Source organism: Shewanella sp. POL2 (assembly GCF_000282755.1).
GTDB lineage: Bacteria > Pseudomonadota > Gammaproteobacteria > Enterobacterales > Shewanellaceae > Shewanella > Shewanella xiamenensis.
Genome location: NZ_AKZL01000008.1, coordinates 1 through 57,671, shown reverse-complemented (window position 1 = coordinate 57,671; position 57,671 = coordinate 1). Strand labels below are relative to the sequence as shown.

The following is a 57,671-nucleotide window of genomic DNA, read 5'->3' as shown; positions in this document are numbered from 1 at the left end:
GCGATGGCGATCTGACGGTGAGAATTCACACCGCAAACAGCCATGATGAAATTGGGATCTTAGCCTCAGGTTTTAACCGCTTTGTCGAACGTCTACACGGCATGATTTCGAGAATGCACAATATTGCAGGCCAACTTGAATACCAAGCTAAGGGCAGCAGTGCATCTGCGGCAGATAACAGCCAACGCATTGCGGTTCAGCAGGACGAAGTGACCATGGTCGCCACCGCAGTCACCGAAATGGCCAGCGCCACAGAAGAGATTGCCAGCAACGCCGAACATACAGCGCAAACAGCGCAAAATGCCGTGAGCCTCTCGAATCATGGTCAAAAACAAGTGATGCAAAGTCAGCAATCTATTCGTAACTTAGCAAATGAGGTTGATACCGCAGGACGTATTATCAGCGAGCTGAATGAGCACTCACAAAAAATTAATAGCATTCTATTAACGATCAGTGGGATTGCAGAACAAACCAACTTGCTTGCGTTAAACGCAGCCATTGAAGCCGCTCGCGCAGGTGAGCAAGGTCGTGGTTTCGCCGTGGTTGCCGATGAAGTTCGCGTATTATCGCAACGCACTCACTCATCAACCCAAGAAATTCAGGCAATGATTGAAACCTTGCAACAAACAGCAGGCAAAGCCGTAAAATCCATGACTCAAAGCCATGATATGGCAGAAACGAGTGTGGCCGATGCCAACTCAGCCAGCGAGAGCCTGCTGCAGATAAGCAAAGCAATTAATGAGATATCTGATATGGCAAGCCAAATTGCAACGGCCGCAGAGGAACAAACCTCTGTGACTAGCGAAATTAATCGCAATACCGAATCAATTCGTGAAGTCTCAGAAAACCTCTCTATTGAGGCCCAAAGTGCGATGGTGCAGTCACAGGAGTTGGCTCACTTAGCCGCCTCACTGCAACAGGAAGTGTCACGTTTTAAACTATAAATACACTTGTTGCATTGAATTGATATAAACACCCGCTGTAGCGATTTTCGTTACAGCGGGTTTTAGTTAGAGTTTTAACACTGGCCTATAAGTGCTTTCCCTTCAAACCTTGATACCCCAACTCAATACGATTACCACCATTCTTTTTAGCCTTATACATGGCAGCATCGGCGCAGGAAATAAGTTGCTGTTCATCTTTGCCATGCTCAGGATACAAAGCGACACCAATACTTGGAAAAATATGAATTTGCTGCTCTACAAGCTCAAAAGGCTGATTCAATATATCCAGCACTTTTTGAGCAACGAGCAAGGTATTGTGTGCAGAATCAACTCGCTCCAGTAAGATAACAAATTCATCGCCACCAAAACGCGCGACCGTATCAGAAACTCTCACGCAGCTCAGAAGCCGCTGCGCGGTAATTTGTAACAACAAATCACCCACACTATGTCCGTAGGTATCGTTAACCCATTTAAATTTATCTAAGTCTAAATAAAGTAAAGAGAAATAACTCGACTCTCGATGCGCTCGAGATAAAGCCTTTTGAAACCTATCGTAAAATAACTCTCTGTTGGGTAGATGAGTCAACTGGTCGTAGAGTGCTATCTGCTCTAAGCGAGCCAACATTTGACGACGTTCGATGGCGAACGCAATTTGAGTCGAGACAAACTCCACCAATTCACAATCTTGTGAAGTATAGGTTCTTGAACCTGGGTTGCTATGCATTAGCAACGCGCCAATCACCCCTTTGTGCAATCTCAACGGCACGCCGAGCCAGCAATCTTTAAAAGTTACTGCTAATGGCGATGAAAGCGTATTCGACATGGGACAAAAGAGTAAGGATTGTCCCGTTTGAATGATCTGCTCAGCAAAATAATTAGCATTACTGATATATGCGATATTTTGATCGGACACCGATAACTGGTAAGGAAAATCTAATTGATTTGAATCTTGGTCATAAAGCGCGATAGCAAAATTTTCTGCGGGTAAAAGTTTTGCAATGATCTGGTGGATATGACTATAGAGGGATAACAAATCCTCGGCCACATGAACCGCCTCGGAAATCTCGTATAACGCGGCTTGCCGACGCTCAGCATTTTTATTTTTGGTAATATCGCGAGCCACCGCAACGCGTTGTTGATATTCATCAGACCAGCGGGCTGACCACAGAATATCCACTATGCTGCCATCTTTGCGTATATAACGATTTTCAAAATCGATTTTATAGTGATCTGTCATAATTTCATTGGCCGCAGCAAGCGTACGTTCACGGTCTTCTGGTAAAACCAAATCCAACATCTGCATACCAATCATTTCATCTGGCGTGTAACCAAAAATACGTTCAGCACCCGCACTCACAAATTCAAATCGCCCCGATTTATCCACCACACAGATGGCATCTAATAGCAAATCAATAAAGCGACCAAGTGAAGTATAACCTTCGTTTTTCACACGACTCTCCCACCACGCCTGCAGACAAAACGAGAATAGCTAACTGACTATTGCAGCTAAGCTGTGCATCCCTGTATAGAACCAACGCGCGAATACTCGATGATTAAGGTTAATAGTACATAATATCATACTATTAGAGTAGGTTAATTAGCATGGCAGTTCCACTATTACAACATTCCATACATAAAGCCGAATTGGACATTAGCTTAACCCAATAACAGCATCCGCAAGATGCTTAGGGCGTGTTGACGTTTCAGGGTTATTTTTGCAGCAATTTGGCTGGCGTTTATGCAAGGCAAAGTCCGTGCTGTGTAGTTATTCTACATAAACGGACGATAACGCAGCAGAAACGTCAGCCAAGTGCTGCCCGAAGGGTTCGTCTGGCAAGCCCTTGCTCTTACTTTCGGTCATAAGAGCCGCTCGTCATTTGAGTAAACTACACATCATTCCTCGTTTCGCGAGCACGAGCTTGCCAGAACGAACAAAATTTAATCTCGAAACGTCAACACGCCCTAGTATTTGACTGAGATAAAACTCTTTGAGCACAATAGCCAATTCAAATTTAGTTGATTATATCTGGAGTTATTTTGACAGCGCTTAAGTCACCTTCACACCAAGCGAATCATTTTCGCCTAGGGCTTGCAATGTGGTCTCATCAGCATTGGCAAAGCAGTGTTTATGGTGCAACAACTAAGCAAGCCGATCGCCTTGCCCGCTACGCAACCATTTTTAACACTGTAGAAGGTAATACCAGTTTTTACGCCACGCCAAATACACAAACAGTGATGAACTGGCACAGCGCAACACCAGATGACTTTCGCTTTACCTTTAAACTACCGCAGCTCATCACCCATCAAAGACAGCTGCAACATTGTCAGCAGGAACTAATGGAATTCTTTCGGGTGATGTCGCCCTTGGCTGAAAAAACTGGGCTATGGAAGATCCAACTTCCCGCCTACTTTGGCCCGGAGCAACTAACAACCTTGGCGCATTTTTTAGAAATGCTTCCCCAAGGCTTGACCTATGGCGTTGAAGTACGGCATTTAGCCTTTTTTGCGAAGGGAGAGGCTGAGCGAGCACTAAACCGCTTGCTGATGGATAAACAGGTAAATCGCATCATTATGGACAGTCGGCCCTTGTTTGCCCTACCGCCCGCTAGCGAAGCAATTATTGATGCCCATAAGAAAAAACCACAATTGCCTGTACATGCTATCGCAACTGCAAATGCGCCAGTGGTTCGCTTTATCGGACAAACCGATGGTACTATCGAAGCCTTAGCCGCCAATAACGATAAGTTACAGATCAAAAACAACGATAGCTTTTTCAAAAATTGGTTACAGCAACTTCCCCTCTGGATTAAAGAAGGTCGAGAACCCTATCTTTTTATCCATACACCCGACAATCAAACGGCTCCCGAGCTCGCAGTTCGTTTATATCAGCAGTTACAGCAGCAAATCGCCGCTGAGATTTGCTTACCAACAGTCAAGTTACACACTCCGCCATTGGCAGATCCTACCTCGCAAATGCAACTCTCTTGGTAAGAGGCTGCATATCAACTTCAGCTTAGCCCCAAATTGAGTTAGCGAGAATAAAGACCAATGCCGACAAGAACATCGTAATAGGCAGCGTGAGTACCCATGCCAATAGAATTTGCTTAATGGTTTGGCTTTGCAGCCCAGAGCGATTAGCAACCATAGTACCCGCAACCGCCGAAGACAGAATATGCGTCGTTGAAACTGGCATACCCGTAACGCTGGCAATCCCGATCGAAGCCGCAGCCGTCACCTGCGCAGCAATACCTTGGCTATAGGTCATTCCAGACGAGCCTATTTTTTCTCCCACGGTATAAACAATTCGCCGCCAGCCCACAAGCGTGCCACAACCCAAGGCAGTCGCAATCGCCACGATCACCCAAAGCGGCGCGTATTCGGTCGATTTAGTCAAATCCTTACGCCATTTAGCTAAAGAGCTTAACTCCTTGGCTGGTAAGTCTAATTTAGACACTTTACGAGCGGTATCATCGATACACAGCAACAACCTACGCACTTCACGGCGCTCTTCTACCGTCATATCTTGAAAACTATTCGCCCTATCCAAACGGCGATCAAGCAACGACATCGCGGGTAACACGGTCTGTGCCGAACAATGGCTCAACAGCTCATCACTCGCCTCAAGCTGCGCTTTTACATCAACTAAATCGCTAATTATCGCTTGATTGCGGCTATAGATAGCCATAATCCGCCGGTTTGCATCCTGCGTCCTTGCCAAATCATAGGACTGGCTGCTCATATCGAGGGCAAAATACGCTGGGGCCATACAGATAAGCACCAGCATCACTAAACCTATGCCTTTCTGCCCATCATTCGAGCCGTGGGCAAAACTCACCCCCATGGCCGAAGCTATCAGGCTGACGCGCGCCCAAAATGGTGGATGGCGTTTACCATTAATCTGAAATTGTTCATCGGGCGTACGGTGGATCTTGTGCTTTTGCCACATGAACTTCATCAGCAATAGCAGTGCTCCAGCAAGCACAAAACCAAGGGTGGGCGAAATAATCAGAGATAACATGATTTGCGTGGCTTTAGTGAGATTAATGCCATGCAATATAGGCTGGTGATGTATCCAAGCAAATGCGCCACCAACCCCCATAATCGAACCAATTAAGGTGTGGGAGCTAGAAGCTGGAATACCAAAGTACCAAGTACCTAAGTTCCAGATAATGGCGGAAAATAACAGTGAAAACACCATTAACAGCCCTTGAGTGGAGTCCATCCCCAACAAGGAGTCAACGGGAAGAAGATGTACTATGGCATAGGCTACGCCAAGTCCGCCAAGTAACACTCCCGCAAAGTTAAAAAGGGCCGATGAAACCACCGCTAAATTTGCAGGCATAGCTTTGGTATAGATCACCGTCGCAACAGCATTGGCGGTATCGTGGAAGCCATTGATAAATTCGTAGGCCAACACAAATAACACTGCCAGCACTAAAGCCACCGACCAACCAAAGCCGATAGAGGTAAATATCTCAAACATAAATCGCGAACCTATGACGAGGACGCCACAGATTACGCCCAAGGTTGGGTATTTGACAGTGAAAAATTATTTAGATTTTCAAAAAGTGAATTAGTGCTCAATAACTTTGAATCCAACTTGCAATTAACAAATCGCATAATACAAAAACGCCAGCACTGAGGCTGGCGTTTTGATTCACCCATATAGCTTACTGTAGATGACCTGCGTTATGCAGTTCACGTTCGTTCATCGGCGGTGGTGTCCATTGGTACATCCACGTTTCAGACAAAGGTTGACCATCTACTTCTAAGTAAACTCTTAGGTTAATCGGCTCAACGCTATCCTCTGGCGGCACGAGGTCAAACATAGCGCGGTAACCATTGATCGCATGTTGTGGGCGAGCAGAGTCGATTTCCACACGGCCTTGTGAAGTTGAAATAACCGCTTTCACTTGAGTATCTTTACCCAGCATTGGTAAAGAACCACCAGCAAAATCAATCACGAAGCGCTTGCTATAGTACTTACGCTTTTGACCAACTACGCCACCAATACCAGTAAAGGTATCCACTACGCGGGCACGGGGTGACTGCACAGGTGGAGTACCGCCCCAGTACATGTTGTAGCTATAGAGCAACTCTTGGCCTGGTTGAATGGGCTCTGCAGGATTCCAGAAAGCCACGATATTGTCGAAGGTTTCGTCCAGTGTTGGAATTTCAACTAACTGCACCGAACCTTTACCCCAATTACCTGTTGGCTCAATCCACAGACTTGGGCGCTTCTCGTAGAATACGCCGTCATCTTGGTAGTGGTCGAAATTACGGTCGCGCTGCATTAACCCAAAGCCCTTTGGATTCTCATCGCTATAGGCGTTGAATCTCAAGTTACTTGGATTGCCCAGTGGGCGCCAAATCCATTCACCGTTCCCCGTATGCATGGCAAGTCCATCTGAATCATGGATCTCTTGACGCCAGTCGTAACCTGTACGGCGATCGTTCTCACCGACCATGAACATACTTGTCAGTGGTGCAACGCCTAAACGTTCGATAGCCTTACGCGGATAAATCGCCGCATCAACCTTCATCTTCAAACGCTCACCCGGCTCGATATCAAAACGGTAAGCCCCTGTTACACTTGGTGAATCTAACAGAGCGTACACAGTCGCAATATTAGAACCTGGTTGCGGCTTCTCTAACCAAAAACGGGTAAACATCGGAAATTCTTCAGGCTTAGGCAACGCAGTATCAACCGCCAAACCACGGGCTGAAAGACCATACTGCATTTCCTGACCGACCGCGCGGAAATAGCTTGCGCCCAAGAAAGCAACAACGTCACGTTGCCAGTCAGTGTTGAACTGCATTCTAAAGCCTGCAAAACCTAAATCTTTAGGAAGCTGGCTACCCTTTACCTTCGACTTACCGTAATCGAACATAGAAGGAGAATATTCAATCAGTTTAGCCTTGCCATTTTCCAATTGGTAAATGTGCACTGGTGTATCGAAATACAGACCTAAGTGGAACAACTCGGCGCGAAACTCCGAATCATCCTCATGCCACAGTGCGGCTTTTTTCTTGAAATGGAATTGCTGGTAATCATCCCAGCTCATGCCCTGTAAGCTTTTTGGTAACTCACCCTTGTGGCTTACATAGGACTCTGTCGCCAGCGTATGGGCATAGCCTTTTAACCAAGCGTAGCTAAACTCTTCTTCCTGCGGCGCACTAGCTTTACCCGCTGCACAAGCAGATAAGCTTAACAACACACTACAGGTGAGCAGTACGCTGCCAACCATCCGTTGTAAGCGGCTACGAGTAGACTGAGCATCTACCGATGGCATCACCATCGGCTCAGGATTTAAATGTCTTTGTTCGGGAAATAAATTGGGTTGCATAAGCAGACTCTGAATTGGTGTAACTTCCTGACACTTCTCTGCAAAAGTAAGCATTATTGCAGTGACTGCCCTGTGGAGAACTGTTGATGACAGTGATAACAATAACTCTATCTTCATCAGTTCGCCAGAATCTAACATAATTTCGACGCAATGGAATATGTCACAGCGACAATATTCAATACTGACGCCAGTTTATGAAAATAGTATTAAAAAGGGCTGCAAAATGCAGCCCTTTATGGTCATAAAGCCAATTAAGTTATAACTTTGTATCTATTACTGTTTTGCGTTTGTTGTGAGCAATAATCAAGGCGATTAAACACACTACTCCCACTGCGATGCCCACTGGTTGACTCAGGGATTGAGGTAAACCTAAACCAATACCTGCGGTAACAATGTAAGACACTGTCACACAGGTGCCCGCAATCGCAGGCAAGCTTACTATCCAGTGAAAACTGCCTCTATCGAACAGATATTTTGTCGCCAACCATAGCACACTGGTCGATAGCAACATGTTTGAGAAAGCAAAATAACGCCAGATCAAGGAGAAGTCGATCTTGGTCATAAAGTAAGCGATGGTCAGAATAGGCGCCGCTACCAGCAAACGGTTACGCATACTCTGAGGGATATTAAAGGCATCGATAATGGTTAGACGCAGCGATCTAAACGCGGTATCCCCCGAGGTAATCGGAAATACAGCGACCGCAATAATTGCCATCACGCCGCCTAATACCCCAAGATAGCTCGTAGCCACTTGGTTAACCACTAAGCCAGGGCCGCCTTGGTCTAGTAAGCTCTTAAGCTCAACATATCCGCCCGGGAAGGCCGCAATCCCCGCAGTCGCCCATACACAAGCCACCACACCTTCAGCCACCATAGCGCCGTAGTAAACTGGGCGAACGTATTTCTCGTTTGTCAGGCAGCGTGCCATGATAGGTGCTTGAGTTGAATGAAAACCACTAATAGCACCACAGGTAATAGTCACAAACAGTAATGGCCAAATCGGTAAACCATCGGGGTTAGGTTCCAATAACTCATTGTTGTAATGGCTGTGGTTGAAGTACGCGAACACATCGCCCATTTCAGGTAACTGCGGAGCATTGATGAGGAGAGCCACTGCAATCGAAGTGGTCATCACGATCATTAATAGGCCAAACGCGGGGTACAGCTTAGTGATGATCTTATCGATTGGCAGCATAGTGGCTAAGAAGTAATAGGCTAAAATCACTAATACCCAGAAGGTGTTATTGCCAAAAATAGTATCTTTAAAATAATCGAGATTACTGAGTAGTCCTGCAGGGCTCATGATAAACACCACGCCCACGAAAAAGAGTAACATCGCAGTAAACAGCAGCATCACGCCTTTAAAATAGATGTTAAAATAGTGGCCCGCGATTTCAGGCAGACTCTTTCCATCTTCTTTTATGCTTAACACCCCAGAGAAATAATCGTGCACCGCGCCGCCGATAATGTTGCCTAACACAATCCAGAGTAAGGCCACTGGGCCATATAAAGCCCCTAGAATAGGGCCAAAAATCGGCCCGACACCGGCAACGTTTAAAAATTGGATTAAAAACGCTTTGGCGGGGTGAACGGGCACATAGTCCACGCCATCTTCGAATCTTGCTTGGGGTGTTTGCGCTTTAGGATCAATCCCAGCTTGGCGTTCAACAAACGGACTATAAAACTTGTATGCCAGCACTAAGAGCGCAAGACATAAGAAGAAAATTAACATTATTTAACTATCCATACTTTAGTAGAAGGTGATTAACTAGAGAGTTTCATTGAGTTAGCCAATGAGATCAAGCCATCACATACTAGACTAAAGTCGGGTTGATAAATCTAAATTTACGATAAGACTCGCTTATCTAAATAGATTTTTCAAATAATTTGTCTGTAAAAAATAAATCCAATCTTCTCTATAAGTGTTTCAGCGATTGGCGGTATAGCTTGTTTAAGCCTTAACTCAGCACAAATTCAAATAATGGCGCCGTATCATCTTCCTCTTGAATGAGTCTGTACGTCTTTACAAATCCATGGCGCAGCAACACCCGCTGGGATGCAACATTATGCAGTGCCACATGGGCAAAGAGCGGCCTTGGGGTCACTAACGATAAAAACGCGCTCAAGGTTAAGGTTGCGACTCCGCGCCCCCAAAATGCACGGTCAATCCAATAACCTATCATCGCCTGACCATCCCTATGCCAATGGCCAATATTGCCAACAAGCAAGCCATCGACTTCTATCCCCCGTGCCAGTACCGAAGCCTGCCCAAGGATATTTTGCTGCCAATGAAGGTAAAACGCCTCACGCTCCCGCGAGGGGAACTGCGCCAATTGGCAAGCAATCGGATCCTGCTGATGGGCGAAGATCAGCTCCAGATCGCTCTGCTTGATCGGCCGTAACGTCACATTCGATACGTGTGTTGGCTTATCCATCCTATATCTCTATTCAATTTCATCATCATGACATCTCGACATTCGCCGTCAGCTAAAAAAATGGGCGCATAACCCAAGCAGAGGTTAGCGCCCTAAGAGGCAAAACAACATCATTTAAACAAACAAAATCACAATAAGGCGGAGAGGGTTAACGCAAACTCAGCAAATCACTAACTCACACTAACTGAAGATCACGGCAAATACGGGCGCGCCCAGCACCATCGCAATCCCGATAAAAATCATGGTTAAACTGGCAATAACGCCCTCTTGCTGGCCTAACTCGCTGGCTTTTGCGGCGCCCGCACCGTGGGCCGAAGCGCCCAAGGCCACGCCTTTACCTAAAGAGGTGCGAATATGCATCAACTTGAACAGCGGCTCGCACACTAACATGCCGATAATACCGGTGATGAGCACCATCATGGCGGTCAGTTCTGGCACACCGCCAAAGGCGCTTGTGGCCTCCATCGCAAAGGGCGTAGAGACCGAACGCACCAACAAACTCTTTGCAAGCTCCACAGGTAGAGGCACAAATTTGACTAATAGCCAGCTCGACACCATGCCCAGCAACAGTCCAGCCACCACGCCAAGGGCAATGGTCAGCGGATATTGGCGAATGAGTTTACGCTCCCGATAAATCGGCAAGGCAAATGCGATTGTCGCAGGTGCTAACATCGCCATTAACCAATGGGTGTATTCAAAATAAGTCGGCAGTGGAATATCGAGATTAAACACCAAGAGCGTGATCACTACAGGCGCAAGTACAATCGGCGCTAACCACCATACCCGGTGGCGCTTATACAAACGCTTCGCCGCAAAATAACAAAATAGTGTTAATAACAAGCTGATAAGTGCCAATCCCGTCTGCGAAAACACTAACTCAGAGACAACCGCAGGACTTAAGCTAACGCTCGACATTACACGGCCTTAGCATGGCGACGCGCATGCTTTTTGATATTGAGCTGACGCTCGAAGCGAAACACTCTATCAACCACAAATCCCGTACCCACCATCACGCATACACTGCCCATCACTAAGGTGAAGAGGATATTCAACCCATATTGCTCAAACAGGCCTTCGTACTTGATAACTGAGATCACTGGCGGAATAAAAAACAGCAGCAGCTCACCGATAAGCCAAGCCGCGCCGAGCTGCACGGCATTTTCAGGAATTAACTTAGTCGCTAACAAAATCAGCAACAGACCTAAACCTAATACACTACCAGGCACTGGTGAATGTGCCCAAGAGGCAAACCAATGGCAGGCAAAAGACAATAAACAAAAGAGGCCAATTTGAGTTAACAATAAAGCCCCATGACGGCATCGACGTATTGCGGCTTGTAGGAAAGACATGCGGTTTCTCGATTTACACCAAAAGTTACTATGGGATTATTTTAGGCTTGCCTATTAAATAAAAAAAATGAATATTAAGCATGTAATCCATGAATTTTAAGAATGCATTATAGGGGCGAGAATGGATCTCAAAGTGCTGCGCTATTTTATCGAGATCATCGATGCTGGCGGTTTTGGTAAGGCCAGCGAAAAAGTTCACCTCACCCAACCCGCCCTCTCCAAGGCGCTGCGCCAGTTAGAGGAAGAACTCGATTTGGTACTACTCGAGCGCGGCAAACGTGGCACTCAGGTCAAACTCACCCAAGCTGGAGAAGTGGTTTATCGCCATGGTAAGGAGTTATTGGCCGGACGCCAACGTATGCTGGCCGAACTCAGTGCCCAGCGCAGTTTGACTGCGGGTGAATTAAAACTCGGTCTCGCGCCGCTCGGCAGTGCTGAAATTTTTGCCCCTATTATTGCCAAGTATCGCCAGCAGTACCCACAAATCGAAATGCACTTGTTGGTCCGTGGTGGCGTTGAGCAAACGCTGGCAATTCAAAAAGGCGAAATAGAACTGGCCACTGGCATAATCGACCTTGATGATGGCTATGACTGCATTCGAGTGTTTAACGATCCTATGGTGGTAGTGCTGCCCAAGGAAAATCCCCTCACTACCAGGGAAATACTCTCAGTCCATGACTTAATCAATGAGCCACAAGTGATGTTTGAGACTGAATACACCCTGCATCAATTGGTGCTCAACGCCTGTCAGCAAGCCGGATTCTCACCTCAAAATATCACCCGTGTTAGCCAAGCGGACTTTGGTATCGCACTGGTGGCAGCGGGAACTGGCGTGATGATACTGCCGCGCTCGATCGCGCGGCGTTATAGTGTGGCGGGGGTGGTCAATATTCCACTGGCGAGTGACGAATTGCGCTGGGAGTTATCGCTATTTTGGCGCAAAGAACAAGTATTGTCCTTTGCGGCACAGGCGATGATCGCGTTAGTTAAAAAGCACTTAACGCAAAAATAACCTTCTACCAAGGTACGACTAAGCTAAAACGCACTAAGGTATCGTTATCCCAAGGCAGAATAGGCAAGTAATTAGGTGAATGCACACTCTCCTTGGCATAGTGGTCTAGATTGTATTCAGTGTGTTCCACATATAGTAACCACTGACTCCCCTTCTCCCAGTAATCAGTATCGTAACTCATGCTGAAGCGATATTGATTTTCAAGCCATTGGTCGCCATCGTTCCAAGTTTGCGCAGCTAAGTTCACTTTTAATTTGGGCGTTAAATCAACACCAACGCTACCCATTACAGTGTAAGCAAAGTCACTATTACCAAAATCGCCTCTATCGTAACCTCGGGTGCGGGGCACATCATCATCGATTTCTAAAAAGTAATAGCCCGCGCCAGCTTTAAGCTGGGCTTGGGTTTGTTGGCCTTGATAATTGGCTGTTAGTCCTGGAAAAAACTTTGCCTGCTTCTCCACTGAACTCACAGTATTACGCTTGCCCTGCAAATCCACTTGCCAACCTAAGGATAACTGCGGGGAAAAACGATAAAGCTCTCCAATCGCGGCATATTCCGATTTAAACCACATCGGAATATGGTCAGGATCCAGCTTATCTCTATCAATATCGATAAACATATCCAGCACCGCAGACAGATAAATATCCGATGCAGTGGTATGTTCAATAATGATATTGCCATTGGCCCCAAAGGTATGCGAATTTTCTTGTTCGACAATAAAATCATGAATGCCCATAGTGTAATGCCATTGGGTTGATTCCTCTGCATAAACAGAGGTTGCTAAACTTAAAAGCAATGCTACAGGCGCCAAAATTTGGTATTTCACATAGTGCTCCATCAATTGCGATTTAAAACTGCCGATTAGATTATTTAAGTTTAATTTAATCAATTTTGCATCATTTGTATCTGAGATAGTTCATAAAAAACCAGCCTATTCACTAAAGTGAATAAAAATTAGCTCACCCTATCACTTTAAAGTGCTAAATTGCTATTCACGGTCACCTAAACAATTTCACAACCTTTTAAAAAACTATTGATATCAAACACCACAATCATAATAAACATGATGTTCGTTATTTAAACTGCCAGTCTAACAATGAATTTTTAATCACAAATAAAGCATAATTATTGACATGGGCACGCAATCCTCCTATAGTCGCCACATTGCTAGTTATCCAAAAGAGAGTCTTAAATGAAAAAATCCATGTTATTAGGCGGCCTAGCCCTCAGTGCCACCTTGTTGTTAGCTGGATGTGGGAAAAGCAACGATGTTTTAGTGGTAGGAACCAATGCGGCCTTCCCGCCCTTTGAATACGTTGGCGGACAAAGTGGCGATGAAATCAAAGGCTTCGACATTGAGCTTGCCAAACAAATCGCTAAAGATGCTGGCAAAACGCTCAAAGTCGAAAACATGAAATTCGATTCACTGATCGTGGCGCTAAACTCAGGCAAGATTGATTTTATTGCCTCGGGTATGACCATCACGCCAGAGCGCCAGGCCAGCGTTAACTTTTCGGAGCCCTATTACGAAGCCACTCAAGTGCTACTCGTCAATAAAGATAACGATACAATTCATACCCTTGATGACATTAAAGACAAACACTTTGCGGTGCAGCTCGGCTCAACAGCCGATATGATGTCTAAAAAATACACCCAAAATGTCACCGCCTTTAACACAGGCTTCGAAGCCATCATGGAGCTGAAGAATGGTAAAGTCGACTTAGTGCTATTCGATAGCGAGCCTGCGGCGAACTATCTGGCGAAAAACCCCGATCTCAAACTGATCAAGCTGGATTTCCCCGCTGAGTTTTATGGCTTTGCGGTGTCAAAGCAGCAGCCTGAACTCCTCACTAGCATTAATAACACGCTGAAAAACTTGAAAGAAAGCGGCCAATATCAGACGCTCGTTTCAGCCCATATCAAGTGATCCCTATGTTAGAAGCAATTAATACTTCGCTGTTTAGTCCCATTGGCGACGACGGCATGATAGGCATACTGCTGATCTTAAACGGCTTAAAAGTCACCTTGATTGTGACCTTCTTCGCCATGTTATTAGGCGCAGTATTAGGCGTGGGCACCACACTGATGAAGATGTCATCTAAGTGGTATATCCGCTTTCCCGCCGAACTTTATGTTGGCGTAATCCGCGGCACGCCTGTGGTGGTGCAGTTAGTGATCCTTTACTTCATCGTGCTGGCCGCATTCGATGTCGATAAAATTACTGCCGCCATTATCGCCTTTGGTTTAAACAGTGGCGCTTATATCTCTGAGATTATTCGCGCAGGGATCCAAGCCGTCGATAAAGGTCAAACCGAAGCAGCACGCTCGCTTGGACTATCGCAAGCCATGACCATGAAACTGATTATTCTGCCGCAGGCGATTAAGAATATTCTGCCCGCGTTAGGCAATGAGTTTATCGTGCTACTCAAAGAAACCGCCGTAATTGGCTTTATTGGCGGTGTGGATTTAATGCGGGCGGGCGAGATTATCCGTAGTCGTACCTTTGAAGACAGTATCCCACTCTTTACCTGTGCGCTGATTTACCTGTTCCTGACCTACAGCTTCACATTTATGCTGTCGAAATTCGAAAAGAGGTTGAAGCAAAGTGATTAACATAACCAACCTACACAAAAGTTACGGCGACAATGCGGTCCTTAAGGGCATCAACGAACATATTCGCCAAGGCGAAGTGGTGAGTGTGATCGGCCCCAGCGGCAGCGGTAAAAGCACCTTTTTACGTTGCATCAACCTGTTAGAAAAACCCACCCAAGGGGATATTGAAATCGAAGGGCAATCCATTACCGCCAAGGATGCCTGTGTCGATAAATTGCGGCAAAAAGTGGGCATGGTGTTCCAAAACTTCAACCTATTCCCCCATAAAACCGTATTGCAAAACATTACCTTAGCGCCAGTGAGCCTAAAGTTAATGACCCAAGCCGAAGCCGATAACAAGGCGCTGGCGCTGCTTACTCAAGTGGGGTTGCAGGATAAAGCCAATGCCTATCCTTCGAGTCTCTCGGGTGGCCAAAAGCAAAGGGTTGCCATTGCCCGCGCACTGGCGATGGAGCCGGATCTCATGCTATTCGACGAGCCCACCTCAGCACTCGACCCCGAAATGGTCGGCGATGTACTGGATGTGATGAAGGACTTAGCGCAAAAAGGCATGACCATGGTAATTGTGACCCACGAAATGGGCTTTGCACGCGATGTTTCCGACAGAGTCATCTTTATGGATGGCGGCTATGTAGTGGAGTCCAATATCCCCGAGGAATTATTCACCCGCCCTAAAGAAGCCAGAACCCAAAGCTTTTTAAGTAAAGTGCTGAGGTAATAAAGACTTATACAACATTGAAAGGTGAACAATGGTATTTGTTCGATGACATGCAGCATGCTTTGAGACAAAAGCGATTAATCTTTTTATCTATTTATGGAGTTTATTGTCATTGTTTCCCCAGTGACACGCCGTGAATATATCCCTATAGGCTCGACGGCGACATCCATGTCGCCAACGGTCACTGGTGCCCCAATGCCAATTTTAACTCCCCATTTACGATATGTACGTAAAAAGCAAAGGGACAAAACTTTGTTAGATTTTTTTTACTCTAATTCGTTGATTTCGGATTAATATTTGTAAGGCAATTATTTAAAGTTAGTATCAAAACCGATGAACAAGCTATCCCTTTTCTTTGCAAGAATGATTTATTTGGTCAAAACTCGCAGCAGACTGAGCGGTTCAAAACAGTAGAAGTGATCACTCATGGACAGCAGAAGCGATCAATTGTGACAGCACCACCAATTAGTGGCGCTGCTCCCAATTTCGTACACGGCTGTTAAAGGCTACCCACTTCTACTGGTCACGACTGCCCAAGCTGCTGGTTACATTGCCCAGTTTCAGGCAAGAAAAAGCCCTATGGAAATGGGGCTGAAAAACACAAAAAATATGCCTGTCCTCATTATTTCATATAACGCTTGTCTATTTTTTTAAGCAATCTGAATTTTTGGTAAACCACGTTTCTTCGCTCATTGACTCTTTAAAATTTAGCCGCACTACTGCATTTGAAACTCCTATGTAAGCACTATCTTTAATTAAGCTAATTGAGTTTGGAGAAAAACTTCCCCAAGTACCATTATCGAATAATAGCTCATAATTCCCTTTGGCTGTCTTTTTATATAATCTTGATTGTGTCAGTAATAACAATTCACCCTCATCTCTTCTAAGTAATAAAGGTTCATCGCTCAAGCTCAAAATATCCTCAACCTTCCAATCACCCTCTTTATAAGATAGTTTTACTAATTTACCAACTTCAAATTTAAAATGGGCACTCCCATAAATGCCGAATAGCTCACCATTAAGCTCGGTAATGCTTCTTACTGCATATTTAAAAATCTTTACACTGCTTCCATTAGTCAACCACCATAAGCTGCCGCCAAATTCACCATTATCAACACTTAACAAAGCGCCCTTATCAATAGGATAATATTCATATTCACCTTCTAGATTTTGATTTTGTATAAGATTCAAAACATCGTTCGGCAGAGAACTTTCGGTGATATTTTTCATCACCTGTAGTTCGCCGTTTACTTTCATGGTATGCCACTTTATTGACGAAAGTTGAAAACACATCCTTTCATCAGGAGTTAATGCATCACCATTTGGTATGACCAACCAATCATTTAAAACTTCTTTTTCTGCAAACACTGGCTTTGATGCAAAAAACAACATAAAAGTTACAATTAGCTTAAACATATGCATTTTAATTCCTTTTTTGTTTTGTATTACTGCCTGTAGGGTCGCGTTGCCAGCATGTTCTGCAAGCTTCAGGTCTAGTCCAACGATGAATGGGAGGACTAAAGACTTCAAATGAATTACCAACAATAGAGATAGCTCTAGTTGCAGGGTTATATACCTGAATAGAGCTTCTTTCCGGTGCGACAAGCCACACTTTAATAGGCTGATTGTTATTAAATTCAAACCCCTCTTCCGCCGTATTCATATCAGCTGGAGACATAGTGCTTGAATTTTGTTTGCCAATGGGGTGCGTATGCATAATACCCAACAACTCACTTCCTTTAGGTAATCTAAAGTAAGCTTTTTCTATATCCCCGTCTTTTACTTGGGTTTTAGAACCAGACGTAAAGGTTAAATCTGGCCACCCATTTTAAATCAATAACATAATGTACTTTATGTTTGCCTACAACTTGTCCGAGTTAAAATGGTTTAAATAGGAACCATCAACAATCGCGGGGACAGCATCTAAGGCAAAAAATTACGCTAATTCCTTAAAAAATCGAGCATTTCAGACGAGGTAAATGGGCCCATAGTGCTTGGGATGTGTTCAGGATGGGGCTTTGAAGTGATATAAGCCGTTGTCAATTGCAGTGAAAGTGCTGGCAGCTTGCAGCAAAGTGCCGTCGTCGCTTTTCGAGATGTTCGCAGTAATCGCTCAGTTCTTGCAGAGTCCCCCTAAGTAATAGAGGCTCATTAACATTACATTCCTGTACGCTTTTCACAGGTATTGAAGTTCTGTGGAGAGCAAAATGTCACCGGTGTATAGATTATTTCTTGATACTTTTGTTTTGTGACAATTTTATAAAGCGTCAAAATTGCCTGCCTGCCCATTTCATAGGGATTTTGACCGATATTGATATGCGCAAGATTATCCTTCAACATCATTAATTGCTCTGGAGAGGTATCAGTAATAATAACGACGACCTCCTTGTTGCTAATTTTTCCTTGGTATGGGGCAATCATCTCACGGTAAAGCGCTGCATCATTTTGAGCCCAACCACCAACAGCAATAAATGAGTCTGCTTTCACTGGCTTGCCTTTCATAACAGACTCCATCTGCTTAACCGCTTGACTAAGTTGGTCAAAATTAAACAAAGGTTCTCTCACTTCTGTCCAGCCCTGCTCGTTATTAAGTAATTTCCCTGGAGGAATATCGTATTTTTTTCCCGACAACGCAGAGCGAACCCCCATCAGTCTTAAATTCAAATTGGGAGAATCAGGGCGCCCAGATTGCATGATAAGCGTCCCACCATTAGGCCGTAATTTTTTTAATTGTTCACCTAATGATTTACCCAATTCGAAATTGTCTGTACCGATATAGGCTGAGCGAAAATTCTTGGGGTCTTGGTTGATGGAAGCATCAAAATCTGAATCATAGGTGACAATTGGAATACCGGCTTCTTTAGCTCTTTTTAAGCTATTTTCAAAAAGATACTTAGATTGCGTAACCGCGACAGCAATCCCATCGATACCTTCATCAATCAGTTGGTTTATGACCTCGTCTTGCAATCTAACACTGCTTGATTCTGGCCCTCGATATACACATTCCACACCTTTTATTTCAGCGGCGGCATCTATACAGCCCGTTTTACTTTGATCAAAAAAAACACTATAAAATTTCGGCACAACAGCAAATTTCAGATCTTTTCCATAGCCAGAGGATACGGGTAATAAACTGAAGGTAATAAACAACATAAGTAATCTTGTCACACGTCCTCCCAACAAATGAAACCGTCACTAAAGCTTCATAACAAAATGTAGCAAAGGAATAGCGTTAGCGACATGAGAGACAACGTTGTTATCAAGTATCATTGATCTACATCATGCATTCACAATGATATTGTGCACAGCTAACGGCTAACAAAAGATAAAAAGCACATATAAACAATAAAATAGAAACACATCACATTAGATTCGATCGCGAATAGATTGTTTATTTTGACCGCTAAATATCCTCACTTAATACCTAGGGCGTATTGGTGCCCTAAGCGTTTTCGGTGGCTGAACCAACCGTCAGTTTCAAAAATATTTTGAAACTTATAGCTGTTTTGATCACATTGTTTTTTGCCTAAACCTGCTTAAAATGCTGAGGTTGATTTTGTATTCCTAGATGATTTGGAGCCGTTACATGAGTGATTTAAGTTTTCTCGCTAAAAAGCGTTACACCACTAAGGCCTTTGATCCAACCAAGACAATTCCTGCCGACAAGATTGCCGACATCAAGACCTTATTACAGTTCAGCCCATCATCAACCAACTCACAGCCTTGGCACTTTGTGCTTGCCAGTACGGCAGAAGGCAAAGCGTTGATCGCCCAAGCGACTGAGAACTACGCCTTTAATACCCAAAAAATTCTCAATGCTTCCCATGTGGTAGTACTGTGTACCCGTACTCAACTCGATGAAGCCCATTTACTGCAAGTGCTAGAGCAAGAGGCGAAAGATGGCCGTTTTGCCAATGAAGAAGCCAAACAAGGCCAACATAATGGTCGCTCTTTCTTTGCCAATATGCATAAATTTGAGCTAAAAGACGCCCAGCATTGGATGGAAAAACAAGTCTATTTAGCACTCGGCACCCTAATGTTAGGTGCCAGTGTGCTCGATATTGATGCTTGCCCGATCGAAGGTTTCGATGCGACTAAACTTAATCAAGTCTTAGGCTTACGAGAAAAAGGTCTGTGCGCTTCTGTGATTGTAGCCCTTGGTTATCGCTCTGAAGAAGACTTTAATGCTAAATTACCTAAGTCACGTTTAGCACAAGAAGTTATCTTTACTGAAATCTAAATCCTGACGCCTAAGCTAACCGTAAGTACCCTTGTTTTGCATAAGTGAACAAGGGTACTTTCGACCTCGTCCCATCACTCATCGTAAAAAAATTAACACCATTCCCGCCAGCAAAGCCTAAGCGACCTTGAGGCAAATTGCTCTAAAATCCATCTTTGCCTACACTTTGCACTGTGGCATAGTGTACATCTAGCACGCTGTAATTAGCGGCAAATTTAAGGTAAAAGCCTTAAAAATCTTATGGATAGATGTACACTCAGTTTAATCGCCACACTCGCTTGATAACAACTTAGGATGGGACTGTCAGTATGCTACTCGCAAAACCTTCACTCAGTGCAGAAGCTCAATCGGCAAGGCTTTCGACCACTAAGGGGGATAATCCGTTAATCTGGCCAGTGCTATCGGTGTTACAAGCTTCCAATCAAAGTTGGAAAATCCATCACCTCGCCACCGAATTACAGAGCAGAGGGCTTATCCATCCTTTAGATGAAAACCCGGGTAATGATTTATTTAAGCGTAACTTTCTACTGATGAATGCCCTGTTCGAACTGCAAGAAATGCTTCTTCCTAAGCAATGGTTACAAGTTAAAGCAATGGAAATCCAGATTTTCCGCCTCGTGCCATCAAATGTTAACTTATTGATAATGGAAGAGACTTCCCTGCGAGAATATTATCTTGACTGGAATAACTACGACACCAGCGAAAACGTGGTGAGGGAATTATTAGAGGCTTTCTGGAGCAGTTATAAGAGCTACATTGGCCTCAATGTAAATTTAATGCACAAAGGACATGCCCTAAGAGTTTTTGAGTTAGATGAAAGTGCAACCCCTAGAGATATCCGCAAACAATGGCGTCGTTTAGCCCTCAAATGGCATCCTGATAGACCCGAGGGTGATGCTGCCCGCTTTCGCGAAGTCTGCGAGGCTTGGCAATCCCTGCGGGATATTGCTTAGCGTATGTTGATATATCTGTGATCCCCTTTGCAGTCTTGCAAACTTCTAGGTCTAAACTCCCACGGGATCACAGATTTAGTTCAATATCGGCGCACTAATTCAGCGATAATTAAGCATTTCAAACTAACCTAAAACCATCTTCACGCTGGTATAACACAAGCGTAATTTCAAGATTGAATCAGCTTATCCATAACCATTAGGCACAACGCATCGCACTTAATGTACTGGATTCAATCTAACCGACTTTGAGGGTTCTATGATCAAACCAATCGCCTTGGCCGTCGCCTTAATCGTTGCACCATTCAGCAGTTTGGCCGCAAACTTTGTGGAAGGCACTCACTACACTCAAATTTCTGATAAAGCGCCGAGTAGTGAGCCTAAACTTACCGAGTTTTTCTCCTTCTATTGCCATAATTGCTTCAATATGGAAACCAATTATCTGCCTGATATCAAAGCTAACTTAAACAAGGGCATTGCATTTGATACTAAGCATGTCGACTTTATGAATAGTGCTTTAGGGACTGAAGTCATGCGTTCGCTGGCCGTCATCCAAGAGCTAGATAATAAAGATGCTTTAACCCATGCCATGTTCGCCGCGATCCAAGGAGAGGAAGGCGCTAATGGTCACGACCACAGCGCCCCTGGACATAAGCACGAATCGCAAATCAATAGCCGTGACGACATAAAACAAGTCTTTGCTAAGTTCGGTATAGACGCGGCGAAGTACGACAAACTTGCCGACAGTAAAAGCACAGATGAAAAGCTAGCCCTTTGGCGTGCCCAGCAAAACCAATTCCGCGTTGAAAGCGTGCCAGCCTTTATTGTTAATGACAAATATGCAGTTAACTTAAGCAGCATCAGAACCTTAGACGAACTGATTGGCTTAATTAACTATCTTGCCGTTGAAAAAGATGCACAGGCACCTAAAAGTTCTGGTGGTAGCCTAAACTGGTTATTCTTAGCCTTTGCCGCTGCCGTCGCTCTTGGCCGTCAAAAGCGTTTAAGGTAACAATATAAGCTTCTGTTTTTTGCGAATGGATGCTTTAGCGGACTGACAAGTCTCAATCAAAAATGAATCGATACTAGTCAGTCCCTTCAGTAAGTTAGAGCAAGATAAACTCACTCAGGTTGGACCTAACGCTCAGCAGTAGCAGAAGTTATTGCCTAATAAATTCAATAATATGCGTTGCGGCCAATATGATATGCAGTACTAAAAAGCCAATAAAAGCATCGGCACAAATTTGATGATAACCACGCCAAGTCATTGCCAGTGGTGTTCCTTGGTAAATAAACCATACAACGCCAGTTAATCCTGTCGCGACCAGCAGTATCATGCCAATCCCTTCGATACAACTAAACAAGCCTTTGCCACCGGCTACGGGGAGCTTGCCTTTAAAAAGGCCTTTAATATCCTGCACCAATTGTTCCCAATCGCCCACCAGCCAGGCAAAATACTGGTGCCATTTGCCTTGGAGGCTATTACGTAACAAAAATAAAATCCCTAACGCAGCACACACAAATCCTAGGTAAACATGCAGATAATCCCAAATGCTAGCATTAGCACGCAGGCTTCGACCGATAAAAATCCACGGACTAGTGCAGATGAGTAGACTTGCGGACAACACCAGCCAAACATGCAAACGCGCCAACAAAAAATCGAATATCAAGGTTAATTTGTTCGACATATAGGTTTATCCTCGATAATCAACGTTAGCCTCAACCGCCCGCTTAGGCTTGGTGGATTTGTAATCCAAACTCATGCACTTTTTGCCAGTCAGTGTATTCAACATTAGTAACAGGATCCGTGGGCCCCTTAGTTAACCACATGATAAAACGTATGATATTCCTATCAAATGCATTATAACCCTGATAATTCAAATTACCGCCAAACACTTGCAACAACTGAGGACGCCAAGTCGTTTTAGTTAAAAACGCCTGCATATAGGGATTGGTCTCAGGGGTATTTTTTTCAGGTTTACGGGCAACTAAACTCACAGAGAAAAATCCACCGACTTTTTGTGTCAGGATTTGCTGATGTTTCTGAATAAATTCATACAGCGCAGGATTATGTTTTCCGTGACGAATACTAGCGCCAATGATGATCTTATCGAAGGACTCCATCGCGGGGACGGCTTTTATATCAGCAATCACCACCGAATTACCTAACTCTTTGAGTTGCTGGGCTAACTGATTCGTGATCTTACGAGTTTGACCATGAACACTGGAGAAGATGATCAGAATTTTTTTCACTTAAGCCTCTATTATCTCAACAAAAATAAGAAAAAGCGGCCAGAAGAAAAACAAGTACGGCGGCCTTATGTTGACCTAAATATACCAATCAATATGATACTCAATGCCTCGCAATCCAGAAGGTAACCACAAGATAAACAATGCGCTTCTATGGATAGCGAGTCCGCTAGCGATATTTAGGTTTTCCACGCAAAAAGCAAACTGCCTATTACGATATTGCATACTAGGTGATTTAGTCATCTATTTACATGAAATAGATCACGGGCTTAGCGCCAAACCATCCCTCGATATTCGGTAATTCTAGCTTGCTCACAAAAATAAAAATCACCACTCTGAGGATCAAAATGTTACAAAATCAGCAATTCCAGCCCTAGTCTAGCAGGCGTGAATAAAAGCAAACCAACTCGGAGACTTAAAGCTAACAATCGACTAAGCTGGACACTTTTGGCAGAGCGGGTATTCTCCCTAATTTGCCATGTAAATTAGCAGACAAGTGATACAGGATTAAGGCATGAAGGATTCGGATATTTTAATGCTTGCAGATGAAGCAGCTCCCGCTGCGGAGGTCTCTGCCCGTAAAAAAGCCCTTTTACTTGGCCGTCAACTCGGTCTCGCCAGTGAGGAAGAATATCGTCCAGCCAATGCCTCGATTGCCGAACGCGCCCAGCATCGGCAACGTAAACTCGCCAGCCAGTATCAGGCAAATGTTGAAACAATTTTCGCCCTCGCCTTAAGTTATACCTCTTCCGATATGACGGGGGTGGATCTCGATCCCGACTGGAGTCATCAATTTTTTCTGATGGCGGAGCAAATCCATAATCGAAAAATGCAGGACCTATGGGCACGTATTCTCTCTAGTGAAATCATCAACCCAGGAAACTTTAGCCTGCGCACCTTAGCGCTACTTAAGCAATTAACGCACAGAGAAGCGCAAATCCTCGAAAAAGCCCTAGGCATGGCAGCAAAAGTGAATAATGAGCAGCGCTTAAAACTCATTAGCGGCTATCGGCTCACGGGCGGGATTGGCCAATATTTTCGCAAGCATACCAACATCACCCTAGGTCTCTCGCAATTTGGTCTGCCCTACTCCAGTATTCTTACCCTAGTTGATGCGGGGATACTCCACAGCAGTGAGTTTGAAACGGGTTTACTCAATAGTAAAACCCCCATCCAACTCACTATGCCCGGTATTCAAATGAAGCTAACCCCTAAGAGCGGTAATTTGCTCTTTAGTTATTATCGATTAACACCTATTGGCGATGAACTAGCGCAGCTTGTGCTTCCTAAACAGGACCAAGAATACCTTAAAGCCCTTCAAGCCCTATTTGCCAAGGACTTTAAGATTGAATAACAAGCTGTTATAGACTGCTTCTATGCCAGCGCAGTGAGGCGATTTGGGCTAATAACATCGATTGCGGTTAAATAATCAATCAAAGCCCGAACTTGAGATGCTAAATCCCCTTTGCTGGTATCAATCGTCAACTCAGCGGAGAGCGGGGCCTCATAGGGTGATGAAATCCCAGTAAAATGTGCGATTTCGCCCTTGCGTGCTTTAACGTACAATCCCTTGGGATCACGCGCTTCACATACGCTAAGTGGCGTCGATACATGCACTTCGATAAATTGTCCAGCGGGGAATCTTGCACGTATGCTATCGCGCTCTTCTCGGGTGGGAGAGATAAAAGCTGATAACACCACCAAGCCCGCATCCACCATAAGTTTTGCTACCTCGCCAACACGGCGTAGGTTTTCATCCCTGTCGGCCACGCTAAAACCCAAATCTTTACATAGACCGTGGCGCACATTATCGCCATCGAGCAGATAGGTGTGAAAGCCCGCTTCAAATAATGCACGCTCAAGCGCACCTGCTAGGGTCGACTTACCTGCGCCAGAAAGCCCGGTAAACCAAAGCAATACCGGATTCTGCCCCTTAAGTTTGGCTCTGGCTGCTTGGTCGACACTATGTTGATGCCACACTATATTGCTCATAAAAACTCCTCAAACCTTTAATAGACCAACGACTAAAGGCATCGTTAAAACGGAAAGATGATCGGCACCATAAAAATCACAATCAGCGAATACAGTAGGGATAAGGGCAGCCCTAACCGTACAAAATCACTAAAACGATAGTTACCCGCATTAAACACCATCAAGTTGGTTTGATAACCATAGGGCGAAATAAAGCTAGCGCTAGCCCCAAACACCACAGCCATAATAAAGGGCCTTGGATCGACGCCATAATTCAGCGCCACCGCATAGGCAATAGGAAAAGCCAAGGCCGCGGCGGCGTTATTGGTGACCAGTTCAGTCAACAACAAGGTAACTAAATAAACCCCCACAAACGCCCCAAACACCCCGTAACCATTGATTGCGCCGAGTAAGCCTTGAGCGAGTCCCTCAGCAAGACCTGTGATCATCATCAGGTTCGCCAACCCCAAAGCGCTGCCCACAATCACGACTAACTCGAGCGGGAAACGGCGCTTAAGTTCAGATAAGGTTACGGCGCCAATGGCAAAGTAGCTGAGCAGCAATAGCACCAATCCTTTTGCCAAGGGTAAAATCTCCGCCAGACTCAGGCCAATCGTCAACACAAATCCGGCTAACACGATACGACTGCGTTTAGTGTCTAAACGCACATTCAAATCGAGTCCGCTGACGGCGGCAAATTCGGTACTCAGCTTAGCATTGGTGCTAAAACCATCCCCCGGCGTCAGCAGTAACACATCGCCCGGCTGCAATACGATATCGCCCAAGCCGCCCTTTAACGGATGATGGCCACGGCGAATCGCCATAACCGCCGCATCAAACTGTTCGCGAAAGCGAGATTCCTTTAAGCTGCTACCCACTAGGCTCGACGAAGGGGCCAATACCGCTTCGACTAGGTTTTGTCCCTTTGCCTGGTGCTTACCAAACCAATCGAGGCCATCGAATTGATGCAACAGCTCCACCGACTCCACCGCGCCACTGAACCGCAGCACATCGTCCGCTTGCAATACTAACTGTGGTGGAACCGGGCAAATACAAATACCGCTTCGCTCAAGCTCCACTAAATAAAGCTTTTTTAGGGCTCTGAGCTTGTTGTCCACCACACTGCGACCGACTAAAGACGAGCCTTTAGCGACATGGGCCTCAAGTAAATAGGGCAGTGCTTCTTCTGTCGTTTCATCGCGTCTGTCGGGCAAGGTATTAGCCAGCATAATCAGTAGCGGAATGCCTAACAGTACAATCAACGCTGCAACAGGGGTAAACTCAAAGAAACCCAGCGCAGGTAAGCCCGCATTCTCCACAAACGAATTAACGATAAGGTTAGTGGAGGTACCAATCAGTGTGAGCGTTCCCCCAAGAATCGTCGCATAGTTAAGCGGCAGTAATAACTTAGCGGGCGCATGGGCCTGATTACGGCGCACTACCCCAATCAAAGATGCCACAACCGCAGTGTTATTGGTAAATGATGACAGCAGAGCCGTGGAAAATCCCAACTTTGCCATTGTCATCGCCAACGAGCTATTACCAATCACTTGGCTTAACTTTCCCAGCAATGAAGTCTTTTCCAGCGCTGTCGCCGCAAGCACCAATAACACTAATGTGACTAATCCCGTATTAGTAAAGCTTGTGAGCGCTGCGTCGAGCGTTACCATACCTAGGAGGTAACATATTAAAAAAGCAAATAAAAACAACACCGCAGGGTTTATGCGGCCAGCAATTAAGCCAGCCAACAACCCAAACAACACTATCGCCAATAGCCACAAGTCACTCACAAATTAGGCTCCAAGCTTTGAAATATCAATCGCTTGCCAGTGCGGGAAGTGTTTACGTACGAGCGCATTAAACTCAATTTCAAAGGCACTAAATTGTGAAGACACTTGCTTGCTCACATGTTGACCCGATACCACCATCACCGCCGCTACTGTTGCATTGGATAAACGGTCAATCAGGATCATGCCGCCAGTATCACGTACCAGAGAATAGGCATCGAAAACGATATCTTCGGTCAGCTCTAAGGTCACGCGAGCGATGGCATTAAGCCCTAGTGTGTCGGCGCTGCTGCGCGCAAGTGTGTTCACATCAACCACATATTCTATGGTCGAGACTGAGGCTTGAGTCTTTTTACCCGCAACCTTGATGTCATATAACTGGCCGAGTTGTAGTGGTTTTTCATCCATCCACACGAGGTCAGCCACGATTTGGTTGGCAACCTGTGGCGCACTTTCTGGCAGAGCCAGTAAATCACCACGGGAAATATCGATTTCATCTTCTAAGGTGAGAGTGACGGCTTGCCCCGCAGTTGCCTCGGCCAAATCGCCATCGAAGGTCACGATACGCTCAACCTTGCTGCGTTTACCCGAAGGCAACGCTACCACTTCATCACCCACCTTGATGACACCAGAGGCTAAAGTACCGGCAAAACCACGAAAATCCAGATTTGGACGCGACACGTATTGCACCGGGAAGCGCACGGGTAAGGCACTCAGTTCACGTTGGGTATCAATGGTTTCCAACAATTCCAGTAATGTACCACCCTGATACCAAGGGGTATGTAAACTTGGCTCGACCACGTTGTCGCCATTGAGTGCTGATAAGGGCACAAAGTGGATATCTAACTCACCAAAGCCTTTAACGAACTCACTGAAATCATTACGGATACGATTGAACACTTGCTCATCAAACCCGAGTAAATCCATCTTATTGACCGCGACCACAAAGTGGCGAATACCCAGCAAAGAGGCAATAAAGGCATGACGCTTGGTTTGGGTCTGCACGCCGTAACGCGCATCGACTAAAATCACCGCTAAGTCACAGGTTGAGGCGCCAGTCGCCATATTACGGGTGTACTGCTCATGGCCTGGGGTGTCGGCGATAATGAACTTACGCTTATCGCTTGAAAAATAACGATAAGCCACATCGATAGTGATGCCCTGCTCACGCTCAGCTTGCAGACCATCCACCAGCAAAGCTAAGTCGATTGCTTCGCCCGTTGTCCCCATCTTAGCGCTATCATTTTTTAAGCTAGCTAATTGATCTTCATAGATCTGCGCACTGTCATGCAGTAAACGGCCAATTAAGGTGCTCTTGCCATCGTCGACGCTGCCGCAGGTTAAAAAGCGCAACAAACCTTTATGTTGTTGCTGGGCTAGATATTCTTTTACTCCATGCTGGCTGATTTCTGCCGCCATACGATTAGTTTTATTGACCGCTTTATCCATCTTTATCTCACTCTTATCTTGCTCAACTGTTCGTGAAGTCGCTGGTACTTGATTGCTCAAAAAAGCCTTCATCGGGACATTCACGAAATCGGTTTAATCTGTCTCTGAACCTTCGCTCGAAATGCCTTAGTTTAGAAATAACCTTGGCGTTTCTTCTGCTCCATCGATGCACTCTGGTCCGAGTCAATTAACCGCCCTTGGCGTTCGCTCGAGCGAGTTAGCAGCATTTCTTCGATGATTTTTTCGAGATTGTCCGCCTGCGAATGCATTGCCGCCGTCAATGGATAGCAACCTAAGGTTCTAAAACGCACCACCTCATGCTTAATGGTTTCACCTTCTTCGAGCTTCATGCGCTCATCGTCCGCCATAATCAACTGACCACCACGCTCAACCACAGGGCGCTCAGCCGCAAAATACAGGGGCACTAACTCAATGTTTTCTTGATAGATATATTGCCAAATATCGAGTTCAGTCCAATTCGATAATGGGAAGACACGAATACTTTCGCCCTTGTTCACCGCGCCGTTATAGGTGCGCCACAGTTCGGGGCGCTGATTCTTAGGGTCCCATCGATGGTGGCGATCGCGGAACGAATACACCCGTTCCTTCGCGCGGGATTTTTCCTCATCACGACGGGCGCCACCAAAAGCGGCATCAAAACTATATTGGTTTAATGCTTGTTTTAAGCCTTGGGTTTTCATGATGTCAGTGTGCTTGGCACTGCCATGGTCGAAGGGGTTAATCCCTTGGGCAACGCCTTCTGGGTTAGTATGAGTTAATAATTCAAAGCCAAATTTTTTCGCCTGCGCATCACGAAAGGCGATCATCTCTTTGAATTTCCAGCCCGTATCCACATGCAGCAAGGGGAATGGGATCTTGCCGGGATAAAAAGCTTTACGCGCAAGATGTAACATCACCGAAGAATCTTTTCCGATGGAATACAACATGACTGGATTATCGAATTCGGCTGCGACTTCCCGAATGATCTGAATGCTTTCGGCTTCCAGTTGTTGTAAGTGGCTTAATTCACGCCCGGCCATACTCTTCTCCGTTTACCTAAAATGGGCTGCGACAGGCAGCTGGATTTAACTTAACTATTTCTAAAAAATGTTCTGATTTAACTAAATTTTTGCTGCAACTTTGGTCGTATTTAAAGCGTCAAGCGGCAGCAGGCCTTCGCCCTTGGGCTGAAACCAATTTAAGGTTTCGGACAACCCCACCACTTCGCCAATAATCATTAATGCGGGCATTTGCAACTGCGGATCAGCAGCAAGTTGTTCGAGTGAATCTAATTGCCCAATAAAACGTTGCTGCGACTGAGTGGTCGCCTTCGAGACGATGGCCACTGGTGTCTCTGGGCTACGACCTGCGTTGATTAACCCTTGACGGATAATGCCCGCGTTTAAAATCCCCATATATACAACTAAGGTATTGTTGGGATTAGCATAACCCTGCCAATCCATCGGACGGTTTTCTAACTGACAATGGCCAGTGATGAACGTTACCCCTTGGGCGTAATCCCTATGGGTTAATGGAATGCCCGCATAGGCCGAAGTGCCGCTGGCGGCGGTAATCCCGGGAACCACTTCAAATTCGACGCCCGCTTCGACTAAGGTTTGTAACTCTTCACCACCGCGACCAAAAATAAACGGATCGCCGCCCTTGAGGCGTACCACGTTTTTACGGGTATAGGCTTTCGTCACCAGTAACTGATTAATTTCATCTTGCGCCGCGCTATGCTTGCCTGCACGCTTACCGACGGCAATTTTTTCAGCATCTTTAGGGATCAAATCGAGGATATCTTGGCTGACGAGCGCATCGTATAACACCGCATCGGCAGACTTTAGAATGCGCCACGCTTTAAGGGTTAATAACTCCACATCGCCGGGGCCCGCACCAACCAGCCAGACTTTGCCCTTAGCGCTTTGGCCTGGTAAAGATAAAATTTCCATCACATTCCCCGATATGAGATCAATGTGTAGCAATATAGCGCCAGTTATATTCCATAATAAATATAAAATCATTAATTGTTATATCAAAAAGAAATAACAACCGAATTTGAATTAAGCCAGTTAACTATAAACGAGGTTGGCAAAAGCACCATACTGGCTAAAATAAGTTAATCATTTGAAATAACTAAATAAAACATGATAGCAGGGTGAATATGAATGCAACCTAAACTTGCATCACCTCACATAACAGCACTATGTTATTGCTAAAAAATCTACTCAGTCAGCGCGTTAACGCATAAGAAAAGATGCAGTTTCACTCAAGTTAAGTAGTACAAATGACAGTATTTCTCACAAAAGATCCACAGACTAATGTTAAGCTCGGTAAATAAAGATAAAGCAAACAGACACATCAAGGAGAGTCGATGTCCACATTTTATCAAGGTATCGCATTAATCGGACTGCTAACTTGTGCAGGGTTACAGGCAGAGGAATCTTTAATCAAAGATCGCGTTAAGGATGAATTAGCGACTTCAGAGCGTCCATTTGTAATAACGCCGCATAAAGTCAATTACATTTTACCCGCGACCTATAATCCCGATCCGAATATGAAACCCTATGCAGGGGAGGCCGCCGGAACAAACTATGAACTCGATGAGATGGAAGCTAAGTTTCAGATAAGCTTTAAGTTTCCAATTTGGTACAATGTCTTTGGTGATAATGGTCACCTATTTTTTGCCTATACTAATCAATCCTATTGGCAGGTATACAATAAGGAAATATCTTCACCCTTTCGTGAAACAAACCACGAACCCGAAATCTTTATGCTATTCAATAATGATTGGAAAATTGGCGGTGTGACAAACTCGTTTTGGGGATTGGGCGCTGTCCACCAATCTAATGGTAAAGCAGGTTTATTATCCCGTAGTTGGAACCGCATCTATGGCACGATGATCTTTGATGCTGGCCCACTGGCGTTTTCAACTAAGGTGTGGTGGCGCATTCCTGAGGATGAAAAAACAGACATCCACCAAGCCCGTGGCGATGATAATCCCAATATTGATGAGTATATTGGCAATGCTGAATTTGTTGGCGTGTATGGGATTGATGAGCATAGATTCACACTCACCGTTAAAACTAACTTTAAAGATATTGACCGAGGTTCAGCAGAGATCACTTGGAGCTATCCCATCATAGGTAACTTACGCCTTTATACTCAATACTTTAATGGCTACGGTGAAAGCCTGATCGACTATAACCATCATAATCAACGTATTGGGATCGGTGTATCACTCAACGATATTCTCTAGGACGTGACACAGCACAAAAAACAGCCATAATTCTATGCTGACACAAACAAACTGCTGCTAAATTGCTCAAGTGCGAGCAATATAAGGGAGCTTTATGATGATTTTTATTGCCAACAGCGGCATTTACATCGATAGTCGCACACCTTTTTAGCAGTAAGGGTCGTCATGGAGGAATATGAGTTTTAGCTATCGAACGGTAATAACTTTGCTGAGCATGATTATTTGCGCGAGCCTTATCAGGCTCGCGTTTTTTGCTATTCCTGAAAAAGAACAACCCACGTTAACGACAAAAGATATTCGCCAAGATCTCTATATTCTGCTCAATCAAATTGAACAACACTCCGCATTTTATGCGTTGGATCCACAACATAATGACAACCAACTCGAACGACTTGCTGGACTGATGACTGAGCAATACCAAGATCTTGTTCCTACAGAACGGTTCGCAGCTGAGCTTACAAAACTGCTTAACGCCTTAAAAGATCCAGGTGCTCAAGTTGCGAAGGTTGACAATAGTAGCGCCGACTTACCCTTAACACTGAGACCCGTCAACGAACAATGGCTTGCCTTAGACCATAAAAATAATCCTATTAGTACCGAGTATCCTTTTATCACCCATATTGATGGCATCCCCTTAAGTAAGTGGATTTCAGCCAGCCAAGCCTATCTGTCAGAGCCTGCAAAAAATAGCCAAGAAATGCAGCTGATTTGGCTTAAACGACTCAACCTACTGCGGGAAGACTTAGGCTTAAGCATCAAACCTTATGTGATTATTAGTTTGATAAATGATGATTTGCAGACAACGCAGGTCACTATTGCTCTGCCTCCCCCTTCTAAAACGATAGTTAAACCGATTGAAGACGACACAGAGATAAGCTTTGAACGCCTACTCACTCAACTTGATGACTTAGGGCCGGCTACGGTCTCAAAACCTGACTATTCACTAGAACAGATAAATCCAACCACGGCTCGACTCAAAATAGATGACCTCTATGCTTTTGAACTCGATAAAATACAACAAGAAGAGTTACGTAAAGGTATGGAGCAACCATTACTGATTGTCGATCTCAGGCAAGCGAAGGGATTTAGTCCTAAGTTACTGACCATGCTCTCGCGTTATCAGGATATGCCCACCATGGACATATCACCTCATTCAGCGGTCGAAAAAATCATGGGATTTGCCCATTATCGACGCTCGCCAGAGCTTAGAAACGATTATTTAAAACCGTTGAATTTTAAACCGCTTGATGAACTTGAACTCAGCCCTGCGCGACTTAACGTGTTGACACGGCGGCTACCAACTATCGATAAAAGCCGATTTAGTCCTTGGTTTGTTCGCACCAAACCTGAAGTCCTCACCGAAGGCAATAATCGTCTTGCACTGCTTGTCAGTCCCTTGTGTAAGCAAGAATGCGAGTGGATCGCCTACCGGACTAAAGCATGGTCGAGAGTGAATTTAATCGGCGAAAAAACCTCTGGGGATTTTGCCAGACAATATCAATTTACCTTGCCAAATAGTGACTTAGAGATTCGATTTAGTAGCTCTCTCACCTATGATGCTAAAGGCGAGTTGCTGTCGGGAAAAGGCACTGAGCCCGATATTTGGTTACCACAAAACAATGATATTGAATGGCAAGGACTCGTGAGTTTAGTTAAATCAGCCAAACCCAAAGCCGTAGATCCAACTAACGGTCGACAAACCAAATTAGCCCAATCTCATTAGTAAAAAGCCAGCAATTTGCTGGCTTTAAAATGCGGTGGAGTGATAAGTTTATTTCTTATCGCTTGCCTTTGAGTTCATCACAGAGCCAAAAACCAGACCTTGTTTATTCACATCAAAGCTCATTTGTACGCGCATATTATAGTCTTTCAATGCTTGCAGCTCTTCAGGCACTGGTTCACCAGTCATTTCTAACAGCGTCAGCACTGGGGTAAACATCTTACCGTAGTCGGCTGACATGCTGTAAAGGCCATTGGCTGATGGTTTTTCGCTCGCCAGTTTATTGGCTAACGCTAAACCTTTATCGCCAGAGTAAACCACTAAGTGTTGTCCCTTAATCGCCAACATCGGTTTGATATTAAGTTCTGGCGGCAACATTAATAGTGGAGATAAATCAGTGGGTTCACCATTATCCGCGACTTGCAGTTCAGCCAACATTGGGGCAAAAGGCTTAACCATGTTGAATAACATTGAAGGATTATCAGCGGTTAAACTGATTAAGGCATCTAAACTTTCGAGTTTAGGCTCTTGATCCTGTGAACTCATCTTATAGTCGAGTAATGATACACTCAGGCCTTTAACACCATTAGCCATGCCGGTAAACATACCCAACATCGCAGGGCTTTGCTGGCTTAATTCAGCCTGTAGCTCGGCCAGAGGCGCGCAGGTCAACTGTGGCTTTTGTAGATCATCCCAAATCGCGGTGAGCGAAGGCGCTACTTCATTAACATCAATCCCAAGGCCCATCGAGAAAATAGTGCTGTTAATATCCGCTAAATGGGCAGGAATAAAGCCGCGCATTTTTTGTAATGCCGTTAAAATTGCTTGGTTTTTGCTTTCAATCACAAAAGAAGCCGCCATATGGCTTTCTTTTTCAGTCGACGTGAATGCGGTTAAACCTCCCACTGTGCGCGGCCAGTTAGCCGCAATCGCGGTTAACTCAGTGCGACATTCTGGTGTACGGATTTGCGCTAACGGATCTTCACCTTGGCCTTCTTCTGCTAAGAACTTGGTGAGCTGTTTAGCTAACATATTGCCATCTTGAGAGGTTATCGCTTTAACAATCTCAACATGGTTGATAAAGCTGATGCTATCGTCCATAAAACCATGGGTTTTAATGATCTCTTGCAACATGCCAGATGCGGCTAAAGATTGGGCGGGTTTCTTCAATCCTAAAGCCATTTCCAATACTTCAGGCTCGATAGAGGAAGCCGAGAATGTGACCGTTAAAATGCCATCTTTATGGGCAAATAATAGGTCAGCTTTATCAGTTGAGCCTTCTTCGGCAAACGAATAAGCACGGTAGTCAATCCCTGCTAAAGTACGCTTTTCGTGGGTATAACCACTTTCTTGTTCGGCTTTATCCAGCAAAGCCCAGAATGCATCAATTTGATTAATATCTGTTTTAAGAACAGGCACTACGCCTAAGGTATAAAAATAAGGCTTGATCTCATTCGGTAAACCGAAAGTCTTAAGCAATGCGGTAGGATCTTTCATTCCATCCATATATTGCTTGTAAATACTCACAAAAAACTTAGCCATTGGGCTATCCAAATCGCCTAACTGAGCTAAGGAATCAGTTGAATATTGCTGGTAATTGCTAGAAATCGATTGCAGGTAGTTTTTCAGTGGAAACGGCTTTAACTGGCCAGTAAACACAGGGGTATCGGCTGGAATATAATCTAGCAAAGGATTGGCTGAAGCACTCGAGCTACTTCCGTGTTGAGTGTACCAATAAGCACCCGCCCCCGCTGCAATAATTGCCGCAGCAATAACAATCTTTTTCATCTAAAACTCCATTTAATTACCGTCAAAGTGACAAAAATAATACCGAAAGCACTTACCTTCGGCATTTAAATACTGACCTATTGTCATTCCTTATTACATCAACATTGCAAAATCAAAAGCTTATTATAACTAATCTTGAGAACGGATAAGCTAAGAAATAACGAATAGCAAATAAGAACTCATTAATATGCAAAAATCCGCGATAATCTACCATTAAAACGTCTTTGACGCTAATCGCGGCATGTGTCAGAAGCTTCCTATTTACTGGGCGCAATCGTTCGAAACCATCCTGTTACAGAAAAGCGTGGGCGCTTTGCAAACGGCGCGACAAATGAAACAGAGTGAGGATGGTGGACATCGAATAATGCCAAATTATTAAAGGTTGGCACCCAGGTATCAGTCAGCACACCTTTAGGAGTATAAAACTGCAGCAGCCCTCCCCAATCAGGATGCCATTCTGGAGTAAAGCCAAAAACAAAAGCAACTTTACGGCCCTCACTTTCCACAACATCATTATGTCTTGTTAAGAAATTCCCTTGAATATAACGACTCGCCTGCAGTGAGGCATAACAAATACCTTCAATACCCGTAATCGTTTGAATAAATTTAAACATGTCAGGGCTGTTAATAAAACGATGTAGCGATGTAAGTAATTCCGGTGAAGGCTTTCCATCTAAGCCTCCTACGAGATGACTTCCATATAAAAAACCAATCCCATTTGCAGCATTGTGTAATATTTTTTGCTGTAAATCTTTTTGAGCTTCAATCGGTAATTGGCGTATTTGTTGATCCGACACTCTCATTGGCTTATTGTCGACAAACATTGCATTATCAAAACTCACTTCACTAGCAAGTGTGTTAGCAATGACAGCTGCGGTTTCATTCTGCCAGACTTGTTGAATATTGATTTTTGCATCTCTAGCATATTCTTCACGCAGTGAAGCCATATCTCGCTCAAAATTAAACTCAAACATCGTTTATTCCTTGGATCATTCGAACGTCTAACACTCATCCTACTCATCAGAGATGCATAATTACAATTTAATAACAAAATCACAATCGCAAATTTATTGTGCCTCACCGACTTTTTTGAGTGTCACCTCACCTAACTGACGCATTTGCTTGCGGATCCAAGCGGAGCGTTGTTCAACATAGGAAGAAGGGGGGGAGACTTTATAACGCCAAGGGTTTGGTAAAACTGCAGCCAATAATGACGCCTCATAACGAGTTAATTTGGCTGCACTCTTGCCAAAATAATGCTTTGCTGCCGCTTCGGCACCATAAATCCCAGGACCAAATTCAACAATATTCAGGTATACCTCAAGGATACGCGCCTTATCCCAAAACAGTTCCATTAACAGGGTAAACCACGCCTCTATGCCCTTACGGATAAAACTACGGCTCGACCACATAAACAGGTTTTTTGCCGCTTGCTGGCTTAAGGTACTGGCCCCACGAACCTTTTTACCTTTTTGATTGTATTCGATGGCCGAACTAATCGCGTCTAAATCAAAACCACTGTGGCCAGCAAACTTTTGATCTTCTGCGGCAATCACGGCTAATTGCAGTTCAGGGGAGATTTGCTCAAGCGAGCGCCATTGATGCCTAACCTCACTAATCGGTGCGGGCGGAAACAACGCCCGCTCTATTCGCCAACTCCACATCGGAGGATCGATAAAACGGAGTAGTACCACACTTAAAATAGAGGCGAAAAATAAACCCAAAACCAATTTGGCTAACCAAATAAATACACGCTTAACACCGCGCATCTTAGGCTTAGGGTTTGGATGATTAACTTGGGGACGATTGACATGATCGCGCATGGCATACAAAGGGGCGGTCATTTAATTATCCTCATCAATCACGCCATCCAAACTAACTGTTAGTCTAAGAGATTTTTTGCTTACAGTAGAATAGCAAAGTGTAAACCGATGATAGTAAGTCATAAACTACAAAAAACCGAGCTGAATTGAATGAGGAAGATAAATTAATGATGCCACAAATTTGGCTCAACCTCGGCAGCTTTGACCACAGCTGACCGAGGTGAAAATGACTGATTAACAAGCGCTAGCAAGTCAATCAAACTGCTGGATACTCGCAGCGGCGAGCAAGGTCCTTTGGAAGTGCTACCGTTTTCCGTCTCGTTATATCGCTACACAGCAAACTAAGCCCATAAATAGCGATATTCAACAACTTAACTTGGCAAAATACCGACTAATCCGTATCTGCGCAGTAAACTCCCTCAAAACCATCTACGGGAACTTTGTAATATAGCTCAGAACATTCTAATGTGCATAACCCTGTGAGTAAAAATGTACAAAAAATTTAATTCAGGCAAACACATCTTAACTAACTCTATGAAAATACAATTTATCTGACTTTGATGACGGCAGAATGACATACAAAATACCTTAACGGCCAAACCGCTTTAAAATTAAGCAAAATACTCTTTTAGTGGCATAAAATAAAAAATGCCACAGGGAATACTGTGGCATTTTTCTATTTAATCAAATAGATGGCTATATTTCGTAATGCAGACCGCATTCGCGTTTTAAGCCATTAAAGCGTGTTTCTTCTTCAGACATCCCTAATTCTAAGGGTTTAGTAGAATGGGTATCCCCAACAGAAACATAACCTTGCTCCCATAGAGGATGGTAAGGCAAGTCAAATTGAGTCAAATACAGATGCACATCTTTGTTCGACCATTCGATAATCGGCAGCAGCTTAAAGCGAGTACCGTGGATAGCCAATATCGGTAACTCTTCGCGAGTGCTCGACTGGCTCCGGCGAAGTCCCGCAAACCAAGTGCCTACTTCAAGTTCCGCCAAAGCACGTTGCATCGGCTCCACTTTATTGAGGCGATTATAACGTTCAAGACCCTCTAAGCCCTGCTCCCACAATTGGCCAAAGCGCGCCTCCTGCCATGCCGCCGTCATCGGCGCTTGGTAGACCTTAAGATTTAAGGATAAACGCTCGGTAAGCTGGTCAATAAACTGATATGTCTCAGGAAAGAGGTATCCAGTATCCGTTAAAATCACCGGAATATCCGATTGCACCTGACTCACCATATGCAACATCACCGCCGCTTGGATCCCAAAACTGGATGACAGCGCGTGATTACCCGGCAAATAGGCTAAGCCCCAGAGCACTCGCTCTTGAGCCGTCAAGCCAGCTAAGAAGCGATTAATGCGTTCCAGTTCGGCTCGCTGCACATCCTTAGGCGCCGTCAGCAGCGCTTTAAGTTCGCTGTGACTTACCACGCTCTGCAACGCGTTCGGCAAGCCGGAACCCGTCACCCCAGAATCAAGATCAGCCATGGAAATCCTTAGCGGCATCGATAACCGCCTTCACTACGCCCGTGCGGACGGTGAAGTTACCAAAGGTTTCGCCTGCATTACGCTCAACCGCGTAGCGGGCAAATAATGCATCCAATTCAGCAAGAATTTCAGCCTCTTGGATATTCTCTCTGTACATCTTATTCAGACGAGTGCCTTCGAAGTTCGCCCCGAGATACAGGTTGTAGCGGCCCGGCGCCTTACCCACTAAGCCGATTTCGGCAGCAAATGGGCGCGCACAACCATTTGGACAGCCGGTCATACGCACTACTATGGCTTGATCGCTAATGCCATTTTTCGCCTGCAGCGCATCGATATGGTCGATAAACTCAGGGAAATAACGCTCGGCTTCCGCCATCGCCAATGGACAGGTTGGCAAGGCCACGCAGGCAATCGAATGACCGCGAGTTTGGGTCAACACTTGGCCAAGTAAACCATGTTTACGGGCAAGGCCTTCGATGGTCGCTTTATCCTCGGGCGCCACACCCGCGATAATCATATTCTGGTTTGAGGTCATGCGGAAATCACCCTTGTGGATCTTCGCGATTTCACGCATACCGGTTTGCAAACTCTTACCAGGCACGTCTTTAATGCGGCCGCTTTCAATAAACAGGGTTAAATGCCACTTACCATCGACACCTTCGACCCAGCCATAACGATCGCCGCGATCGCCAATCACCACATCGCGCTTCGGCTCAAACTTGACACCAGCACGGGCTTCCACTTCGGCCTTAAACTTCTCATAACCATGATCGACGATAGTGTACTTAAGACGCGAACGCTTACGGTTGGTACGATTACCCCAGTCACGCTGCACTGTCATCACAGCTTCGGCAAACTTCATCACATCTTCGGTTTTGATGAAACCAAAGTCATCGGCCAAGCGCGGGAAGGTTTCCACTTCACCGTGGGTCGAGCCCATGCCGCCACCAGCGGTTAGGTTAAAACCGACTAATTCACCATTTTCGGCCACCGCAATAAAGCCTAAGTCGTTGGTGTAGACGTCAACATCGTTATCCGGCGGTACGGCAACGGCCATCTTAAACTTACGTGGCAAGTAGGTTTTGCCGTATACAGGTTCAACGGTTTCGTCTTCTGTGGTCAGTAACTTCTCTTCATCTAACCAAATCTCGGCGTAGGCACGAGTGTGGGGCAGCAGGTGATCAGACAGCTTTTTCGCGACTTCATAGGCCTGCGCATGCAGCTTAGATTCGACCGGATTCGGGTTACACATCACGTTACGGTTAACGTCACCACAGGCGGCGATAGAGTCGAGCGCCTCACGGTCCAAACCTTGAATAATGGTCTTAAGATTACGCTTTGGAATGCCGTGGTATTGGAACGTCTGGCGCGTCGTTAAACGAATACTGTTAGAGCTGGTGAGCGTCGAGGCAATTTCATCCACGCCTAACCATTGCTTAGGTGTACACACACCGCCTGGCACGCGGGCACGTAACATAAAGCTATACAAAGGCTCGAGTTTTTGCTCTTTACGCTCGTTACGTAAATCACGGTCATCCTGCTGATAGAAGCCGTGGAATTTGATCAATTGCTGATCGCCATCGCTAAAACTGCCCGTCACCGAGGAGTCTAATCCTTCTTTAATGGTGCCACGCAGATAATCACTGTCGGTCTTTAGGTATTCGTTTAATGCTAACTTTTGCTCACTCATGGCAACTGCCTCTTAAAATTCGTTCGGCGGCAGTATCTCCGTGGATACTGCTCTCTATCTTTGGGATCGATTAATTAGTACACGTCTTTTTGGTAACGTTTATGACTGCGCAGGGTCTCGAAATATTCTTCCGCCGCCTCGCTCGACAGTCCGCCAAACTCCACCGCAACCGCTAATAAGGCTTGGTGTACGTCTTTAGCCATACGCTCGGCATCACCACAAATATAGAGATGCGCGCCATTTTGCAGCCATTGCCACAGGGTTTGTCCCTGTTCTTTAATGCGGTGCTGCACGTAAATCTTATGGGCTTGATCCCGCGAAAATGCCACATCGATACGGGTTAAATCGCCGTTTTTCAAATATTGTTGCCACTCGGTTTGATACAGGAAGTCCTGTTCAAAATGCGGGTTGCCGAAGAATAACCAGCTATCGCCCTCAGCGCCTTGTGCCACGCGCTCCTGCATAAAGGCGCGAAACGGTGCAACCCCTGTGCCTGGACCAATCATGATGACCGGCGTTTGTGGATCTTCAGGTAAACGGAAATGCTTGTTCGGTTCAACATACACTTTTACTTCGGCGCCTTCCTGCGCCGAGGCTAAGAAGTGCGATGCGCCGCCAAAACGCGTTTGCCCTTGATGTTCATCTTCCACCAATGCCACGGTTAAATGCACTTCCGTATCAACCTCACTCTGACTCGAGGCGATGGAGTAAAGTCTTGGCGTTAATGGGCGTAATAACTCAACTAACTTGTTAGCGTCGAGATGAGCATCGGCCTTGAGCTGATAGTTCGCCACTAAGTCGGCAAACTGATGATGTAAGATAAACTGACGAACCTGCTCTTTATCTTCGCTAATAGTAAGTAGCTCAGGACTTGCGGACAACTCGGCCCAAGTTTTGACTAAACCAGGATACAACTGCGTCAGTTCTTTCTTCTCGATCAAGGCTTGCTTGAGGCTGATTGACTCATTAGCGACAGTCACCTTGGCATCGGCCGCTAACCCTAAGCCCGCTAAAATCTCATCGACTAAGGTTTCGCTATTGCTAAACCACACCCCAAGGGCATCACCGACTTCATAGCGTAAGCCTGATTCACCTAAATCAATTTCAACGTGGCGCACATCTCTGTCTGAACCGCGTCCGGTGATCTTTTGGCTCACCAACACTTCGGCACTGTAAGGGTTTTGCTTAGTAAATTCGCCCTCGCTGGCAACTTGCGCCGAAGTTGAATTAATTTCATTCATTGCCACCACATTAGCCGTGGTTTGAATGAGTGGCTTAACCGCAGTAAGCACATCGGCGTGCCACTGTCCGGCCGCAGCCTCATAATCCACATCACACTCAACCAACGGCAATAAGGCTTTAGCGCCTAATGCCGAAAGCCGCGCATCAAAGTCTTTACCGGTTTGGCAGAAGAACTCATAGCTCGAATCACCCAAAGCCAACACTGAGTAATGTAAGTTGTTTAATTGAGGTGCGCGTTTTGATGCTAAAAACTTATGTAATTCAATCGCATCATCCGGCGCTTCACCTTCACCATGGGTACTGACCACCAGCAATAACAAAGTTTCTTGCTTGAGCTGGCGCACATTGTATTCACCCATGGAGGCTAAATTCACGCTATAGCCCTGTGCTTTAGCCTTTTCGGCCAAGGCTTTGGCAATGCCACGACCATTGCCGGTTTGGCTGCCATAGAGAATGGTTACAGTCTGCGCTGCCTGTGTATCAGACACTGGCACTAGCTGGGCTTGATTCCCTCCCGCATTGGCTGTTGCGGCTAAATAACCACTCACCCAAGCAAGTTGCACGGCATTTAATTCCGCGGTGAGTTGTTTCAGCTTGTCGACCTGCGGTTGCGACAGGGGTGAAGCCAGTGATGAAAGTTCTTTTAACAACATGAGACGGCCCTATGACAGTGTAATACCCAGCAGATTAACGTGGATTTGGAAAAGCAAAAAAGAATAAAATTTGATTTTTAATTCCATTTTGGAATATACAAAGTGCAAAAATTAAGCTACAAAAGTGTGCACTGGTTAAAACTTTTTGATACGACCAGTGCAGAATCGACTAGCTTGAGCAATATGCGCTTGTGTCAAACCAAAGTATTGCCACAATGGTACGAGCCTGCAGTACTGTGACCTTTTGTTGCTCGCTAAGAAGTTTGTTTTAAAACACAAATTTTATACCAAATTTGAATGCGCTAACTAACTGCCACAATTGAATAGACGAGTTCATTCTTATCGCGGCCTAGCCCTACCTAGGTTTAGCTCAAGGGAAGCACTCAGGCGGAACGATTATATAAACCATCAGGGAGTAATCATGCAGATTGGAATACCGAGAGAGAGTCTCGTCGGTGAAACTCGGGTCGCCGCGACTCCAGCCACCGTCGAACAGCTTAAAAAGCTCGGCTTTGAAGTTGTTGTTGAGGCCAATGCTGGCTTACTGTCTAGCTTTGACGATGCCGCTTTTGAAGCAGCTGGCGCGAAGATCACGACAGAGGTTTGGCAAGCGGATCTGATTTTTAAAGTCAATGCACCGACCGATGCTGAAATTGCGCAAATTAAAGAAGGCGCGACCTTAATCAGCTTCATCTGGCCCGCTCAAAATGCTGAGTTGGTCGAGAAACTGTCTAAACGCAACATCAATGTGATGGCGATGGACATGGTGCCACGTATTTCCCGTGCCCAATCCCTCGATGCTCTCTCTTCTATGGCAAATATCGGCGGTTATCGCGCCGTTGTTGAAGCCGCGCACCACTTTGGCCGTTTCTTTACCGGACAAATTACCGCCGCAGGTAAAGTCCCTCCGGCCAAAGTGCTGGTGATTGGTGCCGGTGTGGCAGGCCTTGCAGCCATTGGTACCGCAGGTTCTTTAGGGGCTATCGTTCGCGCCTTCGACACGCGTTTAGAAGTGGCCGAACAAATCGAATCCATGGGTGGCCAGTTCCTTAAGCTGGACTTCACCAATGAAGATGGCAGCTCATCGGACGGTTACGCTAAAACCATGTCGGACGAGTTTATCGCCGCCGAAATGGCACTGTTTGCCGAGCAAGCCAAAGAAGTCGATATCATCATTACCACAGCGCTGATCCCAGGCCGTCCTGCACCTAAGCTAATCACCAAAGCCATGGTCGACAGCATGAAGAGCGGCTCTGTGATTGTCGATATGGCAGCACAAGCGGGCGGTAACTGTGAATACACCCAGCCTGGCGAACTCTTTGTCACTGAGAATGGCGTCAAAGTCATCGGCTTTACCGATCTTCCCGGCCGCTTGCCTGCACAATCGTCTCAGCTTTACGGCACTAACTTAGTCAACCTGATGAAGTTAATGTGTAAAGAGAAAAACGGTATTGCCAGCATCAGCTTCGATGATGTGGTCATGCGCAACATGACAGTCGTGAAAGAAGGCGAAGTTACCTTCCCGCCACCACCTATTTCGGTGTCAGCTGCCCCCGCGAAACCTACCGCTAAGGTGGAAGTGAAATCTGCCCAAACCAAAGCGCCTTCAAAACTCAAGTATATTCTCGCTGCCCTTGGTGCAGCGGGGTTTGCCGCTGTGGCCTCAGTAGCGCCAGCCGAGTTTTTATCCCACTTTACGGTATTTATTCTGTCCTGCGTGGTGGGCTATTACGTGGTGTGGAACGTGTCCCACTCACTGCATACGCCTTTGATGTCAGTGACTAACGCAATTTCAGGCATTATCGTGGTCGGTGCTTTGCTGCAAATTGGTCAAGGCTCAACCTTGGTCACTGTGTTGGCGTTTATCGCCGTGCTGATCGCCAGTATTAACATCTTCGGCGGTTTTACCGTCACTCAGCGCATGCTGAAGATGTTCCGTAAGGATTAAGGGGGTATAACGTGTCTCAAGGACTGGTAACAGCAGCTTACATCATTGCCGCCGTGCTCTTTATCTTCAGTCTCGCTGGATTGTCGAAACAAGAAACGGCCAAACACGGCAATTTATTTGGTATCACAGGTATGGCTATCGCCCTACTGGCGACCATTTTTAATCCAGACACCAGCGGTGTCGCGTGGATTATTGTCGCCATGGTGATTGGTGGTGCCATCGGCGTGCGTTTAGCACTTAAAGTCGAAATGACGGAAATGCCTGAACTCGTCGCGGTGCTCCATAGTTTTGTGGGTATGGCCGCAGTGTTAGTGGGCTTTAACAGCTTTATCGACTTACATCCAGAACAAGTATCACAAGTGGTTGTGGCCGTGGGCGGGGATATGAATTCCACTCTCGCAGCCGTGCAGAATGCGCTGAGCGAAGCGGCAAAAGCGGCTGAAAACGCGCATATGACTGGCGCTATGCTCAACATTCACTTAGTGGAAGTCTTCCTCGGGATCTTTATTGGCGCGGTAACCTTTACCGGTTCTATCGTCGCTTTTGGTAAATTACGCGGATTAATTTCATCTAAACCGTTGATGTTGCCACATCGCCATAAGCTAAACCTCGCTGCGGTATTGGTATCACTTGGCCTGTTAGTGTACTTCGTGCAAACCGGTGGCACTATGCCAGCTCTACTGTTGATGACACTTATCGCCTTCGCCTTTGGCTGGCACTTAGTGGCTTCTATCGGTGGTGCAGATATGCCGGTTGTGGTCTCAATGCTGAACTCCTACTCAGGTTGGGCGGCAGCGGCGGCGGGCTTTATGCTGTCAAACGATCTGCTGATAGTAACAGGTGCGCTCGTGGGTTCATCGGGTGCGATTCTGTCTTACATCATGTGTAAGGCGATGAACCGCTCGTTTATCTCTGTTATCGCAGGTGGATTTGGTACCGATGGTGTGGCCTCCTCTGGTGATGAAGAAATGGGCGAATACCGTGAGACCAACGCCGAAGATGTAGCTGACATGCTGAAAAACGCAACGTCAGTTATCATCACCCCAGGCTATGGTATGGCAGTGGCACAGGCACAATATCCTGTGGCTGAAATCACCCAAAAACTGCGTGACCGCGGCGTAAAAGTGCGCTTTGGTATTCATCCGGTAGCGGGTCGTTTACCAGGCCATATGAACGTACTGTTGGCCGAAGCTAAGGTTCCGTACGATATCGTGCTTGAAATGGACGAAATCAACGAAGACTTTAGCGATACAGACGTAGTGCTGGTGATTGGCGCGAACGACACAGTCAACCCTGCGGCGATGGAAGATCCGGGCAGCCCTATTGCGGGCATGCCAGTGCTCGAAGTATGGAAAGCCCAAAACGTGATTGGTTTTAAGCGCTCAATGAATACGGGTTATGCGGGTGTACAAAACCCTCTGTTCTTCAAAGACAATACCCAAATGTTGTTCGGCGATGCTAAGGCCAGTGTTGAAGCGATTTTAAAGGCACTGTAATACGCTTGTGAGCTTAATCGCTCGATACAAATCATAAAGGGAGCCATTGGCTCCCTTTGTTTTTTAGCCGCTTGATTACGCTATGTTTTCACATACTTTTAAGCCTGCTCAGCTAGTCTCTGCACAGTTTATCGCTTCAGGTAAAAGGAGATATCATGCTGCTTGGATTATTTATGCTGTCGGCAATATTAATCAAAACGTCGTTATTAGGACTGGGTTGGATATCAATTGGTATCGGCGTTGGGGGTTATCTTTTTTGCCGTTTTTACCACATTAATCTTGCAGACCTACTGGTCAAAAAATTTAGACGGCTTTTTATCAGTGGGGCGATATTACATCTGCTGCTGTATCTAGGCCTTATAGTAAAACTGTTCCTGATCGATAGCCTAGAGGATATTCCGGCCTTTTTAATCAGTCATTTGGTATTCCATCATGCACTCTGCGCAATGATTGCAGCCGCCCTTACTTTTATGGCGATTGGCGTTTACCTTAGCCAGCAAAAGCTAAAGCAGGCAAATATCACTTCCCCCATCACGAACTAATTTAGCCTCTAAAAACCAAAAGGAGCCACAAGGCTCCTTTTGATAGCAATTCATTTTTTGATTATGCCGCTTTAGCAATATCAAAATTAGATAACAACATCACAGCTGTACGGCCGAGTAAATGATTGATGGTACGATCGCCCACTAATCCTAATTCTGCAATGGCTTGCTGACGTGCAGTGCTTACCGCTCTAAACAGAGTGATTTCATTATTGGTGCCGCCGCAAAGGCTGAAGAATAATCTTAACACTGCGCGGTAATGCTCTTCTTGCATCGCTTGCATCCAAGAGGTTTCTAGCGCTTCTTGGCTAGAGAAGTCGAGCGCAGCAACAAAAAGATTGCCAATACGGCTGTCTAAGCGAATTAAAAAGTCGTTCTTCCGCGGAAAGTGGTGACTAATACCTGTGCGGCTAATCCCCGTTGCTTCAGATAACGTGGTATAAGACATAGTCTCAAAGCCAATAGTCAAAATTTGTCTTAACGCTTCATCCATAATCTGATTGATGGTTTGCTCAGTCTGTACTCGCGAGCGCTTAGCCATAATAAAGTCTCCCACTGTTCTTTTTGTGGGATAGAGCTTACCAAAGCCTTTCAGGGATTACTGCTGTTTAAAAACGTGAAACAAGTGTATTTCACTTTTGTTCAGCTAGGGTTCAGTTTTAAACGGAGGATTTTATTGCTTTTGTTTACATATTTATAACATTGAATTTTGTACTAACCAGTCGTGTGCTTTTTGCTCCCCCATTAACAATGTTAGGGTAGGCGTTAAATAACGCCCAAGATCGGATTTACGCCAAAACAGGTATTCTGGCAGGGGTTGTAGCACGGTATCACTAAAAGTTCGTTGTATTAAACTCGAATATTCACGCAAAACCTGCGGTTCAATTTGTACCATTTGAGGATAAAAATCGGCTACAAAATCACGATAGTGAGTATATTGAACGATTTGAGTGACTTGATATTTATTTAACACCTGTATCATCATTGGTGCCGTCCAGTGTGACATATATTGCGAACTTGTAAGCGCCGCTAGGTTGCGCCGGTGATACTGCTGCCAAGCTAAATCAAAATTGCCTTTAGCATTGGCAATACACCAGATGAGATACAGATCCGCTAACCATTCATGCTGATAAGGTGTTAATTCCTTAGGTAATAAACTCCCCTGCAACGCCAAGTTTTCAAGGTGGCCTAGTTCATGCCAAAGGGTCAATTGTGCTTGTTCTTTTAGATCTAATTGGTAGGTAATACCATCAATATTGGCTAGTTGGATCTCTGGTGTTTCTTGCTCATTGACGAGTATTAGGCCGGAGAAATGACTATCTTCAACAGGTAATACCATGGCACTGCGAAGCCCAAGCTCTGTTTTAAACTGGGCCTCGCTGTGGGGGAGCTGTTCACGAACCTGAGGTGGAAATGTTGCCAGACACTGACTCAATTGCGCTAAAGGACAAAGTAACGCCTGCTTATCGGCAATAGGCACCCAAGTTAAGCTTGATATCAGAGTCAGTGCAATTAAACTCACTGTTTTGCCATGATATTTTGGATAATCGCCGTAGTAGAGATACCGTCTTCAAATCCTAACACTTGCACTTGGCCGCCCGCAGCAATGACCTCGGCGCCACCCGCAATATCTTCAACCTTATAATCACCACCTTTCACTAAAAGATCCGGTAGTAATCTGGCGATGATCCGCTGTGGCGTATCCTCACTAAAAGGCACCACCCAATCGACGGCGGCTAATCCTGCCAACACCGCCATACGTCTATCCACTTGATTAACTGGGCGACCTTCGCCTTTTAAGCGTTTGACTGAGGCATCGTCATTCACGGCCACGATCAATCTGTCGCCTAAGGCTTTGGCTTGCTTGAGGTAACTGACGTGTCCCGCGTGCAAAATATCGAAGCAACCGTTAGTCATCACCACTCGCTCACCACGTAATTTAGCTTGCTCTAGGGCGTAAGCAAGTTGATCTTCACTCACTACCCCAAAGCCAGATTCACCGTGATGCAGCGCTAGGGCTTCAATCAGCTCTATACGAGAAACCGTAGAAGTCCCCAGTTTACCCACTACAACGCCAGCGGCAGTGTTGGCAATCGCACAGGCCTGCGGTAACTCAGCACCCGCGGCTAAAGACGTTGCTAAAGCTGAAATCACAGTATCGCCAGCACCCGTTACGTCATACACCTCACGGGCAACCGTAGGGATGTGTAATTCAGGGGCATTGGCCGTCACTAAAGTCATCCCCTTTTCAGAGCGAGTGACTAAGATAGCGTCGAACTGGTACTTGTTCAGTAATCCGCGAGCCTTTTCGAGTAGATCTGCTTCAGAGGTTACCGCGCCAACAACGGCCTCAAATTCACTCATATTTGGTGTGATGAGCGAGGCGCCATGATAACGGCTAAAATCGACCCCCTTAGGGTCAACCAGTACTTTTACGCCTTTGGAACGGGCGAGCGCGATAAAATCACGAGGATTATCAATGGCGCCCTTCGCATAATCTGATAGCACGACCACATCGACCGAATCGAGTAAGGCTTCAGACTGCTTAATTAAGCGCGCACTATCCTGCTTATCGAAGGACTCTTCAAAGTCGAGGCGAATAAGCTGTTGATTGCGCGATAAAACCCTAAGCTTGGTAATGGTCGGTTTGTCAGCAATATTCAACCATTGTGGTTCAACCCCAAGTGCTTGTACGCCAAGCGTTAACGCCTTAGCCGTATCATCATTGCCCACTAAGCCCGCCAATTGTACTTGGCCACCTAAGGTCGCGATATTTAGCGCCACGTTTGCCGCGCCGCCCGGTCTATCTTCGACTTGGTTAATCTTCACCACGGGCACTGGCGCCTCGGGGGAAATACGTCCCGTAGGACCAACCCAGTAGCGATCTAACATCACATCGCCGACGACTAACACTTTGGCTTTTTCAAATGCTGGCAGAGAAACCTTCATAGCGCTCTTATCAGTTGCAGAAATTAAACCGTGATTGTACCTAATTTTCAGCAAAAGATGAGTTAGAATAAGCAGTAATTTTCAAAAGTAGTGAGTATTTTTGTGGTCGAGAAAGCTGAGTTTTCATCATCTTTATATCATCCGAAACACTGGCCCATGTGGTTTGGGGTGTTAGTGATGCGGATTACCCAAGTGTTGCCTCTATCATGGCAGATGAAATTAGGCAAAGGCATGGGCCGATTAGTCAAGGCACTTGCGGCCAGTAGAACCCATACCGCGCGCCGAAATTTAACCCTCTGCTTCCCGGATATGCCAGAGGCCGAGCGAGAAGCGCTCCTCACCCGTAACTTTGAAGAAACGGGTAAAGCGATTTTCGATACCATCAATGCCTGGTGGTGGTCCGATGAAAAAATCCAACAACATATGCAGATAACCGGCAAAGAATACGTTCAAGACACCTTGAACGCTGGCCATGGGGTGATTCTGTTTGCAGTGCACTGCTTACCACTGGAAATGGGCGCACGTATTTTTGGTCAATTCCAACCCGGTGTTGGGGTGTACCGCCCACATAACAATCCCGTGATGGAATACCTGCAAGTGAAAGGTCGATTACGTTCGAATAAAGCCTTAGTGCCGAAACGCGATCTACGCCAGATGGTGCGTTGTTTACGTAACCCCGATGTGATTTGGTATACCGCTGACCAAGACTTTGGCCGCTCTAGTGCAGTGTTTATTCCCTTCTATGCCGTGCCCGATGCCGCCACTATTACTGGCGCAACCACGCTGGCAAAGTTAGGTAAGGCCAAGGTATTACCCTTCTTTGTTGAGCGCACAGAAGGAGATACAGGCTACCGGATTGAAATCATGCCTCCATTAGATAATTTCCCAGGTGAAGACGAAGTCGCCGATGCCATCCGTGGTAACAAAATTATTGAACAGATTATCGATAAAAATCGTGCTCAATATATGTGGCTCCATCGCCGCTTTAAGACGCGCCCAGATCCAACGGATAAGTCCTTATATAAGTAAGCTTTTGGTTAATCACATCGAGATAATCGCTTAAAAGAGAAAACAAAATGCCAAGCAATCGCTTGGCATTTTGTTTATATCTTTCTGCCTAAGGCATCTTGTAGGGCTCTAAGCGCTTAAACATGGTAGTTAAGCACAACACTTAAACCAGATTAAGCCTCCGCCGGTAAGCGAATACCCACATTGGTGACTTTGCCTTCATAGAGTCCCGCAACGACCCAATGGAGTGATTGCCATTGAAACTGGTCCCCAAGTACTGGATGCGCACCTAGCTCTAAAGCAACTAAATCAGCTACAGTCATGCCGCCAGTTTCATCGTCTAATGTTAAGCCATAGATAGGTGCAAGATCCGCCAATTTAACCTCGGTATCGATAAAGAAGTCACCAAAGAAACGTGGAACCTCCTTGGTTTCAGGGGCTTGGCTAAAGAGGTTACTCAATGCTTCAAGGCTCTTTTCCTGCCCGAGTACGCACAGAATATCACCCGCCTCTAAGCACGTACTTCCCGAAGGATGCAATAACCTGTTATTGCGAAATACTGCCGCAATGCGAGTACCATCGGGCATTGCTAAGCGTTTTAGCGGTTCACCAATACACCACTTACTTTCACTCAAACGATAGACAAACACTTCCCATTCGCTGCTCGGGTAAATTTCAACCCCCGAACGCGAAACGGGCAAAGGCTTTGGGGGCAATTCTACCTTTGCTAAGCGTGCAGCCGTAGTGAGTGACGCCCCTTGGACTAGCAGAGAGACTAACACCACAAAAAAGGCCAAGTTAAAATACAATTGTGCCCCAGGAAGCCCAGCCATCATTGGGAATACCGCTAAAATAATCGGCACGGCACCACGAAGCCCGACCCAAGAGATAAACCAGCGGTCACGGCTGCTAAAACTCTTAAAGGGCAGCAAACTTAGCCATACCGCTAAAGGTCTGGCAAACAGGATCATCCCAAAGGCCAGTGCTAAGCCCGGCAGCCAAATATCTAATAGATCCGAGGGGGTTAGGAGTAGTCCCAAGACGAGAAACATGCCGATTTGACTCACCCAAGTCATTCCATCCAATACGTTTAATATCGCATGACGTCCACGAGTTGGCTTATTACCGAGGAATAGGCCAACTAAGTAAATCGACAGAATGCCACTGCCACCTAGCTTGTTCGATGCAGCGTAAATAATAAGGCCGCCACTGAGCACGAGAATCGAATATAGACCTTCAGCTAGTTGACTTAAGTTCACCAATTTCCATAGCAGCCAGCCACCACCCAAGCCTAATAAAATTCCCAGCCCAAATTGTTTAATAAAGCTAATCAGCATAAAGCTTGCAGAGAGCTCGGCATCGACATTGCCGAGAATGGCAATCAAGGTGACAGTTAAAAATACCGCCATAGGGTCGTTACTACCCGATTCGATTTCCAGCGTTGCTCCAACCCGCTCATTAAGGCTGCGTCCCTTTAACAGTGAGAATACCGCCGCCGCATCGGTAGAGCCGACAATAGCTCCCACAAGCAAACCTTGTAGCCAATGTAAGTCAAATAGCCACGCAGCCATAATGCCTGTGATACTGGTGGTGATCGCCACCCCAAAGGTTGCCAAGGATAACGCAGGCCACAGTGCGACCCTGAAGCTCGCGACCCGAGTGCGCATACCGCCATCGAGCAAAATAATGGCTAAGGCTAAGTTACTGACAAGATAAGCGGTTGAATAATCATCGAAGAGAATACCGCCGGGACCATCTTCACCAGCAAGAATACCTACGGCGAGGAAAATTAATAAGATAGGAATCCCAAGACGGGATGACATGGGACTAAGCAAAACACTCACGGCAGTAAGTAAGGCACCGATCAGAAAAAAACTATTGATGGAATCTGCATCCACACATGCCTCCTTAAATGCTGCTGGCTCAGCTAAACGATAGCAAAAACACCTAGATTAAAAATGACTCAATTAAAAATTTCAGTGTTTCTATACTAGCATAAAAAATGCAGATTATTGGAGTTTTAAATATTAAATTTCAATCATCTACACTAAAATAATCATCAACAGTAACTTTAGGCTAATTTTCAGATAAAAACACATAAAAAGACAAATACAACCTGAACATCAAACCATAAGCATAAACAAAATAAAGCTTATATTTATCAAGTTCTTTAAAAATAAATCCGACACAAACTTTCCATTTTTAATCAAAAAAATATCGGTAACCATCTAAAAAGACACCATATTGATAAAAACACACACCTAACTATATTTATCGCCGCAATACCTTGAAAGAGCACATTAAATTGAATAGTTCATTGTGTTATCAACATTGGCCCACCAATGGCTGTCATAAAGACAATTAATGTCATTATGACAATTTTTATTGCTATCAAAAAAACACTATTAATAATTTAAATTAAATTTTTTCCTTTATTTTCAATGACAAAAATACTTGGCACATATTGCGCAATAGCAAATTACAGGTATCAAAATGACGTTGGATTAAGGGGATTTATGAGCAAACAAAAACTCACCGCTATCGCACTATTATTAGTGTTGATTGCCTCATTTACTGTACTACTGAGCGTAGGCAGTGAAATTTATCGAGAAAAACCACCCATTCCCAGTGCATTTGTCGATGTGAATGGCCAAGTTATCTTTAGTGAACATGATATAGAACAAGGTCAATTAGTATGGCGATCAATGGGCGGCCATCAACTCGGTTCGATTTGGGGACATGGCTCCTATGTCGCCCCCGATTGGACCGCAGACTGGTTACACAGAGAAGCCCAAGCTTGGCTCGACCTGCGCGCCAAGCAACAATATCAAACGCCTTTCGAGCAACTAGGTTCCCAAGAAAAAGCGGGGCTTGAACAAGCATTAAGGGATGATTTACGCCATAACAGTGTTGAACAACAGATCGATGGCACTCAGCTTATTAGGCTATCGACCACACGAGTAGAAGCAATTCGCACGGTTAATCAACACTATTTATCCTTGTTTGGTGATGACCCTAAACTCAGTTCACTACGCGAACAATACGCCATGAAAGAGGGCACAGTGCCCGATGTTACACGCCGTGAACAACTTAATGCGTTCCTGTTTTGGGGGGCTTGGGCTGCCATCACTGAACGCCCAGATGCACCCTATACATACACTAATAACTGGCCGTTCGATCCTCAATTAGGCAATACTCCCACCTCGGATAATATTGTCTGGTCGATACTCAGTATCGTGACCCTGATAGCGGGTATTGGTGGATTGCTATGGCACCATGCCAGCGGTAAGCACGAAAGTCTGCCTAAGCCGTCGGAACAAGACCCGCTGTTTTTCACTAAACCAACCGCTTCACAAAAAGCCGTCGGCAAATACTTCATTACGGCGATAGGTCTCTTTTTATTGCAAATTTTACTCGGAGGTATTACCGCTCACTATGCGGTAGAAGGCCAAGAGTTTTATGGTTTACCTATTGCGGAAATACTTCCCTATTCAGTAACGCGTACTTGGCACACCCAATTAGCCGTATTTTGGATCGCAACTGCTTGGTTAGGTACAGGGCTGTATATTGCACCTGCGTTATCGGGCCATGAACCCAAATATCAACGAATAGGCGTTAACGTACTCTGGGTAGCCTTAGTGGTGGTTGTGCTCGGTTCAATGGCGGGCGAATGGATTGGGGTACAGCAGTATTTTGATCTCGATATGAACTTTCTCTTTGGCCATCAAGGATATGAATACATAGATCTGGGTCGAGTATGGCAAATCTTACTCCTCGTTGGATTATTGATTTGGCTCGCCCTAGTCACCGCCGCCATCAAACCCGCCCTCAAAGTTCAAGGCGAGATGCGCCCTGTTATTTGGGTACTCTATGCCTCCTGCGTCGCAATTGGTTTGTTCTATGGCGCCGGGCTCTTTATGGGCAAACACTCCAACTTAGCGATTGCAGAATACTGGCGTTGGTGGGTAGTACATCTGTGGGTTGAGGGCTTCTTCGAAACCTTTGCGACTGCCGTTATCGCCTTAATGCTGGTACGTTTGGGCTTAATCCGTGGCCGTAGCGCCAACGGTGCGGTCTTGTTTACAACAGTAATCTTCTTAACCGGTGGTTTAATCGGCACTTTACACCACCTCTATTTTACTGGCACACCAACCTCGGTTATCGCCTGGGGCGCAATTTTCTCGGCCTTAGAAGTGGTGCCTTTAGCCATCATAGGTTTTGAAGCAATGGAAACCTACCGCTTGCGTAAAGCCAGTCCATGGATGCAGCGTTATCACTGGGCGATTATGTTCTTTGTGGCTACCGCGTTTTGGAACTTGGTCGGTGCCGGTATGCTGGGCTTCTTAATCAATCCACCAATCTCGCTCTATTACATTCAAGGGTTAAATACCACTGCCACCCACGGTCACGCTGCCTTTATGGGGGTTTATGGCATGCTCGGCATGGGACTAATGCTTTTCTGTCTGCGCGGTCTAACTGGCAATATGCAGTGGAATGACAAAATGCTCAAAGGCGCCTTCTGGAGCCTCAATATTGGCCTAGCGGCTATGGTGTTTATGTCACTATTACCTGTAGGGATTACGCAGTTTTTTGCGGTCATCGACCACGGCTATTGGTATGCGCGCTCACCAGAGGTCATTCATAGTCCGCTGGTTGAAAGACTGGTATGGATGCGTATGTTTGGGGATATCATCTTCAGTATCGGCGGATTATTGATGGGCACCTTCTTATTTGACTTAATTAGAAAGGCCCTGAATAAACCTGCAAAGTTACAAGGGGAGCAATTACTACCAGACCACTAACACGAGACTAAATAACGGTTAGTCCCATACCAAGGTGCCATTGCTGGCACCTTGGTTGCCTAATCTCTAGCAGCTACGTTGCGGTGAGTCATTCCTGCATGCATTTTGCTGTTAGTCGTGTTTAAACTACATGTGTCAATATAACAATCAATGGTATAAATCAGGGTAATCTAGCTGTTGGAGTTTTTATGGCCCTTAGTCAAACCGATCTTACCCGTATCGCCCTCGATATCACCTCAGGTTTAGCCCATAGAGACCGCTTCTCACGGCTGCTCAACACCGTTAGAGAAAACTTACACTGTGATGCCGCTGCGCTACTCACGTTTCATGGTCAGTATTTTACCCCACTCGCCATCGATGGTTTGAATGATGACGTACTAGGCAGACGTTTTATCCTTAATGAGCACCCAAGGCTTGAGGCTATTGCCCGTGCGGGGGATATAGTGCGCTTCCCGGCTGACAGCGAACTTGCAGACCCTTACGATGGTTTAATCCCCAATCAAACAGGCGCATTAAAAGTGCATGCCTGTATCGGACTACCGTTATTTGCCGATGAACAGCTTATCGGGGCCGTAACTATCGATGCTTTTAATCCTCTGCAATTTGATCAATTCAGCAATGCCGAGCTACGCAGTTTAAGTGCCATTGCAGCAGCATCTTTAAGTAATGCTTTACTGGTTGAAAAACTTGAACGTATGGCCCTAAACAGCCATTCAACCCATGCACAAGAAAATAGCCCTAACCTGAGCCAGAATGCCGAAATCATTGGCCATTCGCCCTTAATGCAAAGTTTGAACCGAGAGATTGAAGTCGTAGCCCATAGCGATCTGAATGTGCTGATCTTGGGCGAGACCGGTACAGGCAAGGAGTTAGTCGCCCAGGCGATACATCAAAAATCTGCAAGATCCAGTAAACCATTGGTCTATCTAAATTGTGCAGCACTCCCCGAATCGGTTGCCGAAAGCGAACTCTTTGGTCATATCAAAGGTGCGTTTACAGGTGCAATTAGCCATCGCAGTGGCAAATTTGAAATGGCCGACAAAGGGACACTCTTTCTAGACGAGATTGGCGAACTGCCCCTCACACTCCAAGCCAAGTTATTGCGGGTCTTACAATATGGCGACATACAAAAGGTAGGTGATGATCGCAGCCTAAAAGTCGATGTCCGCATCATAGCCGCAACCAATAAAGATCTTAAAACAGAAGTGCTTGCAGGTCGTTTTAGGGCAGACCTTTACCATAGGTTAAGTGTATTTCCGATACTGGTTCCGCCCTTACGGGAGCGCGAACAGGACATCACACTTCTGAGTGGATTCTTTGCTGAACGCTACAGGCAAAAACTCGGGATGAAACAACTTAATTTCAGTAACAGTAGCCTACTCTTGCTCAATCAATATACTTGGCCGGGTAATGTACGCGAACTAGAACACGCTATCCATAGGGCGACGGTTCTAGCACGCGTAACCGCACAGGACGGCTGCTGCACCATTGCGCCACAACATTTCGATTTACCTTTTACACTTAACACCTCAAAAATGAGTTCATTGGCAATCACGTCGTTGAGCAATGCAACGCAAATCCAGCAAGAGTTTGTTAGCTTATCCCTAGCAACCGACACATTTCAGCGCGACTACATCAAACAAGTCTTTACCACACATACTGGCAATTGGGCTGCCACGGCAAGGACATTAGGAGTTGACCCAGGCAATCTGCATCGGCTCGCAAAACGTTTAAAGCTAAAATAAGCAATAAATACGCTTTATGAACCATATTTCAGTTGAAATAATATCCAAAATAAGGAAGGATGCGAGCTTCGCGCGCCAGTGCATTGTGTATTACAATTTGCCGCCCGATTTTGGGAAGAAACTGCCGCGTAAAACAGGTTATTTTATTAACAGGAATCGTAGTATCCGCTTATGAGTATGCTTCGCACCACAGCTTTATTATTGACTTTGGTTTTTCCAAGTCTCTCCGCTTTAGCAACGGAATACCCTTTACCGTCTTCTAAGAGCCGGTTAGTTGGCGAGAACCTGTATTACACAGTGCCAGAGGGTAAACATACCCTCGAAGATATTGCCGCTCAGTTCCAACTCGGCCTAAGCAACTTGCTGGAAGCAAACCCTGGTGTTGATCCGTTTCTTCCAAAGCCAGGCAGTAAATTGTTAATTCCTAAACAATTAATTCTGCCCAATGCGCCACGTGAAGGCATAGTTATCAACGTTGCTGAAATGCGTCTGTATTACTATCCAAAAGGCAAAAATACCGTGGAAGTTCTACCTATCGGTATTGGCCAAATTGGTAAAGACACGCCAGAAAACTGGGTAACCAGCGTGCAACGTAAACGTGCTAACCCGACATGGACACCAACGCCACGCATTCGTAAAGAATATGCGGCAAGGGGCGAGATTCTGCCAGCGGTATGGCCAGCAGGTCCAGATAACCCAATGGGACTGTATGCACTCTACATTGGTAACTTGTATGCCATCCATGGTACCAACGCTAGCTTCGGTATTGGTTTACGTGTTAGCCAAGGCTGCGTGCGTTTACGTCACGATGACATTGAACATCTGTTCAAAACCGTGCCAGTTGGAACACGTGTACAATTTATTAACCAACCGATTAAAGCGACCGAAGAGCCAGATGGAAAGCGTTATTTAGCCGTGCATCAGCCGCTATCACGCACTATTGCTGAGTTTGAGTCAAACGAGCCTGTGGCAATTGCTTTACCAAAAGACATCGCTAAGTTTATTGCCAAAGCTGATACCGACTCCAGCGTGATTAAAAAGCTACTGGACGAGCGCACAGGCGTACCGACAATTATTAATCAATAGTTGTATGCCTAGGGCGTGTTGACGTTTCGAGATTAAATTTTGTTCGTTCTGGCAAGTTCGTGCTCGCGAAACGAGGAATGATATGTAGTTATTCTACTCAAATGACGAGTGACAAAGAGCAAGGGCTTGCCAGACGAACCCTTCGGGCAGCATTTGGCTGGCTTTTCTGCCGCGTTATCGTCCGTTTATGTAGAATAACTACACTGCACGGACTTTGCCTTGCATAAAAACCAGCCAAATTGCTGCAAAAACAACCCTGAAACGTCAACACGCCCTAGTACGCAATTAACGCTGCTTACTCTATAAAAATACCCGCCTTGGCGTAATGCCGTTCACTTAAGAGTGAACGGCATTTTTC

The 57,671-nt window shown here is 45.6% G+C and carries 47 protein-coding genes (1 of these 47 running past the window's edge); 19 read left to right on the top strand and 28 right to left on the bottom strand.

The window, feature by feature from the left end; genetic code table 11:
* On the top strand, positions 1-944 hold the 3' end of the coding sequence (locus SHEWPOL2_RS03455) for a methyl-accepting chemotaxis protein (protein ID WP_037426142.1). The gene continues 949 nt to the left of window position 1, outside the view; 944 of the gene's 1,893 nt are visible here — the last part of the coding sequence; its start codon lies beyond the left edge, outside the window; its stop codon occupies positions 942-944.
* 85 nt (positions 945-1,029) lie between these two features.
* Here SHEWPOL2_RS03455 and SHEWPOL2_RS03450 read toward each other — a convergent pair whose 3' ends face one another.
* A complete protein-coding gene (locus SHEWPOL2_RS03450) occupies positions 1,030-2,394 on the bottom strand; it encodes a diguanylate cyclase (RefSeq protein ID WP_037426139.1) in 1,365 nt (454 codons plus the stop codon).
* Positions 2,395-3,038: 644 nt separating this feature from the next.
* Between SHEWPOL2_RS03450 and SHEWPOL2_RS03445 the strand changes: the two genes are divergently transcribed.
* Positions 3,039-3,935: a DUF72 domain-containing protein gene (locus SHEWPOL2_RS03445; protein WP_050991300.1), complete on the top strand. Its 897-nt coding sequence runs from the start codon at positions 3,039-3,041 to the stop codon at positions 3,933-3,935.
* A 22-nt stretch (positions 3,936-3,957) separates the two neighbouring features.
* Here the strand turns inward: SHEWPOL2_RS03445 and SHEWPOL2_RS03440 are convergent, their stop codons facing one another.
* From SHEWPOL2_RS03440 to SHEWPOL2_RS03415, 6 genes are all read right to left on the bottom strand, one after another.
* Positions 3,958-5,427, bottom strand: a complete 1,470-nt coding sequence (locus SHEWPOL2_RS03440) for an inorganic phosphate transporter (protein ID WP_037426134.1) — start codon at positions 5,425-5,427, stop codon at positions 3,958-3,960.
* A gap of 187 nt (positions 5,428-5,614) precedes the next feature.
* Positions 5,615-7,291 carry a glucan biosynthesis protein D gene (locus SHEWPOL2_RS03435; protein WP_037426131.1) on the bottom strand — a complete coding sequence of 559 codons (1,677 nt, stop codon included), beginning with the start codon at positions 7,289-7,291 and terminating at the stop codon, positions 5,615-5,617.
* A 256-nt stretch (positions 7,292-7,547) separates the two neighbouring features.
* Positions 7,548-9,023 (bottom strand): carbon starvation CstA family protein, encoded by a 1,476-nt coding sequence (locus SHEWPOL2_RS03430; RefSeq protein WP_037426128.1) that lies wholly within the window; start codon positions 9,021-9,023, stop codon positions 7,548-7,550.
* A gap of 226 nt (positions 9,024-9,249) precedes the next feature.
* The gene (locus tag SHEWPOL2_RS03425) at positions 9,250-9,726 is read right to left on the bottom strand and encodes a GNAT family N-acetyltransferase (protein ID WP_037426126.1); all 477 of its coding nucleotides are present in this window, start codon (positions 9,724-9,726) and stop codon (positions 9,250-9,252) included.
* A gap of 180 nt (positions 9,727-9,906) precedes the next feature.
* Positions 9,907-10,641, bottom strand: a complete 735-nt coding sequence (locus SHEWPOL2_RS03420; protein ID WP_037426123.1) for an LrgB family protein — start codon at positions 10,639-10,641, stop codon at positions 9,907-9,909.
* Positions 10,641-11,075 carry a CidA/LrgA family protein gene (locus tag SHEWPOL2_RS03415; protein WP_037414933.1) on the bottom strand — a complete coding sequence of 145 codons (435 nt, stop codon included), beginning with the start codon at positions 11,073-11,075 and terminating at the stop codon, positions 10,641-10,643. The genes SHEWPOL2_RS03420 and SHEWPOL2_RS03415 overlap by 1 nt, the downstream gene beginning before the upstream one ends.
* 121 nt (positions 11,076-11,196) lie before the next feature.
* Here SHEWPOL2_RS03415 and SHEWPOL2_RS03410 point away from each other — a divergent pair, with 121 nt between their 5' ends.
* Positions 11,197-12,087, top strand: a complete 891-nt coding sequence (locus SHEWPOL2_RS03410) for a LysR family transcriptional regulator (RefSeq protein WP_037414936.1) — start codon at positions 11,197-11,199, stop codon at positions 12,085-12,087.
* A gap of 4 nt (positions 12,088-12,091) precedes the next feature.
* Here the strand turns inward: SHEWPOL2_RS03410 and SHEWPOL2_RS03405 are convergent, their stop codons facing one another.
* A complete protein-coding gene (locus SHEWPOL2_RS03405; protein WP_037426173.1) occupies positions 12,092-12,916 on the bottom strand; it encodes a hypothetical protein in 825 nt (274 codons plus the stop codon).
* Positions 12,917-13,282: 366 nt separating this feature from the next.
* Between SHEWPOL2_RS03405 and SHEWPOL2_RS03400 the strand changes: the two genes are divergently transcribed.
* The 3 genes from SHEWPOL2_RS03400 to SHEWPOL2_RS03390 are packed head-to-tail and all read left to right on the top strand — an operon-like array spanning position 13,283 to position 15,421.
* Positions 13,283-14,017: a basic amino acid ABC transporter substrate-binding protein gene (locus SHEWPOL2_RS03400; RefSeq protein WP_037414939.1), complete on the top strand. Its 735-nt coding sequence runs from the start codon at positions 13,283-13,285 to the stop codon at positions 14,015-14,017.
* Between the two features lie 5 nt (positions 14,018-14,022).
* On the top strand, positions 14,023-14,703 hold the full coding sequence (locus SHEWPOL2_RS03395; RefSeq protein WP_037414942.1) for an amino acid ABC transporter permease: 681 nt from the start codon (positions 14,023-14,025) through the stop codon (positions 14,701-14,703).
* Positions 14,696-15,421, top strand: coding sequence for an amino acid ABC transporter ATP-binding protein (locus tag SHEWPOL2_RS03390; protein ID WP_011625361.1), 726 nt, complete (start codon positions 14,696-14,698; stop codon positions 15,419-15,421). Before SHEWPOL2_RS03395 ends, SHEWPOL2_RS03390 begins: the two co-directional genes overlap by 8 nt.
* 642 nt (positions 15,422-16,063) lie before the next feature.
* On the opposite strand, the gene SHEWPOL2_RS03385 is transcribed toward SHEWPOL2_RS03390, so the two are convergent.
* From SHEWPOL2_RS03385 to SHEWPOL2_RS03375, 3 genes are all read right to left on the bottom strand, one after another.
* Positions 16,064-16,843, bottom strand: coding sequence for a hypothetical protein (locus tag SHEWPOL2_RS03385; RefSeq protein WP_037426121.1), 780 nt, complete (start codon positions 16,841-16,843; stop codon positions 16,064-16,066).
* A gap of 1 nt (position 16,844) precedes the next feature.
* Positions 16,845-17,150, bottom strand: a complete 306-nt coding sequence (locus SHEWPOL2_RS03380; RefSeq protein ID WP_037426119.1) for a hypothetical protein — start codon at positions 17,148-17,150, stop codon at positions 16,845-16,847.
* 428 nt (positions 17,151-17,578) lie between these two features.
* Positions 17,579-18,589 carry a sugar-binding protein gene (locus SHEWPOL2_RS03375; RefSeq protein ID WP_037426116.1) on the bottom strand — a complete coding sequence of 337 codons (1,011 nt, stop codon included), beginning with the start codon at positions 18,587-18,589 and terminating at the stop codon, positions 17,579-17,581.
* A gap of 418 nt (positions 18,590-19,007) precedes the next feature.
* On the opposite strand from SHEWPOL2_RS03375, the gene SHEWPOL2_RS03370 reads away from it, so the two are divergent.
* The 3 genes from SHEWPOL2_RS03370 (at position 19,008) to SHEWPOL2_RS03360 (ending at position 21,623) form a co-directional block, all read left to right on the top strand.
* Positions 19,008-19,661, top strand: coding sequence for an oxygen-insensitive NAD(P)H-dependent nitroreductase NfsB (locus tag SHEWPOL2_RS03370; RefSeq protein ID WP_037426113.1), 654 nt, complete (start codon positions 19,008-19,010; stop codon positions 19,659-19,661).
* A 308-nt stretch (positions 19,662-19,969) separates the two neighbouring features.
* Complete coding sequence (locus tag SHEWPOL2_RS03365) at positions 19,970-20,614, top strand: DNA-J related domain-containing protein (protein WP_037421664.1); 645 nt, start codon at positions 19,970-19,972, stop codon at positions 20,612-20,614.
* A 256-nt stretch (positions 20,615-20,870) separates the two neighbouring features.
* On the top strand, positions 20,871-21,623 hold the full coding sequence (locus SHEWPOL2_RS03360) for a thiol:disulfide interchange protein DsbA/DsbL (RefSeq protein ID WP_037421661.1): 753 nt from the start codon (positions 20,871-20,873) through the stop codon (positions 21,621-21,623).
* A gap of 148 nt (positions 21,624-21,771) precedes the next feature.
* Here the strand turns inward: SHEWPOL2_RS03360 and SHEWPOL2_RS03355 are convergent, their stop codons facing one another.
* Both SHEWPOL2_RS03355 and hemG read right to left on the bottom strand, forming a co-directional pair.
* Complete coding sequence (locus tag SHEWPOL2_RS03355) at positions 21,772-22,299, bottom strand: cytochrome b/b6 domain-containing protein (RefSeq protein WP_037426111.1); 528 nt, start codon at positions 22,297-22,299, stop codon at positions 21,772-21,774.
* Between the two features lie 43 nt (positions 22,300-22,342).
* The gene (gene hemG / locus SHEWPOL2_RS03350; RefSeq protein WP_037421655.1) at positions 22,343-22,864 is read right to left on the bottom strand and encodes a menaquinone-dependent protoporphyrinogen IX dehydrogenase; all 522 of its coding nucleotides are present in this window, start codon (positions 22,862-22,864) and stop codon (positions 22,343-22,345) included.
* Between the two features lie 511 nt (positions 22,865-23,375).
* Between hemG and SHEWPOL2_RS03345 the strand changes: the two genes are divergently transcribed.
* The gene (locus SHEWPOL2_RS03345) at positions 23,376-24,215 is read left to right on the top strand and encodes a TIGR03899 family protein (RefSeq protein ID WP_037426109.1); all 840 of its coding nucleotides are present in this window, start codon (positions 23,376-23,378) and stop codon (positions 24,213-24,215) included.
* 20 nt (positions 24,216-24,235) lie between these two features.
* On the opposite strand, the gene cysC is transcribed toward SHEWPOL2_RS03345, so the two are convergent.
* The 5 genes from cysC to cobA form a co-directional block, all read right to left on the bottom strand.
* On the bottom strand, positions 24,236-24,853 hold the full coding sequence (gene cysC / locus SHEWPOL2_RS03340) for an adenylyl-sulfate kinase (protein ID WP_037421649.1): 618 nt from the start codon (positions 24,851-24,853) through the stop codon (positions 24,236-24,238).
* A 44-nt stretch (positions 24,854-24,897) separates the two neighbouring features.
* Positions 24,898-26,622, bottom strand: coding sequence for an SLC13 family permease (locus SHEWPOL2_RS03335; protein WP_037426107.1), 1,725 nt, complete (start codon positions 26,620-26,622; stop codon positions 24,898-24,900).
* Between the two features lie 3 nt (positions 26,623-26,625).
* On the bottom strand, positions 26,626-28,068 hold the full coding sequence (gene cysN, locus SHEWPOL2_RS03330) for a sulfate adenylyltransferase subunit CysN (RefSeq protein ID WP_037426105.1): 1,443 nt from the start codon (positions 28,066-28,068) through the stop codon (positions 26,626-26,628).
* Positions 28,069-28,199: 131 nt separating this feature from the next.
* The gene (gene cysD / locus SHEWPOL2_RS03325) at positions 28,200-29,108 is read right to left on the bottom strand and encodes a sulfate adenylyltransferase subunit CysD (RefSeq protein WP_037426103.1); all 909 of its coding nucleotides are present in this window, start codon (positions 29,106-29,108) and stop codon (positions 28,200-28,202) included.
* A gap of 81 nt (positions 29,109-29,189) precedes the next feature.
* Entirely contained in the window at positions 29,190-30,020 is an 831-nt protein-coding gene (gene cobA / locus SHEWPOL2_RS03320) for a uroporphyrinogen-III C-methyltransferase (protein ID WP_037426101.1), read from the bottom strand.
* Positions 30,021-30,442: 422 nt separating this feature from the next.
* On the opposite strand from cobA, the gene SHEWPOL2_RS03315 reads away from it, so the two are divergent.
* Positions 30,443-31,327, top strand: a complete 885-nt coding sequence (locus SHEWPOL2_RS03315; protein WP_037426099.1) for a phospholipase A — start codon at positions 30,443-30,445, stop codon at positions 31,325-31,327.
* A gap of 175 nt (positions 31,328-31,502) precedes the next feature.
* Positions 31,503-33,050, top strand: a complete 1,548-nt coding sequence (locus SHEWPOL2_RS03310; protein WP_037426097.1) for a S41 family peptidase — start codon at positions 31,503-31,505, stop codon at positions 33,048-33,050.
* Between the two features lie 48 nt (positions 33,051-33,098).
* Here the strand turns inward: SHEWPOL2_RS03310 and SHEWPOL2_RS03305 are convergent, their stop codons facing one another.
* The 6 genes from SHEWPOL2_RS03305 to SHEWPOL2_RS03280 all read right to left on the bottom strand — a co-directional run bounded on the left by SHEWPOL2_RS03305 (position 33,099) and on the right by SHEWPOL2_RS03280 (position 41,737).
* Positions 33,099-34,835 (bottom strand): hypothetical protein, encoded by a 1,737-nt coding sequence (locus tag SHEWPOL2_RS03305; protein ID WP_037426094.1) that lies wholly within the window; start codon positions 34,833-34,835, stop codon positions 33,099-33,101.
* Between the two features lie 257 nt (positions 34,836-35,092).
* On the bottom strand, positions 35,093-35,809 hold the full coding sequence (locus SHEWPOL2_RS03300) for a 2OG-Fe(II) oxygenase family protein (RefSeq protein ID WP_037426092.1): 717 nt from the start codon (positions 35,807-35,809) through the stop codon (positions 35,093-35,095).
* 93 nt (positions 35,810-35,902) lie between these two features.
* On the bottom strand, positions 35,903-36,679 hold the full coding sequence (gene mtgA, locus SHEWPOL2_RS03295) for a monofunctional biosynthetic peptidoglycan transglycosylase (protein ID WP_037426089.1): 777 nt from the start codon (positions 36,677-36,679) through the stop codon (positions 35,903-35,905).
* Between the two features lie 675 nt (positions 36,680-37,354).
* Positions 37,355-38,152, bottom strand: coding sequence for a phosphoadenylyl-sulfate reductase (locus SHEWPOL2_RS03290; protein ID WP_037426086.1), 798 nt, complete (start codon positions 38,150-38,152; stop codon positions 37,355-37,357).
* A complete protein-coding gene (cysI, locus tag SHEWPOL2_RS03285) occupies positions 38,145-39,842 on the bottom strand; it encodes an assimilatory sulfite reductase (NADPH) hemoprotein subunit (protein ID WP_011625339.1) in 1,698 nt (565 codons plus the stop codon). Before cysI ends, SHEWPOL2_RS03290 begins: the two co-directional genes overlap by 8 nt.
* A 74-nt stretch (positions 39,843-39,916) precedes the next feature.
* A complete protein-coding gene (locus tag SHEWPOL2_RS03280) occupies positions 39,917-41,737 on the bottom strand; it encodes an assimilatory sulfite reductase (NADPH) flavoprotein subunit (protein ID WP_037426083.1) in 1,821 nt (606 codons plus the stop codon).
* A 421-nt stretch (positions 41,738-42,158) separates the two neighbouring features.
* On the opposite strand from SHEWPOL2_RS03280, the gene SHEWPOL2_RS03275 reads away from it, so the two are divergent.
* From SHEWPOL2_RS03275 to SHEWPOL2_RS03265, 3 genes are all read left to right on the top strand, one after another.
* Positions 42,159-43,685 (top strand): Re/Si-specific NAD(P)(+) transhydrogenase subunit alpha, encoded by a 1,527-nt coding sequence (locus SHEWPOL2_RS03275; protein ID WP_037426080.1) that lies wholly within the window; start codon positions 42,159-42,161, stop codon positions 43,683-43,685.
* 11 nt (positions 43,686-43,696) lie between these two features.
* Positions 43,697-45,181, top strand: a complete 1,485-nt coding sequence (pntB, locus tag SHEWPOL2_RS03270; protein ID WP_037426077.1) for a Re/Si-specific NAD(P)(+) transhydrogenase subunit beta — start codon at positions 43,697-43,699, stop codon at positions 45,179-45,181.
* 155 nt (positions 45,182-45,336) lie between these two features.
* The gene (locus tag SHEWPOL2_RS03265) at positions 45,337-45,723 is read left to right on the top strand and encodes a hypothetical protein (RefSeq protein ID WP_037426074.1); all 387 of its coding nucleotides are present in this window, start codon (positions 45,337-45,339) and stop codon (positions 45,721-45,723) included.
* A 61-nt stretch (positions 45,724-45,784) separates the two neighbouring features.
* Here SHEWPOL2_RS03265 and SHEWPOL2_RS03260 read toward each other — a convergent pair whose 3' ends face one another.
* The 3 genes from SHEWPOL2_RS03260 to hldE form a co-directional block, all read right to left on the bottom strand.
* Positions 45,785-46,264, bottom strand: coding sequence for a TetR family transcriptional regulator (locus SHEWPOL2_RS03260; RefSeq protein ID WP_037421701.1), 480 nt, complete (start codon positions 46,262-46,264; stop codon positions 45,785-45,787).
* Between the two features lie 153 nt (positions 46,265-46,417).
* Positions 46,418-47,245: a hypothetical protein gene (locus tag SHEWPOL2_RS03255; protein WP_037426071.1), complete on the bottom strand. Its 828-nt coding sequence runs from the start codon at positions 47,243-47,245 to the stop codon at positions 46,418-46,420.
* A complete protein-coding gene (gene hldE, locus SHEWPOL2_RS03250; RefSeq protein ID WP_037426068.1) occupies positions 47,242-48,672 on the bottom strand; it encodes a bifunctional D-glycero-beta-D-manno-heptose-7-phosphate kinase/D-glycero-beta-D-manno-heptose 1-phosphate adenylyltransferase HldE in 1,431 nt (476 codons plus the stop codon). Before hldE ends, SHEWPOL2_RS03255 begins: the two co-directional genes overlap by 4 nt.
* A 102-nt stretch (positions 48,673-48,774) precedes the next feature.
* On the opposite strand from hldE, the gene SHEWPOL2_RS03245 reads away from it, so the two are divergent.
* Positions 48,775-49,701 carry an LpxL/LpxP family Kdo(2)-lipid IV(A) lauroyl/palmitoleoyl acyltransferase gene (locus SHEWPOL2_RS03245; protein WP_037421862.1) on the top strand — a complete coding sequence of 309 codons (927 nt, stop codon included), beginning with the start codon at positions 48,775-48,777 and terminating at the stop codon, positions 49,699-49,701.
* Between the two features lie 152 nt (positions 49,702-49,853).
* On the opposite strand, the gene SHEWPOL2_RS03240 is transcribed toward SHEWPOL2_RS03245, so the two are convergent.
* Positions 49,854-51,578 carry a potassium/proton antiporter gene (locus SHEWPOL2_RS03240; protein WP_037421709.1) on the bottom strand — a complete coding sequence of 575 codons (1,725 nt, stop codon included), beginning with the start codon at positions 51,576-51,578 and terminating at the stop codon, positions 49,854-49,856.
* Between the two features lie 618 nt (positions 51,579-52,196).
* Between SHEWPOL2_RS03240 and SHEWPOL2_RS03235 the strand changes: the two genes are divergently transcribed.
* From SHEWPOL2_RS03235 to SHEWPOL2_RS03225, 3 genes are all read left to right on the top strand, one after another.
* Positions 52,197-54,482, top strand: a complete 2,286-nt coding sequence (locus SHEWPOL2_RS03235; protein ID WP_037426066.1) for a nitric-oxide reductase large subunit — start codon at positions 52,197-52,199, stop codon at positions 54,480-54,482.
* Positions 54,483-54,670: 188 nt separating this feature from the next.
* Complete coding sequence (gene norR / locus SHEWPOL2_RS03230) at positions 54,671-56,227, top strand: nitric oxide reductase transcriptional regulator NorR (protein WP_037421715.1); 1,557 nt, start codon at positions 54,671-54,673, stop codon at positions 56,225-56,227.
* Between the two features lie 171 nt (positions 56,228-56,398).
* The gene (locus SHEWPOL2_RS03225; RefSeq protein ID WP_037426062.1) at positions 56,399-57,313 is read left to right on the top strand and encodes a L,D-transpeptidase family protein; all 915 of its coding nucleotides are present in this window, start codon (positions 56,399-56,401) and stop codon (positions 57,311-57,313) included.
* Positions 57,314-57,671: the final 358 nt, after the last annotated feature.

Bases quoted from the DNA above. Each gene is read 5' to 3' on its own strand.
- hldE (WP_037426068.1), bottom strand. From the start codon at position 48,672: ATGAAGGTTTCTCTGCCAGCATTTGAAAAAGCCAAAGTGTTAGTCGTC.
- SHEWPOL2_RS03305 (WP_037426094.1), bottom strand. From the start codon at position 34,835: ATGAAAAAGATTGTTATTGCTGCGGCAATTATTGCAGCGGGGGCGGGT.
- SHEWPOL2_RS03235 (WP_037426066.1), top strand. From the start codon at position 52,197: ATGAGCAAACAAAAACTCACCGCTATCGCACTATTATTAGTGTTGATT.
- SHEWPOL2_RS03345 (WP_037426109.1), top strand. From the start codon at position 23,376: ATGAAGGATTCGGATATTTTAATGCTTGCAGATGAAGCAGCTCCCGCT.
- SHEWPOL2_RS03225 (WP_037426062.1), top strand. From the start codon at position 56,399: ATGAGTATGCTTCGCACCACAGCTTTATTATTGACTTTGGTTTTTCCA.
- SHEWPOL2_RS03420 (WP_037426123.1), bottom strand. From the start codon at position 10,641: ATGTCGAGCGTTAGCTTAAGTCCTGCGGTTGTCTCTGAGTTAGTGTTT.
- SHEWPOL2_RS03425 (WP_037426126.1), bottom strand. From the start codon at position 9,726: ATGGATAAGCCAACACACGTATCGAATGTGACGTTACGGCCGATCAAG.
- SHEWPOL2_RS03300 (WP_037426092.1), bottom strand. From the start codon at position 35,809: ATGTTTGAGTTTAATTTTGAGCGAGATATGGCTTCACTGCGTGAAGAA.
- cysD (WP_037426103.1), bottom strand. From the start codon at position 29,108: ATGGCCGGGCGTGAATTAAGCCACTTACAACAACTGGAAGCCGAAAGC.
- cysN (WP_037426105.1), bottom strand. From the start codon at position 28,068: ATGGATAAAGCGGTCAATAAAACTAATCGTATGGCGGCAGAAATCAGC.
- SHEWPOL2_RS03415 (WP_037414933.1), bottom strand. From the start codon at position 11,075: ATGTCTTTCCTACAAGCCGCAATACGTCGATGCCGTCATGGGGCTTTA.
- SHEWPOL2_RS03265 (WP_037426074.1), top strand. From the start codon at position 45,337: ATGCTGCTTGGATTATTTATGCTGTCGGCAATATTAATCAAAACGTCG.
- SHEWPOL2_RS03440 (WP_037426134.1), bottom strand. From the start codon at position 5,427: ATGTTTGAGATATTTACCTCTATCGGCTTTGGTTGGTCGGTGGCTTTA.
- SHEWPOL2_RS03445 (WP_050991300.1), top strand. From the start codon at position 3,039: ATGTGGTCTCATCAGCATTGGCAAAGCAGTGTTTATGGTGCAACAACT.
- SHEWPOL2_RS03310 (WP_037426097.1), top strand. From the start codon at position 31,503: ATGAGTTTTAGCTATCGAACGGTAATAACTTTGCTGAGCATGATTATT.
- SHEWPOL2_RS03275 (WP_037426080.1), top strand. From the start codon at position 42,159: ATGCAGATTGGAATACCGAGAGAGAGTCTCGTCGGTGAAACTCGGGTC.
- SHEWPOL2_RS03260 (WP_037421701.1), bottom strand. From the start codon at position 46,264: ATGGCTAAGCGCTCGCGAGTACAGACTGAGCAAACCATCAATCAGATT.
- SHEWPOL2_RS03435 (WP_037426131.1), bottom strand. From the start codon at position 7,291: ATGCAACCCAATTTATTTCCCGAACAAAGACATTTAAATCCTGAGCCG.
- SHEWPOL2_RS03385 (WP_037426121.1), bottom strand. From the start codon at position 16,843: ATGCATATGTTTAAGCTAATTGTAACTTTTATGTTGTTTTTTGCATCA.
- SHEWPOL2_RS03315 (WP_037426099.1), top strand. From the start codon at position 30,443: ATGTCCACATTTTATCAAGGTATCGCATTAATCGGACTGCTAACTTGT.
- SHEWPOL2_RS03365 (WP_037421664.1), top strand. From the start codon at position 19,970: ATGCTACTCGCAAAACCTTCACTCAGTGCAGAAGCTCAATCGGCAAGG.
- SHEWPOL2_RS03370 (WP_037426113.1), top strand. From the start codon at position 19,008: ATGAGTGATTTAAGTTTTCTCGCTAAAAAGCGTTACACCACTAAGGCC.
- SHEWPOL2_RS03430 (WP_037426128.1), bottom strand. From the start codon at position 9,023: ATGTTAATTTTCTTCTTATGTCTTGCGCTCTTAGTGCTGGCATACAAG.
- SHEWPOL2_RS03360 (WP_037421661.1), top strand. From the start codon at position 20,871: ATGATCAAACCAATCGCCTTGGCCGTCGCCTTAATCGTTGCACCATTC.
- SHEWPOL2_RS03395 (WP_037414942.1), top strand. From the start codon at position 14,023: ATGTTAGAAGCAATTAATACTTCGCTGTTTAGTCCCATTGGCGACGAC.
- mtgA (WP_037426089.1), bottom strand. From the start codon at position 36,679: ATGACCGCCCCTTTGTATGCCATGCGCGATCATGTCAATCGTCCCCAA.
- SHEWPOL2_RS03290 (WP_037426086.1), bottom strand. From the start codon at position 38,152: ATGGCTGATCTTGATTCTGGGGTGACGGGTTCCGGCTTGCCGAACGCG.
- SHEWPOL2_RS03355 (WP_037426111.1), bottom strand. From the start codon at position 22,299: ATGTCGAACAAATTAACCTTGATATTCGATTTTTTGTTGGCGCGTTTG.
- norR (WP_037421715.1), top strand. From the start codon at position 54,671: ATGGCCCTTAGTCAAACCGATCTTACCCGTATCGCCCTCGATATCACC.
- cysI (WP_011625339.1), bottom strand. From the start codon at position 39,842: ATGAGTGAGCAAAAGTTAGCATTAAACGAATACCTAAAGACCGACAGT.
- cobA (WP_037426101.1), bottom strand. From the start codon at position 30,020: ATGGAAATTTTATCTTTACCAGGCCAAAGCGCTAAGGGCAAAGTCTGG.
- cysC (WP_037421649.1), bottom strand. From the start codon at position 24,853: ATGAGCAATATAGTGTGGCATCAACATAGTGTCGACCAAGCAGCCAGA.
- SHEWPOL2_RS03410 (WP_037414936.1), top strand. From the start codon at position 11,197: ATGGATCTCAAAGTGCTGCGCTATTTTATCGAGATCATCGATGCTGGC.
- SHEWPOL2_RS03400 (WP_037414939.1), top strand. From the start codon at position 13,283: ATGAAAAAATCCATGTTATTAGGCGGCCTAGCCCTCAGTGCCACCTTG.
- SHEWPOL2_RS03280 (WP_037426083.1), bottom strand. From the start codon at position 41,737: ATGTTGTTAAAAGAACTTTCATCACTGGCTTCACCCCTGTCGCAACCG.